At 53.9% G+C, this 56115-nt stretch carries 54 protein-coding genes, 5 tRNA genes and 1 pseudogene (1 of these 60 only partly in view); 32 read left to right on the top strand and 28 right to left on the bottom strand.

Annotated features, from left to right (window positions below; all coding sequences use genetic code 11):
* The 4 genes from M8006_RS10470 to M8006_RS10455 all read right to left on the bottom strand — a co-directional run.
* Positions 1 to 394, bottom strand: partial view of a putative bifunctional diguanylate cyclase/phosphodiesterase gene (locus M8006_RS10470; RefSeq protein ID WP_250081921.1) — the 5' portion only. 1343 nt of this gene lie to the left of the window's left edge; the window shows 394 of its 1737 coding nt (coding positions 1-394); its start codon is at positions 392 to 394; its stop codon lies off the left edge, out of view.
* The gene (locus M8006_RS10465; RefSeq protein ID WP_250081919.1) at positions 381 to 1478 is read right to left on the bottom strand and encodes a methyl-accepting chemotaxis protein; all 1098 of its coding nucleotides are present in this window, start codon (positions 1476 to 1478) and stop codon (positions 381 to 383) included. Before M8006_RS10465 ends, M8006_RS10470 begins: the two co-directional genes overlap by 14 nt.
* 396 nt (positions 1479 to 1874) lie before the next feature.
* Positions 1875 to 2300: an OsmC family protein gene (locus M8006_RS10460; RefSeq protein WP_347709757.1), complete on the bottom strand. Its 426-nt coding sequence runs from the start codon at positions 2298 to 2300 to the stop codon at positions 1875 to 1877.
* Positions 2301 to 2591: 291 nt separating this feature from the next.
* Complete coding sequence (locus tag M8006_RS10455; protein ID WP_250081917.1) at positions 2592 to 3758, bottom strand: MFS transporter; 1167 nt, start codon at positions 3756 to 3758, stop codon at positions 2592 to 2594.
* 157 nt (positions 3759 to 3915) lie between these two features.
* Here M8006_RS10455 and M8006_RS10450 point away from each other — a divergent pair, with 157 nt between their 5' ends.
* Entirely contained in the window at positions 3916 to 4755 is an 840-nt protein-coding gene (locus tag M8006_RS10450; protein WP_250081916.1) for a helix-turn-helix transcriptional regulator, read from the top strand.
* Positions 4756 to 4794: 39 nt separating this feature from the next.
* Here the strand turns inward: M8006_RS10450 and msrQ are convergent, their stop codons facing one another.
* The 3 genes from msrQ to uraH form a co-directional block, all read right to left on the bottom strand.
* Positions 4795 to 5415: a protein-methionine-sulfoxide reductase heme-binding subunit MsrQ gene (gene msrQ / locus M8006_RS10445; RefSeq protein WP_250081914.1), complete on the bottom strand. Its 621-nt coding sequence runs from the start codon at positions 5413 to 5415 to the stop codon at positions 4795 to 4797.
* Positions 5415 to 6431 (bottom strand): protein-methionine-sulfoxide reductase catalytic subunit MsrP, encoded by a 1017-nt coding sequence (msrP, locus tag M8006_RS10440; protein WP_250081912.1) that lies wholly within the window; start codon positions 6429 to 6431, stop codon positions 5415 to 5417. Before msrP ends, msrQ begins: the two co-directional genes overlap by 1 nt.
* 189 nt (positions 6432 to 6620) lie before the next feature.
* Positions 6621 to 7043: a hydroxyisourate hydrolase gene (uraH, locus tag M8006_RS10435; RefSeq protein WP_250081910.1), complete on the bottom strand. Its 423-nt coding sequence runs from the start codon at positions 7041 to 7043 to the stop codon at positions 6621 to 6623.
* Positions 7044 to 7178: 135 nt separating this feature from the next.
* Here uraH and M8006_RS10430 point away from each other — a divergent pair, with 135 nt between their 5' ends.
* Both M8006_RS10430 and M8006_RS10425 read left to right on the top strand, forming a co-directional pair.
* Positions 7179 to 7850: a heavy metal response regulator transcription factor gene (locus M8006_RS10430; protein ID WP_250081909.1), complete on the top strand. Its 672-nt coding sequence runs from the start codon at positions 7179 to 7181 to the stop codon at positions 7848 to 7850.
* A complete protein-coding gene (locus M8006_RS10425; protein WP_250081907.1) occupies positions 7850 to 9223 on the top strand; it encodes a heavy metal sensor histidine kinase in 1374 nt (457 codons plus the stop codon). Before M8006_RS10430 ends, M8006_RS10425 begins: the two co-directional genes overlap by 1 nt.
* A 22-nt stretch (positions 9224 to 9245) precedes the next feature.
* Here M8006_RS10425 and M8006_RS10420 read toward each other — a convergent pair whose 3' ends face one another.
* The 5 genes from M8006_RS10420 to M8006_RS10400 form a co-directional block, all read right to left on the bottom strand.
* Entirely contained in the window at positions 9246 to 9824 is a 579-nt protein-coding gene (locus M8006_RS10420) for an SCO family protein (protein WP_250081905.1), read from the bottom strand.
* Positions 9825 to 9835: 11 nt separating this feature from the next.
* The gene (locus tag M8006_RS10415) at positions 9836 to 10300 is read right to left on the bottom strand and encodes a copper chaperone PCu(A)C (RefSeq protein ID WP_250081903.1); all 465 of its coding nucleotides are present in this window, start codon (positions 10298 to 10300) and stop codon (positions 9836 to 9838) included.
* A complete protein-coding gene (locus M8006_RS10410; protein ID WP_250081900.1) occupies positions 10278 to 11042 on the bottom strand; it encodes a cytochrome c oxidase assembly protein in 765 nt (254 codons plus the stop codon). Before M8006_RS10410 ends, M8006_RS10415 begins: the two co-directional genes overlap by 23 nt.
* A gap of 192 nt (positions 11043 to 11234) precedes the next feature.
* The gene (locus M8006_RS10405) at positions 11235 to 11405 is read right to left on the bottom strand and encodes a hypothetical protein (protein ID WP_250081898.1); all 171 of its coding nucleotides are present in this window, start codon (positions 11403 to 11405) and stop codon (positions 11235 to 11237) included.
* Complete coding sequence (locus M8006_RS10400; protein WP_250081896.1) at positions 11402 to 13588, bottom strand: heavy metal translocating P-type ATPase; 2187 nt, start codon at positions 13586 to 13588, stop codon at positions 11402 to 11404. Before M8006_RS10400 ends, M8006_RS10405 begins: the two co-directional genes overlap by 4 nt.
* Before the next feature lie 86 nt (positions 13589 to 13674).
* On the opposite strand from M8006_RS10400, the gene M8006_RS10395 reads away from it, so the two are divergent.
* Entirely contained in the window at positions 13675 to 14133 is a 459-nt protein-coding gene (locus M8006_RS10395) for a MerR family transcriptional regulator (protein ID WP_250081895.1), read from the top strand.
* A 323-nt stretch (positions 14134 to 14456) separates the two neighbouring features.
* Here the strand turns inward: M8006_RS10395 and M8006_RS10390 are convergent.
* Positions 14457 to 14533, bottom strand: a tRNA-Pro gene (locus tag M8006_RS10390).
* Between the two features lie 256 nt (positions 14534 to 14789).
* Positions 14790 to 16172 (bottom strand): nucleotide 5'-monophosphate nucleosidase PpnN, encoded by a 1383-nt coding sequence (gene ppnN / locus M8006_RS10385; RefSeq protein ID WP_284047012.1) that lies wholly within the window; start codon positions 16170 to 16172, stop codon positions 14790 to 14792.
* A gap of 204 nt (positions 16173 to 16376) precedes the next feature.
* Between ppnN and M8006_RS10380 the strand changes: the two genes are divergently transcribed.
* Positions 16377 to 17282 (top strand): LysR family transcriptional regulator, encoded by a 906-nt coding sequence (locus tag M8006_RS10380; protein WP_250081893.1) that lies wholly within the window; start codon positions 16377 to 16379, stop codon positions 17280 to 17282.
* On the opposite strand, the gene gcvP is transcribed toward M8006_RS10380, so the two are convergent.
* A complete protein-coding gene (gene gcvP, locus M8006_RS10375; protein ID WP_250081973.1) occupies positions 17279 to 20218 on the bottom strand; it encodes an aminomethyl-transferring glycine dehydrogenase in 2940 nt (979 codons plus the stop codon). The two genes, M8006_RS10380 and gcvP, sit on opposite strands and share 4 nt — an antisense overlap.
* Before the next feature lie 128 nt (positions 20219 to 20346).
* Entirely contained in the window at positions 20347 to 20733 is a 387-nt protein-coding gene (gene gcvH, locus M8006_RS10370) for a glycine cleavage system protein GcvH (protein ID WP_250081890.1), read from the bottom strand.
* 417 nt (positions 20734 to 21150) lie between these two features.
* Between gcvH and M8006_RS10365 the strand changes: the two genes are divergently transcribed.
* Positions 21151 to 22548 carry an alanine/glycine:cation symporter family protein gene (locus M8006_RS10365; RefSeq protein WP_284047015.1) on the top strand — a complete coding sequence of 466 codons (1398 nt, stop codon included), beginning with the start codon at positions 21151 to 21153 and terminating at the stop codon, positions 22546 to 22548.
* 152 nt (positions 22549 to 22700) lie between these two features.
* Positions 22701 to 23831, top strand: coding sequence for a glycine cleavage system aminomethyltransferase GcvT (gene gcvT / locus M8006_RS10360; RefSeq protein ID WP_250081886.1), 1131 nt, complete (start codon positions 22701 to 22703; stop codon positions 23829 to 23831).
* A 53-nt stretch (positions 23832 to 23884) separates the two neighbouring features.
* Here the strand turns inward: gcvT and M8006_RS10355 are convergent, their stop codons facing one another.
* The 3 genes from M8006_RS10355 to M8006_RS10345 all read right to left on the bottom strand — a co-directional run bounded on the left by M8006_RS10355 (position 23885) and on the right by M8006_RS10345 (position 26642).
* The gene (locus M8006_RS10355) at positions 23885 to 24862 is read right to left on the bottom strand and encodes a M23 family metallopeptidase (protein ID WP_250081884.1); all 978 of its coding nucleotides are present in this window, start codon (positions 24860 to 24862) and stop codon (positions 23885 to 23887) included.
* Positions 24799 to 25680, bottom strand: a complete 882-nt coding sequence (gene yihG, locus M8006_RS10350) for a 1-acylglycerol-3-phosphate O-acyltransferase, YihG family (protein ID WP_250081882.1) — start codon at positions 25678 to 25680, stop codon at positions 24799 to 24801. The genes M8006_RS10355 and yihG overlap by 64 nt, the downstream gene beginning before the upstream one ends.
* Before the next feature lie 74 nt (positions 25681 to 25754).
* Positions 25755 to 26642 carry a LysR family transcriptional regulator gene (locus M8006_RS10345; RefSeq protein WP_250081881.1) on the bottom strand — a complete coding sequence of 296 codons (888 nt, stop codon included), beginning with the start codon at positions 26640 to 26642 and terminating at the stop codon, positions 25755 to 25757.
* 223 nt (positions 26643 to 26865) lie between these two features.
* On the opposite strand from M8006_RS10345, the gene M8006_RS10340 reads away from it, so the two are divergent.
* Both M8006_RS10340 and M8006_RS10335 read left to right on the top strand, forming a co-directional pair.
* Positions 26866 to 27564, top strand: coding sequence for a CoA transferase subunit A (locus M8006_RS10340; protein ID WP_250081878.1), 699 nt, complete (start codon positions 26866 to 26868; stop codon positions 27562 to 27564).
* 86 nt (positions 27565 to 27650) lie between these two features.
* Positions 27651 to 28319 (top strand): CoA transferase subunit B, encoded by a 669-nt coding sequence (locus M8006_RS10335; protein WP_179930065.1) that lies wholly within the window; start codon positions 27651 to 27653, stop codon positions 28317 to 28319.
* A gap of 78 nt (positions 28320 to 28397) precedes the next feature.
* On the opposite strand, the gene M8006_RS10330 is transcribed toward M8006_RS10335, so the two are convergent.
* Entirely contained in the window at positions 28398 to 29195 is a 798-nt protein-coding gene (locus tag M8006_RS10330; protein WP_250081877.1) for a VOC family protein, read from the bottom strand.
* Between the two features lie 110 nt (positions 29196 to 29305).
* The gene (locus M8006_RS10325) at positions 29306 to 29569 is read right to left on the bottom strand and encodes a GrxA family glutaredoxin (protein WP_250081875.1); all 264 of its coding nucleotides are present in this window, start codon (positions 29567 to 29569) and stop codon (positions 29306 to 29308) included.
* A 145-nt stretch (positions 29570 to 29714) separates the two neighbouring features.
* Here M8006_RS10325 and hybE point away from each other — a divergent pair, with 145 nt between their 5' ends.
* Together hybE and M8006_RS10315 are read left to right on the top strand one after the other, a co-directional pair.
* On the top strand, positions 29715 to 30137 hold the full coding sequence (hybE, locus tag M8006_RS10320; protein ID WP_250081873.1) for a [NiFe]-hydrogenase assembly chaperone HybE: 423 nt from the start codon (positions 29715 to 29717) through the stop codon (positions 30135 to 30137).
* 77 nt (positions 30138 to 30214) lie between these two features.
* Complete coding sequence (locus M8006_RS10315) at positions 30215 to 30988, top strand: 3-hydroxybutyrate dehydrogenase (RefSeq protein ID WP_250081871.1); 774 nt, start codon at positions 30215 to 30217, stop codon at positions 30986 to 30988.
* A 54-nt stretch (positions 30989 to 31042) separates the two neighbouring features.
* On the opposite strand, the gene M8006_RS10310 is transcribed toward M8006_RS10315, so the two are convergent.
* The 3 genes from M8006_RS10310 to M8006_RS10300 are packed head-to-tail and all read right to left on the bottom strand — an operon-like array spanning position 31043 to position 33328.
* The gene (locus M8006_RS10310) at positions 31043 to 31597 is read right to left on the bottom strand and encodes a response regulator transcription factor (protein WP_250081870.1); all 555 of its coding nucleotides are present in this window, start codon (positions 31595 to 31597) and stop codon (positions 31043 to 31045) included.
* A 37-nt stretch (positions 31598 to 31634) separates the two neighbouring features.
* A complete protein-coding gene (locus M8006_RS10305; protein ID WP_250081867.1) occupies positions 31635 to 32909 on the bottom strand; it encodes an ATP-binding protein in 1275 nt (424 codons plus the stop codon).
* On the bottom strand, positions 32909 to 33328 hold the full coding sequence (locus M8006_RS10300) for a hypothetical protein (RefSeq protein WP_250081865.1): 420 nt from the start codon (positions 33326 to 33328) through the stop codon (positions 32909 to 32911). The genes M8006_RS10305 and M8006_RS10300 overlap by 1 nt, the downstream gene beginning before the upstream one ends.
* Positions 33329 to 33483: 155 nt before the next feature.
* On the opposite strand from M8006_RS10300, the gene pyrC reads away from it, so the two are divergent.
* Positions 33484 to 34521 carry a dihydroorotase gene (gene pyrC / locus M8006_RS10295; RefSeq protein ID WP_250081863.1) on the top strand — a complete coding sequence of 346 codons (1038 nt, stop codon included), beginning with the start codon at positions 33484 to 33486 and terminating at the stop codon, positions 34519 to 34521.
* Here the strand turns inward: pyrC and M8006_RS18385 are convergent.
* Positions 34518 to 34733, bottom strand: a pseudogene (locus tag M8006_RS18385) (hypothetical protein); the annotation flags it as partial. The gene pyrC and the pseudogene M8006_RS18385 overlap by 4 nt on opposite strands.
* Before the next feature lie 476 nt (positions 34734 to 35209).
* On the opposite strand from M8006_RS18385, the gene M8006_RS10285 reads away from it, so the two are divergent.
* The 7 genes from M8006_RS10285 (at position 35210) to M8006_RS10255 (ending at position 42653) form a co-directional block, all read left to right on the top strand.
* A complete protein-coding gene (locus M8006_RS10285; RefSeq protein WP_250081861.1) occupies positions 35210 to 35743 on the top strand; it encodes a sigma-70 family RNA polymerase sigma factor in 534 nt (177 codons plus the stop codon).
* A complete protein-coding gene (locus tag M8006_RS10280) occupies positions 35740 to 36708 on the top strand; it encodes a FecR domain-containing protein (protein ID WP_250081859.1) in 969 nt (322 codons plus the stop codon). Before M8006_RS10285 ends, M8006_RS10280 begins: the two co-directional genes overlap by 4 nt.
* A gap of 78 nt (positions 36709 to 36786) precedes the next feature.
* Positions 36787 to 39273 carry a TonB-dependent receptor gene (locus tag M8006_RS10275; RefSeq protein ID WP_250081857.1) on the top strand — a complete coding sequence of 829 codons (2487 nt, stop codon included), beginning with the start codon at positions 36787 to 36789 and terminating at the stop codon, positions 39271 to 39273.
* Between the two features lie 5 nt (positions 39274 to 39278).
* Positions 39279 to 40271, top strand: coding sequence for an ABC transporter ATP-binding protein (locus M8006_RS10270; protein WP_250081856.1), 993 nt, complete (start codon positions 39279 to 39281; stop codon positions 40269 to 40271).
* Positions 40272 to 40558: 287 nt separating this feature from the next.
* Positions 40559 to 40756 carry a hypothetical protein gene (locus M8006_RS10265; RefSeq protein ID WP_250081855.1) on the top strand — a complete coding sequence of 66 codons (198 nt, stop codon included), beginning with the start codon at positions 40559 to 40561 and terminating at the stop codon, positions 40754 to 40756.
* 508 nt (positions 40757 to 41264) lie between these two features.
* Positions 41265 to 42122, top strand: a complete 858-nt coding sequence (locus M8006_RS10260) for a hypothetical protein (protein ID WP_250081852.1) — start codon at positions 41265 to 41267, stop codon at positions 42120 to 42122.
* A 180-nt stretch (positions 42123 to 42302) separates the two neighbouring features.
* Positions 42303 to 42653: a DMT family protein gene (locus tag M8006_RS10255; protein WP_250081849.1), complete on the top strand. Its 351-nt coding sequence runs from the start codon at positions 42303 to 42305 to the stop codon at positions 42651 to 42653.
* Between the two features lie 185 nt (positions 42654 to 42838).
* On the opposite strand, the gene mtnN is transcribed toward M8006_RS10255, so the two are convergent.
* Both mtnN and folD read right to left on the bottom strand, forming a co-directional pair.
* A complete protein-coding gene (gene mtnN, locus M8006_RS10250; RefSeq protein ID WP_250081847.1) occupies positions 42839 to 43546 on the bottom strand; it encodes a 5'-methylthioadenosine/S-adenosylhomocysteine nucleosidase in 708 nt (235 codons plus the stop codon).
* Between the two features lie 59 nt (positions 43547 to 43605).
* The gene (folD, locus tag M8006_RS10245; protein ID WP_250081844.1) at positions 43606 to 44481 is read right to left on the bottom strand and encodes a bifunctional methylenetetrahydrofolate dehydrogenase/methenyltetrahydrofolate cyclohydrolase FolD; all 876 of its coding nucleotides are present in this window, start codon (positions 44479 to 44481) and stop codon (positions 43606 to 43608) included.
* A 189-nt stretch (positions 44482 to 44670) separates the two neighbouring features.
* Between folD and M8006_RS10240 the strand changes: the two genes are divergently transcribed.
* The 8 genes from M8006_RS10240 to M8006_RS10205 all read left to right on the top strand — a co-directional run bounded on the left by M8006_RS10240 (position 44671) and on the right by M8006_RS10205 (position 49576).
* Positions 44671 to 44747: transfer RNA gene (locus tag M8006_RS10240), tRNA-Pro, on the top strand.
* Between the two features lie 123 nt (positions 44748 to 44870).
* Positions 44871 to 44947, top strand: a tRNA-Arg gene (locus M8006_RS10235).
* Positions 44948 to 44975: 28 nt separating this feature from the next.
* A tRNA-His gene (locus tag M8006_RS10230) sits at positions 44976 to 45050 on the top strand.
* A 41-nt stretch (positions 45051 to 45091) separates the two neighbouring features.
* Positions 45092 to 45166 (top strand) — tRNA-His (locus tag M8006_RS10225).
* Positions 45167 to 45540: 374 nt separating this feature from the next.
* The gene (locus tag M8006_RS10220) at positions 45541 to 46785 is read left to right on the top strand and encodes an NAD(P)/FAD-dependent oxidoreductase (RefSeq protein WP_250081842.1); all 1245 of its coding nucleotides are present in this window, start codon (positions 45541 to 45543) and stop codon (positions 46783 to 46785) included.
* 82 nt (positions 46786 to 46867) lie between these two features.
* The gene (locus M8006_RS10215; RefSeq protein WP_250081840.1) at positions 46868 to 47089 is read left to right on the top strand and encodes a putative motility protein; all 222 of its coding nucleotides are present in this window, start codon (positions 46868 to 46870) and stop codon (positions 47087 to 47089) included.
* A gap of 118 nt (positions 47090 to 47207) precedes the next feature.
* Entirely contained in the window at positions 47208 to 48797 is a 1590-nt protein-coding gene (locus M8006_RS10210) for a peptide chain release factor 3 (RefSeq protein ID WP_250081838.1), read from the top strand.
* An 8-nt stretch (positions 48798 to 48805) separates the two neighbouring features.
* A complete protein-coding gene (locus M8006_RS10205) occupies positions 48806 to 49576 on the top strand; it encodes a TatD family hydrolase (RefSeq protein WP_250081836.1) in 771 nt (256 codons plus the stop codon).
* A gap of 40 nt (positions 49577 to 49616) precedes the next feature.
* On the opposite strand, the gene ygfZ is transcribed toward M8006_RS10205, so the two are convergent.
* On the bottom strand, positions 49617 to 50588 hold the full coding sequence (gene ygfZ, locus M8006_RS10200) for a CAF17-like 4Fe-4S cluster assembly/insertion protein YgfZ (protein ID WP_250081834.1): 972 nt from the start codon (positions 50586 to 50588) through the stop codon (positions 49617 to 49619).
* Positions 50589 to 50749: 161 nt separating this feature from the next.
* Between ygfZ and M8006_RS10195 the strand changes: the two genes are divergently transcribed.
* The 5 genes from M8006_RS10195 to M8006_RS10175 all read left to right on the top strand — a co-directional run bounded on the left by M8006_RS10195 (position 50750) and on the right by M8006_RS10175 (position 55987).
* Positions 50750 to 50950, top strand: coding sequence for a hypothetical protein (locus M8006_RS10195; RefSeq protein ID WP_250081833.1), 201 nt, complete (start codon positions 50750 to 50752; stop codon positions 50948 to 50950).
* Complete coding sequence (locus tag M8006_RS10190) at positions 50950 to 51363, top strand: OsmC family protein (RefSeq protein WP_250081830.1); 414 nt, start codon at positions 50950 to 50952, stop codon at positions 51361 to 51363. Before M8006_RS10195 ends, M8006_RS10190 begins: the two co-directional genes overlap by 1 nt.
* A gap of 103 nt (positions 51364 to 51466) precedes the next feature.
* A complete protein-coding gene (gene uvrB / locus M8006_RS10185) occupies positions 51467 to 53494 on the top strand; it encodes an excinuclease ABC subunit UvrB (RefSeq protein WP_250081827.1) in 2028 nt (675 codons plus the stop codon).
* Between the two features lie 3 nt (positions 53495 to 53497).
* Positions 53498 to 54322, top strand: a complete 825-nt coding sequence (nei, locus tag M8006_RS10180; protein WP_250081825.1) for an endonuclease VIII — start codon at positions 53498 to 53500, stop codon at positions 54320 to 54322.
* A gap of 159 nt (positions 54323 to 54481) precedes the next feature.
* Positions 54482 to 55987 carry a fumarate hydratase gene (locus M8006_RS10175; protein ID WP_250081823.1) on the top strand — a complete coding sequence of 502 codons (1506 nt, stop codon included), beginning with the start codon at positions 54482 to 54484 and terminating at the stop codon, positions 55985 to 55987.
* Positions 55988 to 56115 lie beyond the last annotated feature (128 nt).

The following is a 56115-nucleotide window of genomic DNA, read 5'->3' as shown; positions in this document are numbered from 1 at the left end:
CATCGTGAAGCGGGGTGAGCGTTAATAATAACCAACGATGATCAAGATAATATTCTACCTCCACGAGTTCGCCGCTTGTTAAAGCGCTATCAATGCGTGCTTGCCACGCCTTTGGCACGCACAATTGTTTGGGCTCGCTATCGCTTGGAGCATCGCAGCGCCAGTGATTGAGCAGCACTCTTGCGGCACTGTTGGTGTACAATAGCTCGCCACGACGGTTGATTCGCATTACCGGTTGGCGGTTTTCTTCAGGAAAACGGGCAAGGCTTGCGACGCGCTCTTGGGCTTCACGACGCTCGACGATTTCTTGGCGCAGCCGGCGGTTCGCGTTTTGCAACGCTTGGGAGCAGTTGACCATGTGTCGGGAGAGATTAAACCAATCACGCCATGCCATGCTGACCACCTGATGTTGGTAGCGCCGCCGCCGGTTCTTGTGTGGACATGACGGTGTCGCTAGCCACGTGGCCGAGCAAGTCAAAGGCAAGCTGTTGGTTATTAGCCGAGCGCTCAATGGCTTGTTGGGTATCGTCCAACACTTGCGTTAAATCGCGGATGACGCCGCGGGTTGTCTCTACTTGATGCATCGCGTGGCCTGCGGCTTCATCGGCCGCGCCGGTGGCATGATCAATCGCCGCCGTTACGGTAGCCACGCCGCGCTGGCCAGCATGGCTTTCAGCTTCGAGGGTGTCGATTTGGCCTTGTAATGCTTGCATTTTCTGCGTCACATTAATGGTGGTGTTGGACAGCGTCTCCAGGCGCTGGTGAATATCATCGGCGGCCTTGGCGGCGCTGTCGGCCAATTTATTGACCTCCATCGCTACGACGGCAAACCCGCGCCCAGCTTCTCCGGCGCGAGCTGCCTCGACACGGGCGTTAACGGCGAGCAAATTGGTTTGCGTGGCAATGTGCTGAATGCTGGCGGCCATGTCTTGAATATCTTTAAACTGCTGGCTGAACGTATCGACCGCAGAAGCCGTCTGCTGTGTGAGTGCGCGGCCTTCTGACATGCCATCGGCGACGTGTTGGATACGCGAATTAACGTCGGCGGCGTCGTGATTGGCTTGACGTAGCGTTATGCAACTCTGTTCAGCGGTTGATTGCAGGTGTTCGGCATCTTTGCCGGCCTGGCGGCTGTGATTGAGGACCTGCTCAACGAACGCATGGCGTTTCTGGGAAGCCTGATTTACCGCTTGGGCATTACGTCGAATTGTGTCGGCGAGGTCGGCGATACGATCAAAGCGCTCGCCATGCCCGTGGGTGGTGCGGTTAAAGTGCTGTTTGGCACCGGAGGCGCCAAGCCATGAAACGCCGAAGGGTACCAGCATGGTGAGAGTGAATTGCCAAAGGCTGAAGTCGTTTAGCTGCCAAAGCGCATCGAATTGGTTGATGACTGTCAACAGTGGCCCGACAATCAAGGCGGTTTTTAATGCTCGTGGCCAGAGAGGTGGATGGGTGTTACGCGTGTCTATTGTCTTCATGGGTTTCCTCGTATGGCATTGCAATGACGTATTAAATTGTAATTATGGAACAAACGTTCTTAAAAGTTTGTGACAGTTTTCGCTTTTTGTATTTATTTTAAACCGTTTTAGTCAACAGAGAATGAGTGACGAGGACGGTCAGACCCTTACAATATCAACCCGATATTGTATTAACGGTAGCGATGCATACTTTCTAGCGTTTGAAGGGTATTTCCAAACGTCATTACGCGATAAGCACCTCTATGGCGATATGATGAGTCAGTGCATCAGCACGGCCAGAGCTACCAGCAAACTCCAGTATCTCACGAAGCACCAAAAAGGCGGCTGGTTGGTTAGGCAGTGACAGCAAAAGGCCGCCCGGAAGCGGCCTAAATACAGCTCACGTTACCGTGGCGATCAATTTTCCAGAACGGCTTCCAGCGTGATTTCGGCATTCAATAGCTTTGAGATCGGGCAATTTTGCTTGGCATCATTGGCCGCCTTCTCGAAAGCAGCTTGATCGGCACCCGGTACGTTGCCGCGGGTAGTCAGATGCACTGCTGTCACGGAGAGCGTTTCCGGGTCCAGCGTCACGGTAGCTTCGGTGTCGATGCTGCTCGTCTTATGGCCGGCTTTTTCTAACTCCAGCGAAAACGCCATGGAGAAACAGCTTGCGTGTGCGGCCCCAATGAGCTCTTCCGGATTGGTTCCCTGAGCCCCTTCAAAGCGCTTACGAAAATCGTAGGCGACATTGTTTAGCGTACCACTAGCGGTAGAAATGCTGCCTTCACCATCTTTCAGGCCACCTTTCCATTGGGCGGTTGCCGAATTTGTCATCGTCATAAAAGCTCCGAGTTAATTAGGGGGTTATACTGCTTACGTTTTAATGTGTTGACGCTCATGCTTACCTTGCAGCAACAAGGCTTCCATCGTAAAGACAAGCAACATCGCAAGAGCCTGCGACTAGCAGGGTAGCTTACTATCGCGTTATTTTCTTGGTGCGAGCTGTGCGTGAAAGTGGGAAGTGTGGCAAGGAGAGCCAGATGAACGCAAATGAGATCATAAAACGCAATAATGTGGAGTGGCATCAGGCCTGCCGTGTATCCGAGTACTCTTCGCTAATAACCTGCGGCATTAATGCTTGGCATTTACCACAAGCGCCAACTGTACTGATGCCCCTACTACGGCGATTGCCCCTGCGCCCACCGCTAATGTCGAAATGGGCTGATGGATGGCAAGCAAAATACCCCCGCCCGCCGCTCCCATCGCGCTGCCTAAATAGAGCGCTGATTCATTGAGCGCGACCGCCAAATTGCCGTCGCCATGGGCCTGGCGGATACGAACTAGCTCGTTGTTTTGCGGCACTTGCAGCGCCCAGCCTACGGCGCCCCAAAGCGCAATCGGCAGTAACGCCAGCAGTGGATGAATAGATGCCGAAAAAGGTAGGGCGATCAGCGCGATAAAGAGCAGCAGCATAATCGCCAAGGTCATTATCGGGCCGTTAAATCTGTCGACCAATGGGCCAATCAGAAAGCTGCCTACGACACCGCCAATTCCCCACACCCACAAATAACCGGTGATCGACTCAACAGCACCTGACTCGGCGGCCGCCATTAACGGGGCGATAAAGGTATACATACCTAAGCTGGCAATGGCCGCCAATAAAGAAACTGTCAGAATGCCCATGGCATGGGGGCTTTTCAAAATCGCCAGTTTGCGGACAAGTGACAGTGTTGGTGCGGCTGGAAGCGCAGACAGTTTAAGCTGTAGCCCCGCGCAGGCGATGAAGCCGAGTACTGCGATTAGCCACATGGCTGACGCCCAACCTAAGCGTTCCGCCATCAGCAGGCTGACAGGCACCCCCAGTACCGTTCCACTCGCCATGCCGCCCATAATGATCGCAATCGCTTTACCACGCTGCACTTCGGGCGTGATGGCGGCTGCGGCGGCAATGCCCATGGCAAGATAAACCCCTGCGCCCACGCCTGCGATAGCTCGCCATATAGCGAGGGATATAAAACTGGTGACCAGCGCACTGGCGATGTTAGCCACTATAAAAATCGCTAACGCCACCAGTAAGCCCAAGCGTTGATGATGGCCGGGCAGTAGTGCCACGATGACGGGCGAGCCTAAGCCATAGGCCAGTGTGAACGCCGTGACTAATTGAGCGGCCTTGGCTGCAGAGACACTAAAAGCGTCGCCGATAAGTGGAATAAGCCCAGCGGTGACATAAGAGGCCATCCCCAGCGCAAATGCACCCAAGGCAACTAAATAAACCGATAAACGAGATTGGTCAGCCATCACACTCTCCAGGTTAGATAAGGATCGATAGGTCATCGCTAGTTATGTCAGCGAGAGGCTATTCTGGAGAGGGTTTTAAAGGGGTACAATTTAACCATTTATGCTATTACTAAAAGTGATAAGCTATTAAAAATGATAAGTTAGTAAAGGTAACAAGATGACTGTTCCCCGAACGCTCACTCGAACGCGGGAAGACTTGGCTGCATTTCTACGTAAGCATCGCGATAAAATCGCGCCGGAAGAGGTGGGGCTGCCACGTGGTCGCCGACGGCGCACGCCTGGGTTAAGGCGCGAAGAGGTCGCCGCGTTAGCGGGCGTGGGGCTGACTTGGTATACCTGGTTGGAGCAGGGCCGAGATATTAGCGTATCGGCGACGTTTCTGGACAACTTATCCAAGACGCTCAAGTTGGATGCGGCGGAACGCCGCCATCTGTTCCTGCTTGCCCATCAGCGGCTACCCTCTGAGCTAGGTAAAACCTGGTGTAGCGTGCCGCCGCTGGTGCAAACATTGATGGACGACCTGCCCACGCGGCCCGCTTATATCCTCAACTTACGCTGGGATGTACTGGCCTGGAACGCCGCCGCCGATAAGCTGTTCAACTTCTCTGCTCACGTGCCGGAACGCCGCAATATGCTGTGGTTGTTATTTACCGACCCTGCCATGCGCCTACTGTTATCACCCTGGGAAGAGCAGGTTTGCCAAATGCTATCCAGCTTCCAACGCGACTTTGCCCGTGCGGCTGAGGATCCCGCTATCGATGGGCTGGTCGAAGAGTTAACCAAAGTGTCGCCTGAGTTTAAGGCATGGTGGAAAAATCAGGAGGTCAACGCGCCCTGTCAGGGAGTGCGTCATCTATATCTTGAAGCGCTTGGTGCCGTGGCGTTTGAACACACGACGCTCACCGTGGATGACGAGCGCCACCTGCGGCTGGTTTACTATGCGCACAAGGGAACCGATACCGAGCGGCGGACTTTTAATGAGTGGATGGTGGACTGACTTGTTAGAAGAACCAGCTATTATAAAATTGCTATTGGGTTAAGTACGACTCAACCGATAACGCAGTTTAGGCAGGGAGCGAGCAAAAGGGGGCAGGCGGGTAGCCATAATGAGCGCAGCAATAGCGGCGTACATGGCCCATTCGCTCATGTCGGCGCGTACGACCCAGAAAAAGTGCAGCAGCACCAAGCTTAAAATGAGGTAGGAAAATTTGTGCAGCGGCTTCCAGCGTTTACCCAGGCGCTTCATCGACCATTTGTTGGATGTGGCGCCGAGTACGGACAGGCCGATCAGCGCGATCATGCCGACGATAATGTAGGGGCGCTTGACGATCTCGCTGCCCAGCAGTGCCCAGTTAAGCCCCAAGATGAATAGCGCGTAACTGAGCATATGCAGGGTGGCGTAGGCCAGCGTCCAGAGCCCCAACTGGCGCCGGATCAGCGCGAAGCCTTTCCAGCGGGTGAGCTTGGTCAGCGGCGTCAGGCTGAGGGTGAGCAGCAGCATCCACAGCCCGCCAATGCCAATGTTGAGCAACAGGTAGCGCCCTGGCTCCGGGCCGGCGGCGTTGTTCGCCACCTGCCAACTCCAGAATACCAACGGCGCTAGTGCGGCCAGAAACACCGCCACGCGCCAGACTAACCATTTGCGCTGCGTTGCCATCAGTAGTGCTTCCTCAAGTCCATGCCGGCATATAGCTCGGCGACTTCATCTTCGTAGCCGTTAAACATGCGAGTGTCGATGGTGTTGGTGCTGAATAGACTGTTAGGTAAGCGCCGCTCGGTGGCCTGGCTCCAGCGGGGGTGGTCCACATTGGGGTTAACGTTGGCATAAAAGCCGTACTCATCCGCGGCAATCTGCTGCCAGGAGTTAATCGGCTGCTCTTCTACCAGTGAGATGCGCACAATCGACTTGATGCTTTTAAAACCGTATTTCCAGGGCACTACCAGCCGTAGGGGGGCGCCATTTTGGTTGGGGAGTTCGCGGCCGTACATGCCCATGGCCATGATCGTCAGTGGGTGCATGGCTTCGTCCAGGCGCAAGCCTTCCACGTAGGGCCAGTCGATGATCGAGAATGAGGAGCGCTGACCGCGCATCTGTTCGGGGTCTACCAGGGTTTCAAAGCGCACGTACTTGGCTTTGCTGGTGGGGTCGGCACGCTTGATGATTTCCGCCAGCGGAATGCCCAGCCAGGGGATCACCATCGACCAGGCTTCTACGCAGCGCAGGCGGTAAATGCGCTCCTCAAACTGTGAAGGCTTGGCGAAGTCCTCTAAGGCAAAACGCCCTCCGTTGTTAACCTCACCATCCACTACCACGCTCCACGGCTCGGTCTGCAGGCTGCCTGCATAGCGGGCAGGGTCGCCTTTGTCGGTGCCGAACTCGAAAAAGTTGTTGTAGCCACTGGCGTCATCAAAGGGGGCGATTTTATCTTTTTCTGGGTCGCTAGGGGTGATGGCCCGCCATTGGGTGTCGCTGATTTTCTCTTTCAGCCACGCTGGCGCATTGCCGTCGGGTACGTCTGAGTAGTCGGCGTTAGCGCGGGCGTGGCCGGAAAGGGCAAGTCCTGCACCTAAGCCCGCCATGCCGCCCATAAAGCGCCGCCGGGAAAGATAGATAGATTCGGGTGTGACATCGGATTCGTGCAAGTCACTCGGTTTGGCAATTTTGATCAGCATAAGCTGCTCCCACCAATAGTGGATATTGAGTGCTGAGACAAGTCGACCGGGCTGTTAAACGCTTTACCCCAATCAACTCTTTGAGTCGCAGGTGTTTATAATGCCGACTGATTAAAACAGATAGGTCACCTCATAGATGGACTGTTAGATATGGATCGGCTCAGTTGAGCCGACCCAGCGATTCGATCATCAATTGCCGCGGTAGGTGGAGTAGCCGTACGGGCTGAGCAGCATCGGCACGTGGTAGTGCTGCATGGTGTTCTCCACCTGGAAGAGCACCGGAATCTCCGGGAAGAAGGTAGCGGTGTCACGCGCCTCGAACCATTCGCCGGTTTCGAAGGTGACGCGGTACACGCCCGGCTCAAAGCTTTCGTCCTCAGGGTAAAGAGCCGAGATGCGGCCAGCGTTGTCGGTGGTTTCAGTGGACAAATATTTCCATCCTGTGTCGGTGCGCCGCTCAAGCTCGACCTCGACGCCCGGCGACGGCTGACCATTCTGGATGTTAAGCACGTGGACACTAAGCGGGTTGTCGGCGGCCATAGCAGTAGCGACGGCGCTGCTTAGGACGATACCAGCACCTAGTAGAGGCAGTCGAGTCAGTCGTGATGTCATGAGAATCTCCTTGTTAAATTGACAACGCCATCCTGACACACCTGTCTCGTCAATCACCTGACGCCAGGATTACAGCTTTGTAATAGGAAAAAAGCCCGGGGTCGACTATTCTGTGCCGATTTCGCGGAGGGCGGCATGCATATTTTGGTGGTGGAGGACGAGCATAAGACCGCTGACTACCTAAGCAAAGGGCTCAGCGAGTCGGGGTATCGTGTTGAGGTGGGGCGAGACGGTTACGAGGCGTGGTATTTGATCGAAGAGTGTGAGTTTGATCTGATCATCCTTGACGTCATGCTACCGGGACTTGACGGTTGGCAGCTGTTGAAACGGATCCGTCGCCGCAGCCAGGTCCCTGTTCTTTTTCTGACTGCCCGTGATGCAGTGGAATACCGTGTCAAGGGGCTGGAACTGGGCGCTGACGACTACCTGATTAAGCCATTCTCTTTCGTCGAGCTGTTAGCGCGGGTGCGAACACTGCGGCGTCGCGGCCCGGTTCGCGAGGCTGAGTACTTTCGCGTGGCTGACCTGGAGATGGACGTGCTTCGCCGTCGGGTGACTCGCCAGGGTGAGCGCATCGGGCTGACCAATAAAGAGTTCGCGCTGCTAGAGTTGTTTCTTGATCGTGAAGGAGAAGTGCTGTCGCGCACTTATATTGCCTCACGGGTTTGGCAGATGAACTTTGACAGTGATACCAACGTGGTGGAAGTTGCGGTCCGACGGCTACGTGCCAAGGTTGACGATGCCTACACCCCCAAGCTAATTCACACCGAGCGCGGCATGGGCTACGTGCTGGAGGCGCGTGCCTAATGCGGATCCACCATTCTCTGGCGGCGCGCTTGTCGTTGCTGTTTGCCCTTGTCAGCGTACTGCTGCTGGGCAGCATCGGCGCCTACCTTTATCACACACTGAATCGTGAGATCGCGTGGCGCGACGACCAGATGCTGCGCGGACGCCTGGAGCGCATGGAAACGCTGCTTGACGGCGGTGAGAGCATTGCCGCTCTGCGCCAACGCCCCCAACTCTACGCCAACATGCTAGGTAACCGCGATAGCCTCTTGTGGGTACTAGACACCAAGGGCAATGTACTGATCGAGGTTAATCCAGGGAATCTGCCTGTGCCCGATCTACTGGCCAGTGAAGGGGTACGGCTCGATAATGTGCGCGGAGAGAGTCCGGCGCGAGTGGCGTGGCAGACCTTCGAGCAGGACGGGCGCTCACTAACGCTGGTGGCCGGTAAGCTACTCGACGAACGACGGCAGATGCTAGCGGCTTACCGGTTACGGCTATGGCTGGCCTTGGCCGCTGGCGCGTTATTCGCATTTTTGCTGGGGTGGGGCGTTAGCCGGCGTGGGCTTCGCCCATTGCGGCGATTGTCGGAGCAGGCCAACCGCATCGATATGCATCACCTAAATCGTCGCTTGGACATCGACCGTGAGGCAAAAGAGATCGTTGCCCTAAGTCACGGTCTCAATCGGATGCTGCATCGTCTGGAGGGAGGCTTCTCTCAGCTATTCCGGCATTCTGCGGATATGGCCCATGAGTTGCGGACGCCCTTGACTAACCTGCTGGGGCAGACACAGCATACCCTGCGCCGGGAACGAAGCGCCGAGGAGTATCGGCAGGTGCTTGAATCTAACATTGAGGAATACGAGCGTCTGTCACGAATGATTGACAGTATGCTGCTGCTGGCGCGCACTGCAAATCCCTTGAAGGAAATCCCGCGTGAAGTGGTTGACCTGCGCCTGCTAGTTGAGCAGCTCTGCGAGTATTTCGAGGGCATGGCGGAAGACGAAGGGCGCAGGCTAGTCAACCAGTCAAATGGAACCATTCTCGCCAACCGCGATCTGCTCCGTAGGGCGCTGGCCAATCTTATTGCCAATGCGCTGCGTTATGGTCGCTTTGAAACACCGATTCATATCGGCACCTCGAACATCGAAGGATGGGTCAAATTGTGGGTGCATAACTACGGTGAAGCACTATCTCCTGATGATTTACCCCGCGTGTTCGAGCGGTTCTATCGCTGCGATCCAGCAAGAACCAGTCTGGCCAACTCGGGAGGACTTGGGCTGGCTATTGTCCGCTCCATTGCTCAATGGCACGATGGTGACGTGCAGGTCGAGAGCCATTCTGAGAAAGGTACGACCTTTACCCTTTGGCTACCGTGTACGCCCAATGTTTGATCTTTTGATCAATTAAAGCCTTTTATCCCTCATTGACAAGCCTTTTAATATCGGCTGCCACCGCATCCATGGGGTCGCTATCGCGAATAAGCACACGGGCCTCCCCCTGCTCATTGAAAGCGAATACCGCGCTGGAGTGCGACACATCATAATTACCGCTGCTATCTTCTTCACCATACCCGTAGGTAACACGATAGCGGCGTGTAAGCTTATCAAGCGCTGCTTTGTCCCCCGTGAGCCCGATGAACTGGGGGCCGAAAGCGTTTGTGTAGGTACTCAGTGTCGTTGGGTCATCGCGACGGGGATCTACAGAGACAAAAAGTACCTGGATATCATCGCGATAAGCCCCCTCTAGCCGCTGGATGACAGCGTCGAGGCGCGCAAGCGTAGTAGGACAAATGTCAGGGCAATGAGTGAAACCAAAAAACAGCAGTGTGCTCTTGCCAAGGAATTGATCGGCAGTCACGTCATTTCCGTTTTCATCGACAAGATCAAATGCCAACGGAGGCATAAGGCCTGAGATATCTTTCGTCTGCCACGTTTGATCAGCGCATCCCATCAGCCACAGCGATACGAATACAGGCATAAACAATTGACGCATTCTTCTTGCTCCTACTGTGTTGTGGGTGCTCCTGCATGGAATTTAGCGTTCAGCTGCTGTCCGTTGCGTAACAATAGGGTTATTTCGATTTCATCGCCGACGTCGATAGGGTGCTTCCGCTTCATCAGCATTAGGTGATAGCCCCCTGGAGCAAGTTTAACTTTTTCACCCGCCGCTACTGTTAACTGATCCACGTGTTGCATGGTGGCGACTCCATCCTGAGTAACACTTTGATGTATCGAGACGTTATCAAAAGCGGCGCTCTCTGCCCCTATCAGCGTCGTGTCGTTTTCACCAGCATTCGTTAGGGTGACATAGCCCGCAGCCGGAATATCGCCCGGCAGTAGTCGTATGCGAGCATCACTTATCTGCAAATCTGCGGCGAATAGTACGCTGGGCATGGCGAAAAACAGCAAAAGGGTCAAACACAAGATACGCATTGGGCGCGGTAAATTAGCGAGCGGGGTGGGAAGCATGAACGGTATCCTCATTACGAGCGTCACGGAATATAAAACTAAGAACGATAAGCACACCAAGAACACTCATCATGGTGGCTGGAATCCAGGTCAGTAAACCGCCAATACGTTGATCATCTAGGGGATCCAGCGGCCAAGCACGACCGCAAACCTCATAGACATCAAATATTACTTCCTGACTGAAAGCGATATAAGCGCCCAGGACAATCTGCGGTGGGATCACCGCCAATAGAATGACAATGCGCTTACCATAGCCGAGTCCACCTTGTCGCGGCGAGCGATAATCAAAGATCAGCCACCAAAACAGTAGCCCATCCAGTGCCATGCTCCAATTCATCACCTGATATAGGTCAGCGCTTAGCATGGCATCGAAGTGAATCTCGGGGATCAGCCAAAAATAGATAAGTCCAACGAATAGAACAGGGGCGATTATCGGGTGCTGAAGAACCCTATAGGTGGGGTGCAGTACACGCGCAACTAACCTCCCCCTAAAGAGTTGTCTAATTCGCATTGGCAAACCTTCGATCAATACTGGCAGGGGGGCTGCCAAAGCGATCAAGAAGGGGGCCGCGTGATGCAATACCAAATGTTGGGCACGATGGGCAAAGAACATGTACTGAGCGAGATAGTCGTAATGGGTCAGGGTGACGCCATAGATCGCCGCCACCCCCAGCAGGTAGGCGAGTGTACGAGCTATGTTTGTAGGCTCACCGAGCCGATGGCGCTGTTGGAGGCCACGCAAGTAGAGAAAAATAGCCAGTACGCAGGCGGTCGCCCACGTCAGTGAAAATTCCCAAGGCCTTAAGTAGCTCAGCGCGACGTCAATAGCCCTTCTCCCTCAGATTAGGCATATTGAGACAGCTTAGACAGCGACTGCACAATGCGGCAAGTGGATGCTACCAACGTTGCGGTGATCTCAGTTGATATCGTCGTCTTATTTATCATTCGGTTTTGGCTTGGGGTCCAGAGGTTCGATGAGTCCGTTGGATAATGCCAGTAAATCGCTAAGCTGTTCGTAATCGAAGTCAACACCATCAGCATTGCGTTGATCAAGGCGTGTCCAAAGGCTACCGGTGAGACCCGCCCAGAAAAATGGCGTATTCATGACGTGGCTTCCCCTTGCTGCATTTCAGTCGGTGTGGCACTGAATGAAACGCGATAGCCCAATAGACGCATGGCATTTAAGGTGACCAATACGGTGGCACCGGTATCTGCCATCACCGCGATCCACATGCCGGTGATACCCATTGCCGTGGTAACCAGAAAAACAGCCTTGAGACCGAGGGCGAGAGCCACATTGGTCTTAACATTACGCAGCGTGGCACGAGACAGGTCGATCAGCTCGGCGATACTGGTAACCCGGTTCTTCAACAGGGCTGCATCCGCCGTTTCCAATGCCACATCCGTCCCGCCACCCATGGCGATACCTACGTCTGCTGCAGCCAGTGCTGGGGCATCGTTGATACCATCTCCTACTTTTCCGATGGGGCCACGACCAGCGGCTTGCCAGGTACGAACGCGCTCAGCCTTGTCTTCAGGCATTAATTCGCCATAGGCTTCAATGCCCAAAGACCCACCAATGGCACTGGCCGTGCGCGCATTGTCGCCACTGAGCATGACGGCTTCGACTCCCAGGCGTGACAGAGCGGCAAGCCCCTCGATAGCATCCTCACGCGGCTCATCGCGTACAGCAATCAGGCCAAGTGGTCGATCACCTTCAACGAGTATGGCAAGGCTCTTGCCAGTACTTTCCAACTTGGCTAAACGTGCGCTTAACACTTCGTCAAGAACGATCTGTTCCGCCAAGTGACGAGGCGTCATCAAACTCAGTTCACGCCCCTCTACCTGTCCTGCGACGCCCCGACCGGGAAGTGCGCGGTTGGCAACGCCTTGGGGGATGACAAGACCCAACTGCTGCGCATGAGAGAAAATGGCTGTGGCGATGGGGTGACTGGAATCACGCTCCATGGCGGCTGCCAGCCTCAATACTTCGTTTTCGTTCTGCCCGGTGGTCCAGTCTTCCACGTCGGTAACCCTGGGCGTGCCCGCAGTGAGTGTGCCGGTCTTATCAAAAGCGATCAGGCGAAGCTTGCCCAACTGCTCAAGCACGGCGCCACCTTTGATCAGCAGACCGCGACGAGCGCCTACCGATAGGCCAGCCGCAATCGCGGCAGGGGTTGAGATGATTAATGCGCAGGGACAAGCAATTAATAGCAGAGCCAGAGCACGATAAATGGACTCTGACCACGCCATCGTTGAGACCAGCGGAGGTACCACTGCCATCAATAGCGCGAGAACGACAACCGTGGGCATGTAGTAATAGGCAAAGCGGTCGATAAAGCGCGCTATTGGGGCTTTGGCAGCCTGCGCCTCTTCGACCAGACGGATAACCCGTGCAATGGTGTTGTCCTCGGCGCCTCGTGTTACCTCTACCTCCAGGGCGGCATCAAGGTTCACTGTACCGGCAAAGATATCATCACCCGGCGCACGCCATCGCGGTATGGACTCACCGTTGACGGGCGATTCATCAATATCTGACTCTCCGGCCAAAATACGACCATCACAAGGAACGCGGTCGCCAGGGCGCACCAGTACTTGCTGACCGGGCTTGAGTGAATTCGCTGAGATCTCGCGAACATCGCCGTTTTCCATAAGCCTTGCCATGGACGGCGTTAAGTTCGCTAAGGCCGAGATACTGCGACGCGCCCGTGAAGCCGCCACCCCTTCCAGCAGCTCCCCTACAGCGAACAGGAAAACCACCATCGCCGCCTCAGCGGCCGCATTAATGGCCAATGCGCCAAGAGCAGCGATGCACATCAGCATTTCAATAGTGAAGGGGTTGCGCATCTTCAGCGCGCCCCAGGCACCCTGGGCGATGGGCACCAAGCCCACTAGAGTGACCAAGATGAAAGGGGAATTACCCAAGGACGGCCAGACCATACGTAGTGCAAAGGCCACTACAAGAAGGGTTCCCGTCATAATGACCAGGTGCCCTTTAGCGGTTTGCCACCAAGGTGTTGAAGAGGCCGAAGGGTCTTTTTGCCCATCTTGCGAGACCACTTGGTAGCCCAGTTCCTTCACGACTCGCTCAATTGTCTCTTGCGGCGGCGCCCCGTGATCTTGGGAATGGATCCTCACCGAACCGGTGACCGAGCTTGCTGCCACTCCCTCAATGCCGTCCAAGCGCCCCAGTGCGGACTCTACTTTGCGTTCGCAACCGCCGCAGTCCATGCCTTCGACCTGCAGCGTCAATACCCCAGGCGCTGCTGTATGCGTTGACTTTTCCATGGTGCCTATCCTTCCGATACGTTATTGTTTTGAAGTGTAAAACTTGTAGCAGCTACAGCTTCAAGTCATTCGGAAGGAGTTTTACAATGCCCTCAAGGAGCCAAAGCATCAGCATCGGTGAGCTAGCAAGGCGGACAGACTGCAAGCCAGAAACGGTGCGTTATTACGAACGCATTGGGATACTGCGCGATGCGTTGCGTACCGAAGGGGGGCAGCGCCGCTACGGGGAAGACGCCGTCCGGCGCTTGACCTTCATACGCCATGCCCGAGATTTCGGTTTCTCAGTAGACGCCGTGCGTGAGCTATTGGCAATGTCAGACCAGCCCGATATGCCCTGTCAGGAGGTCGATGCCATTGCCAAGCATCACTTGGAGAAAGTGGAGTCTCGTCTTCAGCGACTCTCTGTACTTCGGGACGAACTTCAGCGGATGGTCACCCAGTGCGCCGGTGGCAAGATAGAGAGCTGCCGAATCATTGAGGTGATAAGTGACCACCAGCACTGTATCAGTGAAACGGCGCATGGTGGGGCCCAAGACCTGGGTTAGCCGCTACGCTCTCAGTCCCTTGCTGATGGACGACAACAGGCAACGGCGGCACAGTGCAATTGGAATGATCAGCCCAGAGGCTTTTGAAGCCCGATTGATCACTTACACCAGTTTCCACTGTGTTGCTGGGCAAGATCAATCATTCGGAAGACCCATTGAGTTGTTGATCAAGACCCACGGTCACCTTGATGTGTATTTAAGGCTACAAGTAGATCTGTGGTGATAATGGCTGCTAGGTGCCACCTATATGTCATCTAGCAGTATGCCTAACAAAAAACGGCCACTAGCTTTTTTAGCTAAGTGGCCGTTTTTACGGAATATTCTGGTCGGAGCGACAGGATTCGAACCTGCGACCTTTGCAACCCCATTGCAACGCGCTACCAAGCTGCGCCACGCTCCGACTGTCTGGCTTGAGGCGATTTAATGTCTCAAGACGGTGCGTATACTAGCGGTTTAAGAGGAAAATGAAAAGCCTATTTACGCTTATTTTCAAGCGCTTGAATTTTATTGTTGGGCGAATGCCCTGTTTGTTGGTTATATCCATACATGACGCTTCAGTCGGCGGCCCGCATTGTGATGATAGCAAGTAGCGCGCCGACACCGGTCAGTATCGGCGTGCGTAAGCTAGACGGATGATTAGTGAATAATTTATGCCGCTATTTCAGTATGTAGCAGGGCGTGTAGGTATCGCCGTCGAGCTTCATGCGTCCTTGAGCCACAAATGAACTGAGCAGGGCATCTAAGCGGCGCATCAGCTCGGGTGTGGCGCTGAGCTCAAAGGGGCCTTCGGCTTCGATGGCGAGGATGCCTTGTTCTTTTACGTTGCCAGAGACGATGCCTGAAAATGCACGTCGCAAATTGGCCGCAAGCTCGTGGGTTGGCTGATCATTATCGAGCGTTAGCGAGCGCATTGCCGCGTGGGTGGGCTCAAAGGGGGCCTGAAAATTCCGTGCCACGGTTAAACGCCAGTTATAGTAGAACGCATCTTGATGAGTGCGGCGAAACTCAGTGACTTCATCCACTCCACGTCGCACTTGCCGCGCGACCTCGACGGGGTCACCTGTGATGATCGTGTAGTAATCACGCACGGCCTCGCCAAGGGTGTAGACCAAAAACTCATCGATTTTCTTAAAATAGTCAGCCGAGTCTGCCGGGCCGGTAAAAATCAGTGGGAAAGGAATGTCGGCATTACTGGGGTGAAGCAAAATTCCTAGGAGATAAAGAATTTCTTCTGCCGTGCCGACGCCACCGGGAAAAACAACAATCCCGTGGCCCAGGCGGACAAACGCTTCCAGGCGTTTTTCGATATCCGGCATCACCACCAATTCATTGACGATTGGGTTGGGCGCTTCGGCAGCAATAATCCCTGGTTCAGAGATACCTAAATAGCGTCCTTCGCGACGGCGCTGTTTAGCGTGAGCAACGTTAGCGCCTTTCATCGGGCCTTTCATCGCGCCGGGGCCGCAGCCGGTGCAAATATCTAAATCGCGAAGCCCCAGGTGGTAACCCACGTCTTTGGTGTATTCGTACTCATCGCGTGAGATGGAGTGCCCACCCCAGCACACCACCAAGCTTGGATCGCGGCTAGGCTTTAACGTGCCTGCTTTGCGCAGAATATGAAATACCGCGTTGGTGGTCCCTTCACCAGTGGTGAGGTCAAAGCGGTTGTGCTGCTGGATTTCGTTATAGACATAGACAATGTCGCGAATGACTGCCGATAAATGCTCGCGAATACCGCGGATCATGTGGCCGTCGACAAAGGCTTCCGCCGGGGCGTTGGTGAGCTTTAAACGAATGCCGCGATCCTGCTGTAGTACTTCAATATCAAAATCTTTATACGCCTCCATTAGTGCCAAGCTATCATCGGTTGGGTTGCCGCAGTTAAGTACCGCGAGTGCACAACGGCGCAGCAGCTCGTGTAGGCCGCTTTTCGAGGTGCGCTGCAGCCGATTCACTTCATGCTGCGAGAGCACTTCGAGGCTGCCTTCGGGAGAGATGATGCTCGACAGCGTCGGGCGCGGCTGGGGGGTATGGCTCATAGTGGGGCTATCCATCCTGGGCTTATTCAACGTACTGATAGAGTTTGAAAGCAAAAAGGGTAAAACAAGTTGCTAAGAACATAGCAAAAACACGTGGTGGAATATTACCACGGCGCTTAGCGGGATACAGCGAGAGGGCACGAGGCGTAGTGCAAGTGTGCTACTATTCTGAGCGCTTTCATTGTCACGTTTTGGCTCGCCGATATGTTTAATGCGCACTACTTTCGTACTTACATCACGCTGGTAGAAACGGGTAGCTTTACCCGCACCGCGCAGCGTCTGGAAATGACCCAGCCGGGAGTGAGCCAGCATATTCGCAAGTTGGAAACTTACTTGGGTAAACCCCTGCTACAACGCCAAGGGCGGCGTTTTATCCTGACCGAAGCCGGGCGGCGGGCCTACGATTACGCCCTCAAGCTCTTTGCCGAGCATGAGCAGTTTCGCCACGGCCTTGATGATGATTCGCTGGATAGCGGTGAGTGTCGCATCGCTTCGCCAGGAAGCGTGGGGTTGATGTTTTATCCTTATATTTTGGGCCAACAGCAAATGCGCCCCAATTTGACGGTCAACTACAGCTTCGCTTTTAATCATGAAATCATCACGGATTTAATTCATGGTCGTTACGATATTGGCATTGTGACGGAAGCGATCAACCATCCTGAGCTGAGCTGTGCAGTTTGGTTCAAAGAGCCATTGTGCTTGGTGGTGCCGGCGGATTTTGCTGGAAGCACACTGTCGGATCTAATGGGGATTGGCTTCATCAACTATTACGACGGCATCAATCACGCCACCATGCTGTTGAAAAAAAATTATCCTGATGCGTTTCGTTCTATGGCGCATTTTCGTCACCAAGGCTTCACCAACGAAGTGAGTATGGTGCTGGATGCCGTCGCGCGGGGGTTGGGGTTCACCGTCGTATCCCGGCTAGTACTGGAAACCTCGCCTTGGCAGCGCCAGGTTAAAGAACTCAATCTGACCCATGGCGTAGATGAGGTGCTTTATCTGGTGCATCGTCGCGGCGCTACGCTACCTAAGCGCTATGAAAAGCTGCTCTCGGGGTTCCGAGAGCAGCGTGGTCATGAAAAGGTATATGAGAAAACGCCGAATTAATCGCGGTACTCGTCGATCGTCGGGCAAGAGCAAATAAGCTGCCGGTCACCGAAGACGTTATCCACGCGGTTTACCGCCGGCCAGTACTTCGCTGCTTTCACTGCCTCGGTGGGGAAGGCGCCTAGTTCGCGGTCGTACGGACGACTCCAGCTTGCATCCATTAGATCCGCCATGGTGTGGGGGGCGTGGACTAGCGGGTTATTTTCCAGTGGCCACTCGCCGCTTTCCACGTTACCGATCTCCTCGCGGATACGGATCATCGCCTCGCAGAAGCGGTCGATTTCGTAGCGCGACTCCGACTCGGTTGGCTCGATCATTAGCGTCCCCGGCACCGGAAAAGACATAGTCGGCGCGTGGAAGCCGTAATCCATCAGCCGCTTGGCGATATCCTCTTCACTGATACCTGAGGCGGCTTTTAGCGGGCGAATATCGATAATGCACTCGTGGGCGACGGTGCCATTTTCACCTTTGTAGAGCACCGGGTAGCTATCTTCCAGGCGCTTGGCGATGTAGTTGGCATTGAGGATCGCTAGCTCAGTTGCCTCTCGCAAGCCGCGAGCGCCCATCATTTTGATATACGCCCAAGAGATCGGCAAGATAGAGGCGCTGCCAAAGGCGGCCGCGGAGACGGCGCCGCTGGTTGCTTGCACACCTTCGATCGGGGTGACGGCGTGGTTGGCCACAAACGGTGCCAGATGCGCTTTGACGCCAATTGGCCCCATGCCAGGGCCGCCACCGCCGTGGGGAATACAGAATGTCTTGTGCAGGTTGAGGTGCGAAACATCGCCGCCGAAATCGCCAGGGCGAGTGATGCCGACCTGGGCGTTCATGTTGGCGCCGTCAACGTATACCTGCCCGCCGTGCTGATGCACTACGTCACACACCGCGCGCACGTGGGATTCAAACACCCCGTGGGTGGACGGGTAGGTGATCATGATCGCCGACAACGTATCGCGGTGCTGCTCGGCTTTATGGGTGAGATCATCCAAGTCGATGTTGCCATCGCGATCGCACTCAACGACCACTACCTTCATGCCTAACATGGCGGCAGACGCGGGGTTGGTGCCGTGCGCGGAGCTAGGGATCAAGCACACATCGCGGTGCGCTTCATTCTGCGCGGCCTGGTAGCGGCGAATGGCCAAGAGGCCAGCGTATTCGCCTTGAGCACCGGAGTTGGGCTGCATCGAGATGTGGTCGTAGCCGGTAATTTCGCCCAGAAATGCCGCTAACTCATCGATCATCTGGTGGTAGCCCGCCACCTGGTCGCGCGGCGCGAACGGGTGCAGGTGGGCGAAGGCCGACCAGGAAACCGGAATCATCTCGCTGGTGGCGTTGAGCTTCATCGTGCACGAACCCAGCGGGATCATGGCATGCGCCAGCGACAGGTCTTTGTTTTCCAAACGCTTTAAATAACGCAGCATTTCGGTTTCGCTGCGGTAGCGTTTGAACGTCGGATGCGTAAGAAAGCCGCTTTCACGCTGGCAGGCGTGGGGAATCCCGGATACGCTATCCGCAACGACGTTTTCGTCTAGCCTCGCCACTGAGAGGCCGTGTTCATCGCCAAGAATCACATCAAACAGCAGCGCGACATCGTGTGCCGTAGTGGTTTCATCCAAGCTGATACCGACATCGCCGTCGGCTAAGAAGCGTAAATTGACATCGTGGGTCATGGCGCGACCGTGAATCTTGCCGCTATCCACGCCGGTTAAGCGTAGCGTGTCGAACCAGGTATCGTGCGCCAGGGCGACGCCCACTTGCTTGAGGCCGTGAGCAAGAATCGTGGTCAAGCGATGTACGCGGTGGGCGATGGTGCGGAGTCCGTCGGCACCGTGGTAGGTTGCGTAGAAACCAGCAATATTGGCCAACAGCGCTTGCGCGGTGCAGATGTTAGACGTCGCCTTCTCGCGACGGATGTGTTGCTCGCGGGTCTGCATTGCCATGCGTAGCGCGGTGGCGCCTCGGCTGTCTTTGGAAACGCCGATAATACGGCCAGGAATCGAGCGCTTGAGCTTATCCGAGGTGGCAAAAAATGCCGCGTGCGGGCCGCCAAAGCCCATGGGGACGCCGAATCGTTGCGAGCTGCCCACGACGATATCGGCGCCAAGCGCGCCTGGTTCTTTAAGTAATACCAGGCTTAGCAAGTCCGTCGCCACGCAGGTCATCACGTTGTGTTCGGCGGCCGTTCTCAGCAACGGCGCCAGGTCGCGCAGTTGGCCGCTATCGCCGGGGTATTGCAGCAGCGCGCCGAAAACGTTGTGTTCGCCGAGGGATTCGGCAGGGGCGATAATTAGCTCAAAACCGAAAAATTCAGCGCGGGTTCTGAGAACATCCAGCGTCTGCGGGAAGACATCGTCGGCGACGAAGAACGCGTTGGATTTGTTTTTCTTGTTGGCGCGCTTACACAGCGCCATGCCTTCGGCAGCAGCGGTGGCTTCATCCAACAGCGAGGCGTTGGCTAGTTCCATGCCGGTTAAATCCATCACCACCTGTTGAAAGTTGAGCAGCCCTTCCAGGCGGCCTTGGGAAATCTCGGGTTGGTAGGGCGTATAGGCGGTATACCAACCCGGGTTTTCTAGCACGTTACGCTGAATGACCGCGGGCATGTGGGTACCGTAATAGCCCTGGCCGATAAAATTCTTCGCGACGCGGTTTTGCCGCGCCAGTTGCGCCAAGTAATCCAGTGCTTCTGCTTCGCTGCGTGGTTCATCCAGCGCCAATTCGCGGCCAAGGCGAATATCGGTAGGAACCGTCTGCTCGATAAGATCCGCCATTGACGCAATATTCAGTGTGCTGAGAATGGCCTGGGTGTCACTGTCATCAGGGCCGTTGTGACGCTTGATAAAGGCGTCATGGTCGGCCAGTTCGGCCAGGCGGCGGGACGCAAAAGGCTCAGGCGTAGAAGAAAGTGACCTAGAAGACTGTGACCTAGAAAACATAGGGCGGTGAGGCATAGGGCTTAATCCAAAGACGGTTCTAAACGAAAACAAAGGACAGGCGAATAAGTACGCCTGCTGACGAGGACGAAGATGGGGTACAGCAGGCGGCAGTGGAGAGGATGAACGGCTTAGCTTTCTGCGTCGATCGTGGCTTGGTAGCTGTCGGCGTCTAGCAAGCCTTCAACAGCGCCGTCGAGATGCACTTTCATGATCCAGCCACCCTCGTAAGGTTCTTCATTGACGGTTTCTGGGGCGTCTTCAAGGGCTTCATTTATCTCGATCACTTCGCCATTGATAGGGGAATAAAGATCAGAAGCCGCTTTGACAGACTCAATCACACCAAACTCTTCACCTTTGCTGAGCGTTTGGCCCACTTCAGGCAGCTCGACAAAGACCACGTCGCCAAGCGCTTCTTGGGCGTGATCGGTGATGCCAATGGTGACAGTGCCGTCGCCGTTATCCAGCACCCACTCGTGACTTTCGGCGTATTGAAGATTATCCGGAACTTGGCTCATGACTATTTCCTATGTAGAACGTGGTCAACACACCTGCCTATGGTCTCATGCCGTGGCTATGCGCTCAAAAAGTAGTTTGCATGTTACCTTGTTTCTTTTTGGAAACAAATTTCTTCTCACCCCTTTGATGACGCCTCCAGTTGTTTTAGTTTATGCGTTGGTCTTACTGATGACATTGCCTCAAGCAGTAACTTTTTCTGTTAAAAAATGCAAAAGTCGTCAGAGGAACCATAATAAAGCGAGGTGGCGCGCTAATTCTTTGTCATAGCGTGTTGGTGCGAGATGTGACCACGCGTCATAGGGTGGTAAATCATATCCATCACAATAAACCTGGCAAAACAGTAGTAAATTTGCTTACAACACTAACGATATAAAACAACTGTAAAGGGTTATAAGGAGAGTCTCGTGGAAGCATTAATGACATTCTTGAGCTCGGTGGAAGGCATTGTGTGGGGCGTTCCCATGCTAATCCTTCTGTTGGGCGTCGGTATCTACCTTCAGCTTGGTCTCAAACTGATACCGATCCGTAAGCTCGGGACCGGCTTTAAATTGATGTGGCAGGGGCGTGACGCTAAACACACGCCCGATGGCAAAACGAAAACAGACGACGATGGTGAGATTTCCCCGTTTAACGCTCTGATGACGGCGCTGTCAGCCACTATCGGTACCGGTAACATTGCTGGTGTGGCCACTGCCATCTTCTTGGGTGGCCCAGGTGCGGTGTTCTGGATGTGGATCACTGCCCTGGTGGGCATGGCGACCAAATTCGCCGAGGCCGTTCTGGCCGTGCGCTATCGCGAGACCGACAGCACCGGCTACCATGTCGGTGGACCGATGTTTTATATCAAGAACGGTCTCGGCAAAAAGTGGGTGTGGCTGGGCGGTGCCTTCGCCCTATTCGGCGCGGTGGCGGCTTTCGGTATCGGCAATACCGTGCAATCTAACTCGGTAGCTGAAGGGCTCAGCGAGTCGTTAGGTGTGCCGCATTGGCTTACTGGGCTGATCCTTATGGTGTTGGCCGGCGCCGTGATTCTCGGGGGCATCAAGCGTATCGCCAAGGTGGCAGGTAAGCTGGTGCCCATCATGGGGATCGCCTATGTGTTGGCGGGTATCCTGGTATTGATTCTCAACGCTAACCAGATTGGCGAAGCGTTCAGCTTGATCTTCTACCATGCCTTCAACCCCATCGCGGCAGCAGGTGGCTTTGCGGGGGCTGGCGTGGCCATGGCGATTCAGTTTGGCGTAGCGCGTGGTATTTTCTCTAACGAGGCTGGCCTGGGCAGCGCGCCGATCGCTCATGCGGCGGCGCAGACCAAGAACCCGATTAGACAGGGTTTGATCGCCATGTTGGGTACCTTTATCGATACCATCATTGTCTGCACCATTACCGCCTTGGTGATTCTTACCAGCGTTGAGTGGGACGGAGGTGAGACCGGCGCGCGCTTGACTGCGATCTCATTCGACCTGGCATTGCCGGGAATTGGGGAATACGTGGTGACCTTTGCTCTGGCGGTCTTCGCCTTTACCACTATCCTGGGGTGGTCCTTCTATGGTGAGAAGTGCTTCCAGTTCCTGTTCGGTACTCGCTCGATCATGCTTTACCGGGTGCTCTTTATCATCGCGATCCCGTTGGGTGCCATGGCGAACCTAAATCTCGTCTGGGTACTGGCGAGCGTCTTTAATGCCATGATGGCGATTCCCAATTTGATTGCCTTGGCGCTACTATCACCGATCGTCTTCAAACTGACCAAAGACTACTTTGATGGGAAAGATATACTGCCTGGTGAAGAGCTGGACCATGACAAGTCATCATGATGATTTGACATGTTGTGTTGAAAATAGTTGTTGAACACAATTGTTAAAAACAGTCGTAGCAAACATCGTGATGTGATTTAGCGTGACGATATCGAGAGTGGGGAGGCGCGCCAGTGCCTTCCTGCTCTTTTTTCTAGCAATGAGGAAAAAACATGAGCGACTTAAACCAGACACCGCTACATGGCCTCCACGTTGAGCTAGGGGCCAAGTTGGTACCCTTTGCTGGCTATGAGATGCCGGTGCAATTCCCACTCGGGGTGAAAAAAGAGCACGAGCACACCCGCGCTCATTGTGGGCTATTTGATGTTTCGCACATGGGTCAAATTCTTATACGCGGCGATAACGTGGCAGAAGCCCTAGAAACGTTGATTCCGGCCGATATTGTGGGCCTTTCAAAAGGCGCTCAGCGCTACGGTCTTTTTACGAGCACCGAAGGCGGAATCCTAGATGATTTGATGATCGTGAATGCCGGCGATCATTTCTATTTGGTTGTCAACGCAGCGTGTAAAGAGCAAGACTTAGCTCATTTACGCGCGAATTTAGGCAATACCAACGCTATTGAGTATCTTGACGACCGTGCACTGCTGGCGCTTCAAGGGCCAAAGGCGGCCGATGTGATGGCGCGGCTGTGCCCGCAAGCGTGCGATTTGGTATTTATGCAGCATTCTCGCTTTACGTTGGCTGAAGGCGAGCTGGCGGGCGAAGAAATGTGGGTAAGTCGCAGCGGCTATACTGGCGAAGACGGCTTTGAAATTTCCGTTTCCGCGGCATCCGCCGAAACGTTCGCCAAACAACTGCTGGCAGAGCCAGAGGTCGAACCGATTGGCCTTGGCGCGCGCGATTCTCTGCGCTTGGAAGCGGGCCTTTGTCTTTACGGTCATGATATGGATACCCAAACCACGCCGGTGGAAGCCGGGCTTATTTGGGCGATTAGCAAACCGCGTCGCCATGGCGGTGAGCGTGCTGGGGGGTTCCCCGGGGCCGACCTTATTCTGCATCAAGTGGATGCGAAAGATCACACGCGTAAGCGGGTAGGGCTCGTGGCAGAAGGGCGTGCGCCGGTGCGGGAAGGCGCGCCGTTAGTCGATGCGAATAGCAACGAGATTGGTGTGGTGACGTCGGGTGGGTTTGGTCCTAGCCTGGGCAAACCGGTCGCCATGGGATACGTAAAGCGCGACTTTGAGGCCGCTGATACCCAGGTTTATGCTGAGGTGCGCGGCAAAAAGCTGCCCATGGCGGTAACCAAAACGCCCTTTGTGGCGCCGGGATATTATCGCGGATAGCCATCGCGGATAGCTATCTCGGATAAACGTCGTCGGCAATTGGTGATACGGGGTTATTTAAGCACCTCTCTCGGATCAATCGGCTTACCCCCTTGGCGCAAGTCGAAGAGCAAATCGTAGCGTTGGTTGCTGCTATTTTGACCGACGTCGCACAACCGATCGCCAGCCTTAACACGCACGCCTTCATCGACATGCAGCGTATCGCAAAGTGCATACACGCTCTGAAGATTATCCGGGTGGTGGACAATCGCGACCTGGCCAAGCTGGCGCATACTGCCAGCAAAGCGCACGTCTCCTGCGGCGACGGCCTTGGCCTTAGCGCCGGCTTGAGTCGCCAGCAACATCGGCTGCAGGGTGCCACGGCTATCTGCACCAAAGCGTCTCACAATGCGATAGTCGTCCAGTGGCCACGGCCAGCGTCGCGCGGAAGCAGGCAAACCGCTTGTTGTTGGGCTTGCCGTGGGAGCGCTAGAAGAAGAACCGTTAGACGCTTTCGCGGCTTGCCCTGAAGCGCGTGCCGTGGAAGCGCCATTAAGCGGGACGCTAATTAGCTGGCCCACCCGTAACGCGGTTGGGGAAACGCCTGAGTTGGCACGCTGAATGTGGCGGCTATCGGTGCCAAAGTGGCGAGCGATGGCAGCGTAAGTATCGCCCGGGCGCACTTGATAGCGGTACGGCCCACCGGAGGGTGCACGCTCCTGCTGAGTAGGGATCAAAATCTTCTGACCCACCGCAAGGCGACGCGAGTCGGCGCTGGGGTTAAATCGCTGCAAGCGCTCAAGGGGTACGTCGGCACGCTGCGCGAGTTTGCCCAATGTATCGCCGCGTTGGATGGAAACCCAGTAACCATTGATCGAATCAGCCTGCCTTGCAGGCCGATCAACACGCTCAGGTTGACTCGAATTGCCAGCACACCCGGTGAGTGTCAGTGTCGCTGCGATGACGACCAGTGCGAGCCAGCCAAGGTTTAGTCGTGATCGGTGCGGCAGTCTAACTGGGCATCTTTTTCCTGCCACAGTGTGTTGATCCATGCGTGGAAGCGTTCCTTATGCTGCGATTGCGCGTGGTAGTGAGTATCTAGCATCCAGGCGGGTACTTCTAGCCGTCGTGCAGTAAGAGTCACTGGGGCTTCTTGGCCGCATAAGAAACCCCAAAAGGTTGGACTTGGATTTTCGTAGCTGATCGTGACATCCAAAATACCATCGAGTTGATCGCCCATCAGATTAATCACTTGCGCGACACCCCCCGCTTTAGGTCGTAGCAGGTGTTGGTAGGGGCTTTGCTGAGCATCGCGCTTGGCGAGTGTGAACCTGGTGCCTTCGACAAAATTAAAGATGGCGATGGGGTGGTGTCGTGCGCGCTGGCACATACGCTCGGTGGCACGGCGGTCAATGTCGGCCAGCTTGGGGTTTTTCTCCATTTGCTCTCGGCTATAGCGGCGCATAAAGGGAAACTCAAGCGCCCAAAAGGCAAGGCCCACAATAGGGATCCAAATCAATTGGGTTTTGAGAAAAAAACGCGGCATAGGAATTTGTCGATGCAGTGCCATAAGCAACATAAAAATGTCAGTCCAGCTGCGGTGATTGGAGATCACCAGCCACCACTGATCTTGGCTTAAACCATCCGGCACGTCTGTGCTGAGGTTAGGTTTTAGCCAGTGACACATCCACCAAAGGTTAAAGCCGATCCAATTCAACGCTACGGTGTTTAAGCCTTTGAGCATCACGGCTTTTAGCGCTTGTGTCGGTGCAAGCAGTTTGAGCAGCGTGAGTGCAATCAGCGGAACGCCCCAGAAAAATGTGTTCACCGTGAACAGCAACGCGCTGACCAGCCCCTTAACGATTGGCATGCTTGATGCTTCCCCATAGCGTTCAGTTATCGGGTAAATGCTAATGGATATTGCCCGTACTTCACAGCGATGCGTCATAGACTCGGCGCTTGAACCGTGTCGAGCAGGACATCGCGCAGCGCCTGTGCGGCGACGGAAAGCTCCTGATGCGTCAGGATACCGACCCGGCACGAAACGCCTGGCGTGGTGAGCGGAACGCAGTGTGCGCCGAGTTCGTGCATTTGTTGGATGCACATTGAGGGCACGGCGCTGACGCCTAAGCCATCGGCCACCATGCGGCCAACCGTTGAGAGCTGATGGCTCTCAAACGCCACGGGAAGGGCGATATCTTGTTGCTGAAGGGCCTGCTCTAATAAGCGGCGGACCAGCGAAGGTCGCTGTAGCGTAATAAAATCATGAGTCAGTAAATCAGCCCAAGAAAGTCGCATGGCCTTTGCTGGGCGGCTTGAACGCGGCACCACAGCGACAAAGTGGTCCTCAAACAGGGGCGTGAAAAGTAGGCTACCGGCCCCTTCCGGGGCAAAAGCGATTCCTATTTCCACTTGCCTTGAACGCACCATGTCGGTGACTTCTTCATTGACGACATCGTGTACGGTAACGTTGATTTTTGGGTACTGCTGGCGAAATTTTACCAGGGCGGCGGGTAGTAAGTTACAAGCAAACGACGGCATCGCAGCCACGCTTAGTCGTCCAAGCTGAAGCGTGAAGCGTTGGCGTAAGCGTTCTTCAGTGTTATCCCACTGCGCTAGCAAGTGTTTTGCTAACGGTAAAAGCGATTCCCCCTCAGGGGTGAGGCGCACGCTGCGGGTGCTACGAATTAAGAGCTTACCCCCGAGCGTTTCTTCTAATCCTTTTATCGCAAGGCTAAGGGCGGGCTGCGATAAATGCAGCCGCTCGCAGGCCTGAGTGAAGCTTAAGGTTTGCGCTACAGCGAGAAATGCACGTAACTGTTTCACGGTCATGCTGAGTATTTTACCGCCCTAATTGAAAAGTGTGTGTGACCAAAATGTGGAAGTCAGGAAAATATTGATAAGATTTAAAAATAAATTGATAAGAAAAACAAACTTAACAAATATATAATCTGGCACAACACTGGCGTTACGTTAAGTATTGGCGTAGCGAATGATCAATCGTATCCGCCCAGTGCACGGGAAGTGATCCACCAATAACAAGCGAGGAACCACCATGTCAGGATTTGATAAGCGTGTCGCTTCTTACGAAGAAGCAATGGAAGGGATTGAAAGCGGTATGACCGTCATTGCGGGCGGTTTTGGCCTGTGCGGGATCCCGGAGAATTTAATTGCAGAAATCAAGCGCCGCGGCGCTAAAGATTTAACCGTGGTCTCTAATAACTGCGGCGTGGATGGCTTCGGTTTGGGGCTTTTGTTGGAAGATCGCCAAATTCGCAAGATTTTGGCTTCTTATGTGGGTGAAAATGCGATGTTTGAGCAGCAAATGCTCAACGATGAAATTGAGGTGGTACTTACCCCTCAAGGCACGCTGGCAGAGAAAATGCGTGCTGGCGGTGCCGGTATTCCCGCTTTTTATACCGCCACGGGCTATGGCACGCCAATTGGTGATGGTAAAGAAGTGCGCGAATTTAATGGCCGTCCGCACATTATGGAAGAGGCGATCGTGGGTGATTTTGCCATTGTAAAAGGATGGAAAGCTGACTGGTACGGCAACGTCATGTATCACCATACCGCGCAGAACTTCAATCCGATGGCGGCCACTGCGGGCAAGATTACCGTGGTTGAGGTGGAAGAGATTGTTGAGCCGGGCGAGCTCGATCCGAGCCAAATTCATACGCCGGGTATCTACGTGGATCGTCTGATTCAAGGCGCTTTTGAAAAGCGTATCGAGAAGCGCACCGTACATAGCTAACGCTTAGCGAAACCCGCAAACAGGCTCAAATCGATTTCCATCTTGAGACAACAAGACGTCTTAGGACAATAAGAGGTAAAGACACCATGGCTTTGACACGTGAACAGATGGCTCAGCGCGTTGCCCGCGAATTAGAAGACGGTTTTTATGTGAACCTCGGGATTGGTATTCCGACATTGGTAGCGAACTACATTCCTGACGGCATGGATGTCATGTTGCAATCAGAGAATGGCTTATTAGGCATGGGGCGCTTCCCGACCGAAGACGAACTCGATCCGGATATGATCAACGCCGGTAAGCAGACCGTAACCGCACGCCCGGGCGCGGCGATTTTCTCCTCGGCGGAATCGTTTGCCATGATCCGCGGTGGCCACGTCGATTTAACGGTATTAGGCGCTTTTGAGATTGATCAAAACGGCAATATTGCCTCTTGGATGATCCCTGGTAAATTGATTAAAGGCATGGGTGGCGCGATGGATCTTGTGGCGGGTGCAGAGAATATTATTTGCACGATGACCCACGCCTCCAAGCACGGTGAATCCAAGCTTTTGGAGCAGTGTAACCTACCGCTCACTGGGGCGGGCTGTATTAATCGTGTGCTCACCGATTTGGCGTACCTGGAGATTAAAGACGGCGCCTTTATCCTCAAAGAACGTGCCCCAGGGGTCAGCGTTGAAGAGATCGTCGAGAAAACGGCCGGAAAGCTGATTGTACCCGATCATGTGCCGGAAATGACGTTTGTTGAAGCGTCGTAGGTTACGGTAGAACAAGCAAGATAGCTCAGGCGCAAGTGGCTTAGGTGGCGTAGATATGTAGATATAAAGAAGTGTCACTTAGGCCATTTCGCAGCGGGTATGGTGGGGCAGCAACAGCTCCGCGACTTGCTCGTAACCATCGCCAACGTGCTTTTGTACCAGCGCCAAGCCGCCTAAGCAGATACGGTGCTCGTCGCCTTCGGCAAACACGGTTTTTTGCGCGGTGGTAAGGTAGAAGCGGTGATCAAGTAGATTTGATACCGGAAACACGCCGTGCTGCAAGCTGTCGCCCCCGATCAATCCCGCATCACGCAGTTGTTGATCGAGTGTGGGAAGTGGCACCTCTAACTGTTGGCAATCAAACCCTGTGTGGTGAAGGCGCGGGCCCATGACAGAAAGCCAAGCCGCTAATGGGTGTGTCTCATTGAGGGTTTGGTAGAGCCGCCATGTGGGCATCGGCCATGGGCGGCCTTGGTGAAAAAGCGAGTGTGTCTCACTCTCTGCAGTGGGTGCTTGCTGCATGAGGGCGATAAGCGCATCGCGAGGGGCTTTGCATAGCGTGCCGGTTTGTAGTTCGGCCAATATTAGCCAGCTCCCGCCATTTTCGGGGGCTAGCACCGAGACCAAAAGCCCTTTATCTGCCATTGCATAGTGGCCCACGGGTTCATAACCCAAGCGGGTTAGTGCCGGAGTAAGGTAGCTAATGCCATAGGCGCCGTGGTTAAGCGTAAGCAACGAGAAATAGGCGGGAGGCGTATCAGTAGGCCAGAGGCGTAACGACGCAATGTCTGGATGCGTATGTACGTAATCTAGCCATAACTCTTGTATAAACGCCTCACGCTGTGACACCGGATGGTGCGCCTTGGGGGGGAACATGAATTATCCTCGCCTAATATGCTGTGTCAGCGCCAATGCAAATGGCGGATTGAGTCATTATAGGCAAGGCAAAAAAGTCGCGTTCAACGCGCGTAAACGCCTGGAAGCTTTTAGGCAGAAAGCGCAGGATTTTGGCGTACAAACTGCTCAAATTCAGTAAAACCGCCGATGTGTTCTTGATCAACAAATATCTGAGGGACGGTACGAATGGCTTTACCCGCCGTCTTGGCAATGTCTTCTTTGGTAATCCCTTCTGAGGGCATGTCGATGTAGCGTACGCCATCTATTTTGCCGCTTCCCTCTAGCTGTTCGGCGAGGCGCTTGGCCATGACACAAAATGGGCAGGAAAGACGGCCGTAAATCACGACGAACATATAAGAACTCCTATTTAGAACGATTTGTTTAGGTTGTATTGTGAACGAAGTCTTAACCTTACTCCAATAGCGCCATGCTACGTGGGTGATTAAACCGAGTTATGGCTTCCCTGTATTAAAGAATTGGGAGATGAGAGCCCTGGGTATGCAAACACTAACAGCAGACGAATACGCAGCGCTTTCAGTGCGCGCTCGAAGCTATCGAGATGCTCGGCTCAAGACGTTGAAAAAACAGTCAGAATATAATCCTAAGCTTGGCGTAGATGCACTATGCTTTCAGCGTTGGCAAGACGATGCCTTAGGAGGAGAGGGCTTGGTGGGTGCGCTTATTACCCCATGTGCATTATCGCTAGTCGCAATACCCGAGCGAGAAATGCTTCAGTATTCATCCGATACGCTTTTACTTTATTTGCCCTCGGGGCACTATCGTTTGCAGTATTGCCCCCTAGAAGGTGTCGCCTGGTACCAGAGAGTTATCCTAGACAATTTGCGTGGGATTGAAAGCATGCAAGAAGCGGCGCAGCTGGCGCAACAACTGATGGAGCGTTTAATGCGGCCAAGCGAATAAACCAGACAATATAAGCACGAGAGCTAAAACCATAGAAATCAACCCAGTGTGTTTCGCACAACATTAAGAGGTACTTTATGACAGCAACAAACAAGACAACACCTCGTGTCGCTTTAGTAACCGGGACAAGTAGTGGGATTGGTGAGGCCGTGGTCAAAAGGTTGTGTGATTTGGGGCATCAGGTGCTAGCCGTTGACTTTAATCCGGCGGGTAAAGAGGTCGCAGAAGCCGCGGGTGCCGCGTTTTTCAAAGCGGATCTCACCGACCCGGATGCCTGCCGAGCCGCTGTTGATGAGGTCGTTAAGCGCTTTGGGGGGGTTGATATCCTGGTGAATAACGCAGGCATTCAGCACGTGGCGCCGATTGAAGAGTTTCCTGAGCAGAAATGGCGCCAAATTATTGACTTGATGCTCACCGCGCCTTTTCTCCTAACTCAAACCGCTTGGCCCTCCATGCGTGAGGGAGGCTGGGGACGCATTATCAACGTGGCCTCTGTGCATGCGCAGGTGGCCTCACCGGGAAAGTCCGCTTATATTAGCGCCAAGCATGGCATGATCGGTCTTACCAAAACGGCCGCATTAGAAGGTGGTGAGCAGGGAATTACCGCCAATGCCATTTGCCCCGCCTATGTGAAAACGCCGCTGGTGGATAATCAGATTGCGGATCAAGCCAAAATGCATGGTATGGAAGAACAGGAAGTGATTGAGAAGATCATGCTCAAAAATGCGGCGGTCAAGCGCTTAATCGACCCTGCTGAAGTGGCGGAAATGGTCGCCTATTTAAGCTCTGATTTGGCCGGCGCCGTAACCGGCTCAAGCTGGAATATCGATTTAGGCTGGACGTCACAATAATCCTGCGCATTGGCTTGCAAGTGTTCGGCGCGACCCCGCTCAATAGCGGGGTTTTTAGCGTCTGACCGGGCGTTTTTGCAGTTTGCGCTGTAGCGTGCGGCGGTGCATGCCTAAAGCGCGGGCTGTGGCAGAAATATTGCCATCGTGCTCTTGCAAAACCTTTTGAATATGCTCCCACGTGATGCGATTGACGGAGGGTGGATTATCCGCTAAATCAGCATCCGGGTCACCTTCTTGTCGCTCAAAGGCATTAAGCACGTCATCGGCATCGGCCGGTTTGCACAGATAATTGACCGCCCCCAGTTTGATTGCCTCAACCGCAGTCGCAATGCTGGAGTAACCGGTCAATACGACTACCCGGCACTTGGGTGAGGCAGCCAATATTCCTGGCAATAGTTTTAGTCCGGAGCTTTGTTCAAGCTTTAGATCAAGGGTTGCCATGGTGGGCATTTCTGAGGCTGCTAGCATAAGCGCTTGATCGGCATCGTGTGCAACGCTCACCTGGTAGCCGCGGCGTGTTAATGCCCGGCTCAATACATGACAAAATATGTCGTCGTCATCAATGATGAGCAGGCGTTGGTCTCGTGTCGATGTCGTTATGGTAGCCATAGCGTCCTCGTTAATCATCAGCGGTACGTTGCACATATTATGTCGATGGAGGTGAGCTACGCGGTAAAATAACCTCGGTTAACGTTCCTCCTTCCGGGTGATTATACAGGCTCACGCCGCCGCCTAAGCGATTGATTGTCGCATGAGTAAGAAATAGGCCGATGCCCATGCCTTTGCTTTTAGTGGATACAAAAGTGTCGCCTAATTGATCAGCAATGGAGAGCGAAATACCAGGTCCATGGTCGCGAATATCAATGATGACGCTATCTTCCTGCCAATCAAGGCGAATAGCAATTTGCTCTGGGTTCGCATCGGCGGCGTTGTTGAGTAAGTTGGTGAGTGCCTGGTCAAGTGTTGCATCGACCGCAAGCCAGGGCCGTCCACGCCGTTCAGCGACGTCTAGTTGATGATTAACGTCTGGGCGTAGTACTAGCCAGCGCTGAACCACTTCGGCTAACCATTGTTGTGCGTCGCGCACTTCAGGTACCGCCATGCGCCGACGGTCGGCATGAGAAACTAAATGTTGTAAACGAGATTTGCAGGTATCCACTTGCCGACGCAGAAGTGCGATGTCTTCTCCCAGCGGTGAATTAGCATCGACCTCATTTTCCATTTCATTAAGCAGTACCGCCATGGTGGAAAGCGGCGTGCCAAGCTCGTGGGCGGTTCCTGCGGCTTGAGTGGCTACCGCCAGCACTTGTTCGTTTCGCAGCGCTGCTTCGCGGGTACGTGAGAGCGCTTGATCACGACGGCGCAATGCGTCCGCCATTTTGTAAATAAAAAAGGTCACGAGTCCAGCTGAAAGGCCAAAATTAAGCCACATACCCAGTACGTGCAGGCTTAAAGGGCTATCGGTATTGATATGACCTAATTGTGGAATGGCGTGGTAATGAAACATCAGAAAGCTATAACCCGCCATTGCGACTAGCGCGATAATCCAGGTATGCCGCCAGGGCAAAGTCGCTGCAGCGATTGTGACAGGCACTAGATAATACGTGATAAACGGATTCGTCGCACCGCCGGTAAAATAGAACAGTAGCGTCAGACCGGTGATATCCGCGAGAAGGTGTAGCAGGTATTCGTTATGGTTGACCGCGCGAGGTTGCCCTAACCGCCACCAAGTGATGATATTGAGTGTGCCCATGGCCACCACAACACTGATGACAGCGAGCACTGACATCTCAAAAGCAAGCAGCTCAACGCCAACAATAATTGCGATGAGAAAGCCCGTCCACGTAATGCCGCGTACGATTGTCAAGCGTACCAAGTTGCGGTTAGGCGTTGAGAGCGGCAGAAGTAATTCGTTGGGCATTAGGCTTTGTTGGCATTTTTGATACTGTGAATGACAAATTTCACCAGTAGCGTCATAACAAAAGTGAGCCAGCCGGCAGAGGCGAGAATATTCACCGCTAACATTTTGTGCGGCAGCCACGCTCCGTCAAAGAGGGCGTCGAGCAAGATGTAAAAAAACATGGCCAGAAGCAGAGGCAGACCGAGCAGGTGAATCCACATATCCGTACGCCGCTTGCGCACGTGGTAGCGGCGTATAAGCAGCCGAAAGGGGCGATGCACCCAGCTGAAAAACACTAGCGTGGCGATCAACAATATGACAGCAAGCGTTGGCTCAGTATTGTCTTGATAGATCGAGAGGGTGATGGACCATCCCAGCGCGAGCCACATAAGCCCCTCTAGGCTAGCGATGACATCCGCATAGCGCCTCACGTTATGCATAAAGCTTCTTTCCTTGCGAGCGTTTGATGGGGCAATGATACGACAATTGACTGGCACTGTGGGACTGATCCGTGCGGTGATTTCACCCATGCCGCGTTTGAGTATACTGTGCGATCAATTGTTTATTGATTTGTAGCAGACTAATAGGAAACGCCGTGGAAACCATTACTTTAACCCGCCCCGACGATTGGCACCTTCACCTACGCGATGGCGACGCGCTGAACGCTGTGGTTGGGCATAGTGCCGCGCAAATGGGGCGCGCTATTATCATGCCCAATCTAACACCTCCGGTGACAACCACAGAGCAAGCGTTGGCGTATCGCGAGCGTATCTTGAAAGCACTACCAAAAGGAAGTGCTTTTGAGCCGCTGATGACGCTGTATCTTACCGATGCCACGCCACCTGAAGAGATTGAACGTGCCTTGGCAAGCGGTGTTATCAAAGCCGTTAAGCTTTACCCTGCAGGTGCGACGACCAATTCCGACGCCGGCGTAACGGACCTTCGTCACTGCGATGCCACGATAGCGGCAATGGCTAAAACGGGGATGCCGCTTTTGGTGCATGGTGAAGTAACCGATAGCGATATTGATATCTTCGACCGTGAAGCGGTCTTTATCGAGCGCGTGTTGAAGCCGCTTCTTGAGCGCCACCCTACGCTAAAGCTGGTTTGCGAGCACATCACCACCGAACAGGCTGCTGAGTTTGTCACGCAAGCACCGGATAATGTGGCCGCGACAATGACAGCGCACCATCTTCTCTTTAACCGCAATCAGATGTTGGCGGGAGGTATTCGCCCCCACTATTACTGCCTGCCGATTCTTAAGCGCGAGCACCATCGCCAAGCCTTGTTAAAAGCGGCCACGTCAGGCAGTGCTAAGTTTTTTCTCGGCACGGACAGCGCACCGCACGCCCAAGGTGCTAAGGAGTCAGGCTGCGGTTGCGCTGGCGCCTATACCGCACCCGCGGCGATTGAGCTTTATGCGACAGCGTTTGAGCAAGCAGGCGCCCTTGAGCGCCTAGAAGCCTTTGCCAGCATTAATGGCCCGCGCTTTTATGGGTTGCCCGCCAATGCCGATACCATTACGTTAAAACGACAGGCTTGGCAGCTGCCTGAGAGCTACCCATATATGGATGGCCAGCGTATCGTGCCGTTGCAAGCAGGAGAAATATTGGCCTGGAAGAAAGTGAACTAACCTAAGGCCTGTGGCCTTTCACATGGTAGCCATAAAAAGCCGCAGGCCACTTTCCTAGTTTCGTTTGAGCTTGTCGTAGCGCGTCGCTATGGGGCGATACGAAATGCATTCTCCACGAGCTAACGATAGCGATATAACCCTCTGTCTAAACGGCTATTTCCTGTCTTTGAGTTGCGCCTGCGTGGGGTCACCGAATCCATACCCTTGGCTTCGGCCCTTGTTCAACCGTGAGCATCAGTTGGGGCATGGCAAGCTCGCAGTCTGTTGGTGTTGGAACCTCTATTCTGCGAGTTTGCCCTTATTCTGCCAATACTATCCCGCCAAGCGTCAACAGGCCCTCGTAGTTATTTCGCTTATATTGAAGCTATATTGCGCGAATATAAATTACTTGCATTTGCATTATTTTTTGATAGCTTAATATAAGCCATATGGGCCAGTATGCCGTATCACCCAGGACGTCATTGGTCTCTATGGGCGTGATCCAGATGAAAAGCATTTCATTTCGGCGTCTGACGATTGCTAAGGTGCTAAAGCGAAATGTCGTGAGCACCTGAAAGGCATTAGACCGTGATTCGCTCATCGCAGTTTTTTGATCGCAGGCGAGACCACTAAATCGAAACCGTCTTATCTTTGGATTGATCGACTTGCTTGACTATTGGCTATTGGTTGACAGCCAACGGAGGTGAAAATGACACAAGGAGGCCGACAAAATGAAGCGGATTCTCAAGATGAAGTAACACAGTGGTATCGCGAGCATCACGGTTGGTTGAATGGCTTGCTCCAGTATCAGCTTGGCTGCCGTGATACCGCAGCTGACCTGGCACAAGATACTTTTGTGAGGCTCATCGTACGCGGGCTTGATACAAAGGCTATTCATGAACCGCGTGCCTTCTTGCGCACCATCGCCAAAGGCCTGCTAGCCAACCACTGGCGTCGCCAGGATATAGAGCGTGCTTACCTTGAGGCGCTTTCTGCTTGGCCCCAAGCGCACACTGCCTCCCCGGAAGACAGGCATGCCGTCCTTCAGTCACTCTACCGCATTGATGCCATGCTGCATGGTCTTCCTGACAAGGTGCGTCAGGCGTTCTTGATGTCGCGCCTGGAAGGGGTGAGCTACGCAGAGATCGGTGAGTGTTTGGGCGTTTCGGAACGTATGATCAAGAAATACATGGCGCAAGCCATGCTGCAGTGTTTGCGGCTCGTTGACGAGGAGTTGGCATGAGCTTGAGTGGAGCAGATCATCAAGAACCGGGTGATGATGTTCTGGCCCAAGCCGCTGAATGGTTCGTACTGCTTCAGGAAAAACCGCCTTCCGAACACATTCTTATTGCTTGGCGTCACTGGTTACAACAAAGTGAAGCCCATCGTCAGGCGTGGGCTCGAGTTGAGATTATTGATCAGCAGTTCCGGGAACTTCCACAGGAACCGGCTCAGCTAGCACTGAGTGCAGCAGGTCGTCAGCGTCGACAGTTTGTTAAGGGGCTGATGGTGCTTATGACCGCGCCACTGCTCTGGTCGGCGGGTCACAGACTATCGTTACCGCTTCAGAAGTGGCGGGCAGATTACCGGACATCGATTGGCGAGGTTCGCAAGATGGTACTCGCCGATGGCAGCCAGCTATGGCTCAACACCAACAGTGCGCTGAACGTGACGTTCAGCGATGAAGAGCGTCGCTTGACGCTGCTGGCTGGGGAGGTGTATTTGGAGACCGCCGTAGATACTCAGTCACCCCCTCGCCCGCTGCGTGTGGCATCGAGTATCGGCACCATCGAACCTCTCGGCACCTGTTTCAGTGTCAGAAACATGGAGAACCGAGTGGGCGTGCAGGTTACATCGGGACAAGTCTCTGTGATGCCTCTGCAGGCACCGCCACACAGGCTTGAGACAGGCGAGGCAACAACCTTTACAATGCGAAAAGTTGCCCCGGTGGAACCTGCCCAGACATCCCGGACAGCCTGGCAACATGGCATGTTGGTTGCCGATAATCAGCGCCTTGATGATTTTCTCGATGAACTGTCTCGGCATCGTCGCGGGGTGCTGAGTCATGATCCAGCTATCGCTGATTTACGTCTGGTTGGCGCTTACCCGCTGCGCGATACCGATCGTATCCTTTCGATCCTGGAAAGCACCCTGCCCATCCGCGTTATTCGACGTACCCACTTGTGGGTGAGCGTCGAGGCACGCTAAAAAACTTTTTCCTGCGGTTCCCTTTTTGATGTTTCACGTGGCAATACAAATGAAACGTAATATCAACAAAGGAAAATCATGCCGCTATCTCACCGGGCTGTACTCTTCACAGCCACCCTTATTTTTGTGCCATTCACCATGGCAATACCTGAGGCCTTGGCCCTGGATGCCAGCATGGCCCAGCAACAGTCCGTGCGCACCTACAATATCCCGGCGGGTTCACTCAGTACCGTGTTGAGTCGGTTTGCCGGTGAATCAGGCTTGACGCTGTCGTCGCGTGCCCAGCTAACGGATGACAGAACCAGTTCAGGGCTACAAGGTGATTTTACCGTCGAGCAAGCGCTGCAACGGCTACTCGAGAATACTGGAATTCACTACCGCTTCAGTGATGCAGAAGGCATCACGCTGGTAACGGGAAATCCGCAAGAAGGCGATGAGAAAACGTCTCTCGGAACGCTCACCGTAACCGGTACTTTCATGGACGATGTCCACGCTTATACGAGAGAACAGAATCGCCTCGGGGCGCTCGACAACGATATCGTCCTCGATGGCGAGCGCCTGCGGCGTCATCCTGACGAGCATATCGGCAAGGCGCTTGTCCGTGAGCCGGGTATCTTCGGAACCCCACCGAACTCAAAGGAAGATATACGCTTGCGTGGTCTCGATAAGCAGTTTACCCGAGTGTCAGTGGCCGGCGTCGGGCTGCCCGTGACCCAGCGGGGGCGTAATTTCGAGGTCGGTACGCTGGGCAGTGCCCTGGCGGGCGAGGTGCAAGTCATCCGCAACCCCACCGCCGACGTCCAGTCCGACGGTATCGGCGGGCGGGTGAACGTTGATTTTCGGGAAATCCCCGAAACAACGGGTGGCGGCGCCTACGCTATCGGCGATACGCTCTTCGAGGGGGATTCGTTTTTCGATGAGGAGCTCGTGGGCGGTCGTGGTGGCGCCTATTTCGGCGGGCCAATTGATGAAAACTGGTCAGCGCTGGGGGGGATCGACATTCGCGCTGATCCCCGGTTGACAAAATTTCGCAATGAAGCGGTCAACGCCGACGGCAGTTTCAATGAACGCGAGACGCGGCAGGACCGCAGCGATGACACCTTCATTACCTCGCTGCTACGCCTGCGCTGGCAAGGCGAGGCCGGTACCGCCGAGATACAGCCGGTACTGCTTCTACGTCAAAAGACCAAGACCGACCAGCGCGACAGCCTCAATGCCAAAGGCGACGAAGACAACCGCTTCAAGACCGAAGACTCACAAACTATCACCAGTGGCGTAAAGCTGAGCTGGGACCACGGCCTGCTGCCGGAGCAATGGTCATGGCGAAGCCATGTTGCTACCTACATTGCGGATGAAGAAGGCAATAACGGTGAAATCCGGCAGCGTACGGGCAAGGACGTGGAAAACAAGAACGCCAGGCCGGAACTCACCGACAAGACCTTTGAACTTGAATCCCGTCTTGGTCGTGAATGGCATACCGCGCTCCCCGGCCGCACCGAGGTTGGCGTATTTGCCCGAGGGCGGGATCGCGACGCCGAAGCGAATAACTTCAAGGACGGGGTAGCCCAAGCCCCGGGGACCGGCGATGTTTTCTCTCTCGACGAGCGCCTGCTTGCCACCTGGATCCGGCACGAAGTACGCTTTCTAGACGAGCGATTCAAGGTCGAACCGGGTCTGCGAGTAGAAAACTATGATCTCGATGTGGATACGCTTGCCGCCGATGGTTCTCCGCGCGCTGACGATAACAGCCACTCTCATGTAAATCCTAGCCTGCATCTGGCCTACCGCCCAATCGACAGCCTGCGTTTTAACGCCGCGGTATCGCGCACGCTCAACCGGCCGGAGTTCGACCAGATTATCCCCTTCGATGAAGACCCCAAGAAAGGAGAAATCAAACGCGGTAATACCGGTCTTGACCCCGCTACCAGCGTCAATGTTGACCTCGGTGTGCTTTGGGCAACGCCAACGGCAAGTCTTGGTGCCACGGTTTTTTACAAGGATATTGATGATCTGATCGTTGAGGCAAATACCGGCGAGATTGAGGACGGTAACGCGGTCATCCGGCCCCAGAATGCTGAGGGAGGGAAGCTGCGCGGAGTCGAGCTGGAGCAGCGTCTGGATTTGGGTCGAGTTACCGGCGCACACTGGATGGAAGGACTCGGTATATGGGCCAACCAGACCATCTTTGATGGCGAGGCCACCCTGGTAAGCGGCAAGAAAGTTCCTTTCTCTGGCGAACCCGACTATCTGCTGCGCGTTGGCATTGACTATGTCCATCCCGGCAATGGTTTGAATATTGCGCTCAGCTACAATCGTAACGGAGAGCGGATCGAGGAAGACGACACCACCCGCAAGGTGTTCGAACCCGAGAATACGCTGGATCTGGCCGTCTCTTACCCGCTAGCCAAAGGCGCATCGCTGCGTTTTGAGGCCACTAACCTACTTAGTGCCGAGGAAGATGGCGATAAGGAATTCTTCGATTCAAACGGTAATCTGGACAAGGTTGATCGACGTACTGTTGCAGTGACACGGCGTATTTCGTTAGGCCTGAAGTGGGACTTCTAAGAGGCATGCAACATACCAATTCAGGCTACAAGGCTATGAACACGGCGCATCAATCCTCGGGAAAAGGCAACGGTTTTCGTATGCTGTTCCGTGAGCTTATAGGCGTTATGCTCCTGCATCCATGGTTGCTTGCCATCACGGTACTTCCCAATATCGTGCGGCCAGCATTGGAGCCGCTCAAGGCCTGGATCACGGGCGATGTCATTCAGGAGCTGACCACTGGCAGCGGTACCTATGCAGTTGAGGAGCTGTTGCCTTATGCACCCTTGGCGATGGGCGTATTCCTAGGCCTTGGCATGCTCAAGATGTGGGAGAAGCTCACCAATCGCATGCTAGATGAGCGCCTGCTAATCGAACTCCAGCGGACATGGTTCGCACGCCGCCACGTGGCCCATCCGGGCGAACAGGTCACACGTGCCATCAATGATTGCGAAAACGCGCGCAAGCCGCTGGATCTCTTCCAGAAGGAGCTCTGGCTAGCCAGCGTTGGGCTACCTGCAGTTTTGATCTGGCAGATATCACTCGGACCCGAGCTTCTTCCAGCCTTGCTGATGGCGGCGCTGCCACCCTTTCTGGTTTCGCTTGGTTTCGGGCGCGTCATCGGCCTTGCCAGCTACCAGACCCTGATTGCCTTGGCATCGGTAGGGCGTGCAGTGGGTGCTGGTGATGATATGAAGATGCGCGATCATCAGGAAAGCTTCTACCGCCACCGCGTGCGCTTTGAATGGTGGAAGCAGAGTAGCGAGGTTATGGCCGAGTTTGCTGCCTGGGGTGGCCTGGCTGTGGTTCTTGTGCTTTCGGCCACCGGGATTTGGCAGCTGATTCCCGAAAACGTGTCTGCTGCTCAGATCGGCATGTTCATTGTCAATCTGCGCCTGCTGATAGAGCCACTCAAAAGCATCACCGATGTGTATGTAAAAATGCGAGAAGGCTGGCCGGCTGTACGACGCGTATTGCGGCCGGGCTACGACGAAGCCCAAGGAGATAGCCATGACTGAGCATCGAAACCATTGTGACTGCCACGACCTAGACCCGGATGCATTTCGTGCAGCCTGTGATGCAGGCTGTACCCGAGTAAAGGGATGCTTTCAGTACCATCGCTGCCTGCCAAAATGCGGCAAATGTAGCCTCATGGTTCGTCGAATTATAAGCGAATCTCAGGCTAGCAACGACACTTGCCGTGCTGAAGATGCTACCAACCCTGACCGATAACCCCGTCACCACCACAAGAAGCAGAACTCACGCGCGATTCCTGCTTCACATTTAACAAAGGAGAGCAATCAATATGTCTCAGGATTACTGCTGCAAAATAGTGCATATCACTGATGAGGGTGACAAGCTCGAGTACACCGCTAATATCGAGGCAGAAAGCCATGATACAGCGGTTGCTATTACCGCCGAGCGCCTGACCGCCTCACTTCACAACTTAGTCGCAGACGGCGGCCCTAGTATCGACGCAACAAAAGTTGAGTTGGGCAAGTAAGCCGATTCCAACCCTACTTTGGGAGTTTTTTGATGACCGTACACGGATACGCGCTCATGGCGTGACCGAGATCAGTGTCAGCTACCTGCGTGATGAGGCGTTGCACCAAGTGGTCTACGACGAGACCACGCACAAGGTCCTCGGCGGCAGCGAGTCGACCGTGGTCGATGCGGTGCTTGCAACGTTAACGCGACGGCTCGCCGAAAGGCAAGAACGCCAAAAACGAGCAGGTCGCACATGCACACCAGACCTCTTCAGGCGTCGTCGATACGGCTCTGGCAGCCCTGCCCGCTTCAGATCGCGAGGCCGTGCGTGCTGGTGGCGATCGAGTGCACCAGATCAAAATCAAGCGTCATCCAAATAAGGAACGCTTACACATTCAAGTTCATTACCTCAATGCGGCCAACGCTCATCAAAAAGCAGAATGGAAGAGCGACGACGCGTTGATAAAAGGGGGCTTTTAAGCTCCTCTCACTACCACTGCCCCATAACCCAAAAGGAACAATCGATGTCCGGTGAAACAGAACGCTTTATTTCCGACTACCAAGAAATAGCAGAGGAGGCGCGCAACGCCTTCGAGCCCCATATCAAGGGGGCGCAGATCAGTACCATCGCCACCAAGGCGGCGCACGGCGTGGTCGAGACGACGGTCACCTACCTGCGCGGCAGTGAGGTACACGAAATCATCTACGACGAGACCACAGGGAAGCTGCTTTGCGGCAGCGAGCCGTCGTCAATCGACCAGGTGATCGCCGTGCTGCCGGAGGCCGCACAGCGTGCGGTGCACGAGAGCGGACCGACCATCAGCCATATCAAGATCAAGCACGACGACAAGGATGACCGTGAATACGTCCATGTGCATTATCGCGCTGACGATGGTGAAATTGTCAGCCGCAAGTTTGAACTTGACGGCACAGATAAAGACAAGGCAGAAAATAAGCCCCAGGAAATCGAACGCATCATATCCGCGTACGAACAGCTTTCGGCCGAGACCCGCGCCGCTTTCGATCCTCATGTAACAGGGGCGCAGATCAGCCGAATCATACAGGCCGATGCCCACGGTGTGGTAGAGATAGCAGTTACCTACCTGCGCGGTACCGATATCTACGAGATCATCTACGACGAGACAACCGGCAAGCTGTTGGGTGGCAACGAACCGGCGGTGATTGAACACGTGATTGGCCTGTTGCCAGAATCTGGCCAGCTCGCGATTCACAAAGGTGGCGAGACCGTCCGCAAACTTAAGATCAAGCACGATGAATCGGATGATCGCGAGTACATCCACGTGCATTATGGCAACGATGGGCAGACCACCAGTCTCAAACTGGAACTTGACGGCAGCCACAAGCATAAAAAAGCAGCCTGATTGCTATAGGTCTTGGTGCCCTGGCCATTAATGGCCAGGGCACCTCATTCTTGATTTCAATGGTCGAGCGTCATGTGTAGTGGTCAACGGCACTACTACACCTAACGCTCGCCGGTGCCAACTACCTAGGTCGTTTAACGACCAAGTTAAGCCCTAAAGTCGGCTTGTTAGGACCCAATCATGCACCCTTATCTGACGCCCATCTTTTTGCTCGTTGCCAGCAACCTATTTATGACCATGGCTTGGTATGGCCATCTTAAGCACAAGCAGGTGGCTATCTGGCTAGTGGTGTTGATTAGCTGGGGTATCGCTTTTTTCGAGTATTCCTTGCAAGTACCGGCCAACCGTTTAGGTCACCAGGTCTACACCGCCTCGCAGCTAAAGGTGATGCAAGAGGCCATCACACTGGTGGTGTTTGTGGGTTTCGCGTGGCTTTATCTACATGAGCCACCACGCCGACACGAACTACTCGGTATGGTAATTGTATTGATTGGTGTGATGGTGGCACAATTCGGCGGCAGTAAGGCATAACACTTTCTAAAGCACTTGTTTCGTACCAGCTAAGGCATAATATAGGGAAGGCGCTTTTGCCGCCTGACTCGTCCTGCCGCATAAATGTCGGTACCTCTCCAGCACAGTTGCTCCTCCAGTGCCACGCTTTCCCGTATTGATGATTGGCGTTTGACTCGGGTTGGGCTGATACGGCCTTTGGCGTGTCACGCGGAGCCTATTTGACGCAACATCTGATCGACCATTTTTGACGAATGCGCGGCGGCGATATCCAGAAACTCCTCAAAAGAGAGATGGTTGTCACCGCTGCCCGGAATATCAGAAAGCGCACGGATGACCACAAAAGGACAGCCGAAAAGATGGCAGGTTTGGGCGATGGCGGCAGCTTCCATTTCCACAGCAAGCATGGTGGGAAACAGCGTGCGCGTGCGTTCGACGCGTTCTGGATCTGCCATGAAACTATCGCCGGTAGCGATCATGCCTTCTTTGACGTTGACTTCATTAAGCGCTTGAACGGCGCGGCGCGCTTCATCGCGCAACCCAGGGTCTGCTGCGAAGGCCGCAGGCATGCCCGGCACTTGGCCCATTTCATAGCCAAAAGCCGTCACATCGACGTCGTGATGACGGACTTCGTCGGAAATGATCACATCGCCAATGGCCAGATCCATGGCAAAACCGCCCGCAGAGCCGGTATTTATCACGGCCTCGGGCTGATAGCGCTCGAGAAGTACCGCCGTGCCTACCGCCGCGTTTACTTTGCCGATACCGGACTGCAGAATAATCACGTCTAAACCGTGGCGCTCGCCGCGATAAAACGTAAAACCGGCATGGTCGTAGCGCTCTGCGTTGGTAAGCTGCTCGGCCAGAATCGCCACTTCTTGCGCCATGGCGCCAATGATCCCAATTCGCTTCACAAGTTTGTCTCCGTTATCTGTTGCGTCTTAACCTGTCACAGGTTTTGAAGGCGCGAGGTTTATGTCCGTATCGTGATGCCAGAAGGGTCGTGCTGCTCGGCGGCGTCCAGGGTGTTTTCCAGCAGGGTGGCAACGGTCATTGGTCCAACGCCGCCAGGAACGGGGGTAATATAGCCTGCGCGTGCAGCGGCTGTGTCAAAGTCGACGTCACCAATCAAGCGGCCATCATCTTGGCGGTTGATGCCTACGTCTATCACGATTGCGCCAGGCTTGATCCATTCACCTTTAACGATGCCGGGCTTGCCGACAGCAACCACAACCAAATCCGCGCGCTGAACGTGTTCGGCTAAATCGCGGGTAAAACGATGGCACACGGTAGTGGTGCAGCCGGCGAGCATAAGCTCTAACGCCATCGGGCGACCGACAATGTTGGAGGCACCGATGACCGTGGCATCAAGGCCACGCACGGGCAAATCGCTTTTCTCGAGCAGAGTCATAATGCCTTTGGGCGTACATGGACGTAGTGCTGGGGTGCGCTGCGCAAGGCGGCCAAGGTTGTAAGGATGAAAGCCATCAACGTCTTTGCTGGGAAGAATGCGCTCAAGAATTGGGCGCGAGTCTAAGTGATCAGGGAGTGGCAGCTGGACCAAAATGCCATCCACAGTTGGGTCAGCATTAAGCTGATCGACCAGCATCTCAAGCGTTTCTTGCGTAGTGGTGGCAGGCAGTTCATGTTGAAAGGAATGAATGCCGGCTTTTTCGCAAGCACGGTGCTTGTTGTTTACATAAATTTGGGATGCAGGATCAGCGCCCACGAGTACAACCGCTAAACCTGGCGCTCGAGCGCCGGTGTTAAGGCGCGCTTGAATATTAGCCGTCACGGTGTCGCGTACGTCTGCGGCGATGGCTTTACCATCGATCAGTTGGGCGGTCATTAATGCAATCCCCGTCAGTGGAAAAAAAGCCTAGTTGTCAAAGCACTTGATGACGTAATTTTCGCATGCCCACGCGGTAAGGCAAAGCAAGATAATGTATTCGTGCATTAGTGGTTGACTTTAAAATTAAAAAACGTAGTATATGCCTCGCTTGAGGCGATCCATACGGTAACGTCTAGGTTGTTAATTCGGGATGTAGCGCAGTCTGGTAGCGCGCCTGCTTTGGGAGCAGGATGTCGGGGGTTCGAATCCCTCCATCCCGACCATACCTAACGTGGAAGATGGTGTTTTGCTTTTCCAAGTTGTGGTTTAGTGCTTTCAATCTGTTTAGATTAATTCCTGGTAAGCGTTCTATCTATTCAGGCTTGGTCTAACAAGATTTCGCGAGTGCGCCCATAGCTCAATCGGATAGAGCAACGGCCTTCTAAGCCGTAGGTTGCAGGTTCGAATCCTGCTGGGCGCGCCAGTCGCACCTGTTAAAATTTGCTTTTATGGTGGATGTAGCTCAGTGGTAGAGCCCCGGATTGTGGCTCCGGTGGTCGTGGGTTCGATCCCCATCATCCACCCCAAAAAGCGCTTAATAAGCAAGTTTTGTAAAAACTAGGTTATGGTGGATGTAGCTCAGTGGTAGAGCCCCGGATTGTGGCTCCGGTGGTCGTGGGTTCGATCCCCATCATCCACCCCATTACCTTTTTATATCTTTCTTTTCTCTCCGATTATTTCTTTAGCTATCTCTTGCCTTAAATCCAGCGCCATCATTGGCATCTTTTGCATGGCTATGGTTTAGCGTGGCATCATTTTTTTGCCTGTTTGGGCAAGGGCGGTTAGCGGCGATGGTTTTCCCTCTGATTTAGCAAAAGGCATGCCGCTAGTAGTCGTTATGGCTATTTTCTCTATTTTTTTAGCGATTTATTCTATATTTATATTTAAATACAGTTTTTTTAATCTATTTAATTGCCTAAAAATTGGTGTTAATTTCTATAGATAAGCAAGTTCCTAGCGCTAATAAATACGCCTGGGTTAGGTAGGCGACCACGTCACACAAACAGGAAGCACACTATGGCGCGTCGTAGCATCGTTTTAGGGGCAGGCATGGTCGGTGTCAGTATCGCTTGGCATTTGGCTAAACGTGGCCATGAAGTCACGTTAGTTGACCGCCGCGAGCCGGGAAAGGAAACCTCATTTGGTAATGCCGGTATCATCCAGCGAGAAGCCGTACGCCCTTATGCGTTTCCGCGTGATATGAAAACTTTATTAGGCGTGTTGCCCAATCGTCGTGTGGATATCCGCTATCGCCCAGGCGGTATGATCCATGCGGCTTCTCCGCTGTTACGGTACTGGCTGAATTCCGCTCCCAAAGTGTACCAACGCATCGTGCCGGAGTACGCGTCGTTGATTCAGCTCTGCTTAGATACTCATGCTCCCATGATTGAGGCGGCGGGGGCTGAAAGCTTGATTAAGAAGCAGGGGTTTTTGGAGCTGTTTCGCTCTCAATCGAGTTTGGATAAAAGCCTGAAAGAGGCTACAGAAAACAAAGAACGTTTTGGTGTGGCGTTCCATCATCTTGATCGTACTTCGCTTGCCGTGAAAGAACCGGATATCAGTGATGAGATTGTCGGGGCGATTCACTGGCTTGATCCTTGGACGGTAACTGACCCCGGTGCCTTGGTGGCCGCCTATGCAGAAGCATTTAAGGCAAGCGGCGGGCGCGTGCTGCAAAGTGAGGTAAGCAATTTATCCCAGGGCGATGATGCGACATGGAACGTGCAGACCGAAAACGAGACGCTTCAAGCGGATGATGTCGTTGTCGCACTTGGGCCATGGTCAGGGCGTTGGCTTAAACCGCTTGGGTATCACTTTCCTACTTTTGTTAAACGCGGCTACCACATGCACTACGGTAGCCAAGGGAAAGCTCATCTCAACCATTGGATCATGGATGCCGACGTGGGCTACCTGCTGGCGCCCATGCGGGACGGTATTCGCCTGACCACCGGGGCAGAACTGGAGGATTTAGAAGCACCGGCACATGTAGCGCAGCTTGCCTGTGCAGAAAAAGCGGCGCGTGATTTGTTCCCGTTAGGCGAGCGACGCGATAAAGTGCCCTGGAAAGGCGCGCGTCCCTGCTTGCCCGACATGAAGCCGGTGATCAGCCCAGCGCCGAAGCACAAAGGTTTATGGCTCGCGTTTGGGCATGGGCATCAAGGCTTTACCTTGGGTCCAGCGACGGGGCAGTTGCTGGCGGACATGATGGAAGAGCAGCCAACTGCTATTGATGTGGCACCCTTTAAAGCAAACCGTTTCTAAAACGGGCGGCAAAGCTTTTGCGCATGCGTTCCAGCTCTGCTAATGTTACTAGTACATTTATTGTACATTAAAGGAGGCAGCAATGGATGCTTCTGTCAGCAATGCGGTAAGTACTTCTCTCTACATGAACCAAGCGCAAACTGCCCAGCAAGCGCAAATGCAGGTATTCAGGGAAGCGCTAGATAACCAAGAGCAGCAAGTGTCTGCCCTGATGGAATCTGCTACCGCAGGTACGGGGTCAGATCAGGGCTCCAGCCTTGCGTCTGAAGGCAATGTGGGCACTCAGGTTAATACTTTCGCCTAAAATAAATAGAACTTAACGCAAGCACGCAAAGCGCCAGCTGATATAGCTGGCGCTTTGCGTTAGAATGCGCGGCAGATAAGATGTTTCTTTTGACCTAATTTACCCGCCAGAGAGTCTAATGTCCGACGCTAAAGTCGCCCAAGAAGCCGGGCTCAGAAGAACCTTCGCGATCATTTCGCACCCCGACGCTGGTAAAACCACCATTACCGAGAAAATGCTACTTTTCGGGAACGCTATTCAAATGGCGGGCTCGGTGAAGAGTAAGCGTAATGACCGACATGCGACCTCCGATTGGATGAAAATGGAGCAGGAGCGCGGTATCTCGGTGACGACTTCCGTGATGCAGTTTCCTTACGCTGGGCGTATCGTTAACTTGCTTGATACGCCGGGGCACGAAGACTTCTCTGAGGACACCTACCGTACGCTCACGGCGGTAGATTCCGCGCTGATGGTTATCGATGGGGCCAAAGGTGTTGAGGGCCGCACCATTAAATTAATGGAAGTGTGTCGCCTACGCACGACGCCCATTCTCACCTTTATCAACAAAATGGATCGCGATATTCGTGATCCGATTGAGGTGATGGACGAGGTCGAAACGGTACTTAACATCCAATGTGCACCGATGACGTGGCCGATTGGGATGGGACGCCATTTTAGAGGCGTTTACCATCTCTATAACGACACCATTCATCTCTACACCCAAGGCCAGGGCAGCCGTATCCCTGATGACAAACGCATCGAAGGCTTGGACAATCCTGAGGTGGATGAAGTGCTTGGCGAAGATCAGGCTGAAGAACTGCGTATGGAGGTGGAGCTGGTACGCGGTGCATCGCATGAGTTTGATTTGGAGGCGTATCGCCGGGGTGAGCTAACACCTGTCTACTTTGGTACCGCGATGGGTAATTTCGGCGTGCGCGAAATGCTTGACGGCTTTGTTGAGTACGCGCCGGCGCCGCAGCCACGGGAGACGGATACCCGCGAGGTACCAGCAGACGACGAGCGCTTTACCGGCTTCGTTTTCAAGATTCAGGCCAATATGGACCCCAATCACCGTGATCGTATTGCCTTCTTGCGGGTCTGTTCGGGTAAGTACGATAAGAACATGAAGATGCGCCATGTGCGGATTGGTAAAGACGTCAAAATTGCCGATGCGCTGACTTTTATGGCGTCTGATCGCTCTCAGGTGGAAGAAGCTTGGCCAGGCGATATTATCGGCTTGCACAACCACGGCACGATCCAGATCGGTGACACCTTCACCCAGGGTGAAGACATGCGCTTTACCGGTATTCCACACTTTGCCCCGGAGTTGTTTAAGCGCGTGCGGTTGAAAGACCCGTTGAAGATGAAAGCACTGCAAAAAGGGTTGCAGCAGCTATCAGAAGAGGGGGCAACTCAGGTGTTCATGCCGCTGGATAATAATGACTTGATTCTCGGCGCCGTGGGTACATTGCAGTTTGATGTGGTCGCTCACCGTCTGAAAGAAGAGTACAAGGTGGATTGCGTTTACGAAGCGGTGAACGTTAATACGGCCCGCTGGGTTTACTGTGAAGATACTAAAATGCTGGAAGAGTTTAAGCGCAAAGCGAGCGCCAACCTAGCCATTGATGGCGGTGGTTATTTAACCTATATCGCCCCGACGCGGGTGAATTTGCAGATGACGCAAGAGCGCTGGCCGGATATTCGCTTCCAGCCCACGCGCGAGCACTAGTACTTCCTATGCTGGTCGATGCTCACTGTCACCTGGATTTTTCCGATTTTGACGCTGACCGCGAAGCCGTTTTCGCGCGGGCAAAGCGAGAGGGTGTTCAGCATTTTGTCGTGCCGGGGACGATGCGTTCACGCTGGAAAAATGTGCTGGCGCTGGGGCAGCGTGACGAGGTGAGTATTGGCCTGGGGCTACATCCCTATTTTATCCAAGCGCATCAGGAGGAGGATGTTGATGCGCTCGAAAAAATGCTGGATAACAACACCGAGGCTATCGCTATTGGAGAGTGTGGTATCGATGCGCGCTTAAGTAATACCTGGGAGCAACAGTGGCAGTTTTTTAATGCGCAACTTCGCCTCGCTAAAGCACACAAGCTGCCTGTGATTATTCACTGTGTGCAAGTTAATGATCAGGTGGCCAAGCGCTTGCGCCAGCTTAAACTCCCTGCTGGTGGTATGATCCACGCTTTCTCAGGCTCGCCCGAGCAGGCGCAGGCATTTATTGATCTGGGCTTTGTGTTAGGGCTTGGCGGAGCGGCAACATACCCGCGAGCAAAGCGGTTGCAACGTGCCATTCAATCACTGCCAGATGATGCCTTTGTGCTGGAAACCGATAGCCCGGATATGCCGCTGTGCGGGCAGCAGGGCGAGCGCAATGAGCCTGCTAATGTGGCCACGGTATGCCGCCACGTAGCAGCGCTGCGCGAGCAATCTGACGACGCGATAGTTAACGCCAGCACGAAAGCAGCAACGCGATTGTTTACGCTGCCGCTTGATTCATAATCGCCCTGAGGTTGTCGCTTTCTTTATTTGTCGGTTTGGTTTATTTAGCCGGCACTGTCTGTGAAAGCTGCTCTGGGTCTAGGCGTTCAATGCGATAGGGGAGATTGCAGAGCGTTAGTGGTTGGTTCTCTAGTGTCAGCTCGCCTTCTTCTAGTGCCTTAGTGTTGATGACGGTAAGCAGCTCCACTTGGCCGCTGTCATTAATCGCGCTGGTAACGACTTCACCTACCGTTTTGTCCATAGCATTGGTGATGTTAGCGCCGTGCTCTAGTGGTTCGTTCCCCTCGATAACGCCTCTTGCTAGCCGCTTTTTGACTTGCCCACGAAAGTGCGCCCGCGCGACAACTTCTTGGCCCGTGTAGCAGCCCTTCTTGAAGCTAATACCGCCGAGTGCCTCCCAATTAAGCATTTGCGGGAGATACTGGTCCTGCTGATCGGCTTCTAACCACGCAAGACCTCGGCGGATATCCGAAAGCTGCCAGTGGCGCGGTTCAGCGTCTGCTTGAAAGTGCTCCGCTGCTGAATCGGTAAGGACAAAAAGCCAACGGTCGGACGTTTCGTCTTCTACACTGTCTGGGTAACAAAGGGCGCTATTACCCTGTTCATCGCTTTGCTGTTGCCATGTAACCGTCTGCAGCGAAAGATTGAGCGCGTCGGCAATAACAGAGGCGTCGTCTGTTGCGGCACCGAAGAGCATTACATCATCGGGCGCGCTGAGCTCAGCGCGATAAAAGGCAGCAAACTTTTTTAAGTGCGCGATGAGCGGTTCCACTAACGAGTTAGATAGCACTAAGCGAAAGTGGTTGTCGCTTAGGCGCAACAGTTGCGCGTTGGCGAGCATGCGTCCTTTTGGGGTGCAAAAGCATGTTAGTGGGGCAAAGTGACCATTGGCCAGGGCGGCATGGGCGCTGGTTTGGCCTTGGAGGAACTTTTCAGCATCTTCGCCTTTCACATCGACACATGCCAAGTGCGTAATGCGGGCTGTCGAGGCTAACACCATCGGGGTGGCCATGTTACACAAACTCCTCGTTAAGTCAGTGGGCATTTAATTGAGAATAGATATTAATACTAACATGTTGGGTCGATTGTGCTTAATTGCAAGCGGCCTTTGGCATGCTAGACTTCAGAGCTATATCGATTTTGCACAAGGCTAAAAGGCAGTAGGAGTAGCACATGGCGCAACAACAGTCATTACGTTTTAAAGGCGTCGAATCTGCCGAACAGGTTAACCAAATCACCACGGCGTTAATGATGGTGGACGGTGTTGAGAGTGCTGAAGTTGGCCGCTATGGCGCGGAAGTGGAAGGACGTGCTAAGCGCGATGCGCTAATAAAAGCCGTAAATGCATTAAAATTGAAGGTTAAAGTGTCGTAATGGAAAAGATGATCACCGTTATCAGCGAACGCAACCGCATTTTTCGTCATCGTATCGAAGTCTCAGGTTTCGACGATCTCTATGCTGATGTTCCCAAAGCGTATGGTGGCGAAGAGAGCGCGCCCGACCCACATGACTACTTCGATCTGGCACTTGGCGCGTGCAAAGCGATCACGTCAAAAATGTATGCTCAGCGCAAACAATGGCCACTAGAAGGGACTACCGTCACGGTAAAACGCGACGATAGTCAGGAGCGAAAAGGCCTCTACAAGCTTGATGTCACGCTTGAGTTTCACGGTATTGACGACCCTGAGCAATGTGCGCGGTTGGAAAAGATTAGTCATAATTGCCCTATTCAACGCTTAATGACCGAGGCGACGGTGGAAGTGTCGACACGTTCGGTCGCGGGCTAGTGAGTCCTGCAATTATCCCTTCATCTCTATCAACTGTTTCTTGAGCAACTGTTTCTCGAACAATTGTTTCTCCAACCATGTTTCTAACAATTAAGGGGCCTTGATGAGCAAGACGTTTCGCTTACAGTCAAAGTTTGCACCAGCGGGGGACCAGCCCACCGCGATTACTAAACTGGTCAAGGGATTGGAAGCGGGACTTGCGCATCAAACGCTCTTGGGGGTTACCGGGTCAGGCAAAACCTTTACCATGGCCAACGTGGTGGAGACGCTGCAGCGTCCGACGATCGTGATGGCGCCTAACAAAACGCTGGCGGCGCAACTTTACGGTGAGTTTAAGGCGTTTTTTCCCGATAACGCCGTTGAATATTTCGTCTCTTATTACGATTACTACCAGCCAGAAGCGTACGTCCCCTCATCGGATACGTTTATTGAAAAAGATGCTTCAATTAACGACCATATTGAGCAGATGCGTCTGTCTGCTACCAAGGCGTTGCTGGAGCGGCGCGACGCGCTGATTGTGGTATCGGTATCAGCCATTTATGGTCTGGGCGACCCAGATCAGTACCTGAAAATGCGCCTGCACTTTACTCGCGGAGAGCTGATCGATCAGCGTGCCTTCTTGCGTCGCTTGGCGGAGCTGCAGTACACCCGTAATGATATGGATTTCAGGCGCGGCACCTACCGAGTGCGTGGTGACGTGATCGATATTTTCCCGGCTGATGCGGAGGACGAAGCGGTACGAGTTGAGCTATTCGACGATGAGATCGATTCCATCCGCCTCTTTGATCCGCTCACCGGCGATGTACGAGGCCAAGTACCGCGGATGACGGTTTATCCCAAATCGCATTATGTCACTCCTCGGGAAACCATTTTAGCGGCGATTGATGATATCAAAGGCGAACTTAAAGAGCGTCTTGAGTGGCTTCGCAAACATGAACGCTTAGTAGAAGCGCAGCGCTTGGAGCAGCGCACGCTCTATGACATCGAGATGATGCTGGAGCTAGGTTATTGCAACGGTATCGAGAACTACTCGCGCTATCTTTCGGGACGCAATCCCGGCGAGGCGCCGCCGACGTTTTTCGACTATTTACCCGATGACGCGCTACTGTTTATCGATGAGTCCCACGTCAGCGTACCCCAAGTGGGGGGCATGTATAAGGGCGACCGTTCACGCAAAGAGACCTTAGTGGAATACGGGTTCCGGCTACCTTCCGCGCTGGATAACCGCCCGATGAAGTTTGAAGAGTGGGAAGCCATTAGCCCCCAAGCGATTTTCGTTTCGGCTACCCCGGGGCCCTATGAGGCGGAACACGCGGGGCAAGTGGTGGAACAGGTAGTGCGTCCAACGGGACTTCTTGACCCAGAAATTGAAGTGCGCCCGGCGAGCACGCAAGTGGATGATTTGCTCTCGGAGATTCGCCTGCGCACGGAGGTCGGTGAGCGGGTGTTGGTCACTGTGCTGACCAAGCGGATGGCCGAAGATTTAACCGAATACTTTGACGAGCACGAAATCCGCGTGCGTTACCTACACTCGGATATCGATACCGTAGAGCGGGTGGAAATCATCCGCGACCTGCGTTTGGGTAAATTTGACGTGCTTGTTGGCATCAATTTGCTGCGTGAGGGGCTGGATATCCCCGAAGTCTCGCTAGTGGCGATTCTCGATGCAGATAAAGAAGGTTTCTTGCGCGCCGAGCGCTCGCTGATTCAGACCATTGGCCGGGCCGCGCGTAACGCCAACGGCAAAGCGATTCTTTACGGCGACCGCATGACCGACTCCATGCGCAAGGCCATTGATGAAACCGAACGCCGCCGCGCCAAACAGAGGGAGCACAACGAAGAGCATGGTATTACGCCGACCACCGTGACCCGCTCAGTGGCGGATATCATGGAAGCTGGGCAAGCGCCAGGCGCGAAGAAAACCAATCGCCGTCGGGGCAGCGAACGCAAAGTCGCCGAGTCGGATGCGGTGTACGAACCGAGCAGCATGCACCCAGATGACGTGGCAGCAGCGATCAACAAGCTTGAAGATGCCATGTTTGAAGCCGCACAGAACTTGGAGTTTGAGGAGGCGGCGCGGCTGCGCGATAAAATTCACTCGCTGAAAGAAAAACAGCTGGCACTGGGTTAGCCGATGCCGGAAGGTCCCGAAATCCGCCGTGCGGCGGATCGCATTGAGAAGCAGCTTTTAGGTGGTCCGATTGAGGATGCTTGGTTTGCCTTTGATGAGCTCAAGCCCCACGCCGCCTCACTGATTGGTGTGTCAGTGCGTTGCGTGGATACACGAGGTAAAGCGATGTTAATTCGCTTTACCGATCAGCGCGTTCTTTATTCCCACAATCAATTGTATGGCGTGTGGAAATATCACCGAGCGACAACAGAACCTGCTACTCACCGCTCGCTGCGTGCAAGATTGGTCGTGCAGGGCAGGGCAGCGAGTTTGTATAGCGCGTCTGATATCAGCATGTGGGATGCCGATTCGCTGCAACAACACCCCTTTCTAGCCCGGTTAGGGCCAGATGTTTTGAGCCAGCCGGTCAACATCAATACTGTTACCGAACGGCTAACGCTGCCTGCATTTCATCGTCGGGGACTGGGTGGGCTTTTGCTCGATCAAAGTTTTATCGCAGGACTGGGTAACTACCTGCGCAGTGAAATTCTCTTTTTTGCGGCGCTACACCCAAAGTGTCGGCCTTATGATTTGGGGAATGCACAAATCCAACGATTGGCACAACATATCGTAGACGTTACGTGGCAGGCGTATCGTCAAGCCGGTGTGACCAATACAGAAGATTGGATAAAAAAAGCCAAAGAGCTAGGCGAAGCGCGTCGCCAATGGCGGTTTGCCGTGTTCGCGCGTGTGGGCTTGCCATGCCATCGTTGTGCCACATCGATTGAGCGAATAAAAGTGGGATCAAGACGACTGTATCTTTGCCCCCGTTGCCAGCGTAACGCTTAAATTTTATACCGTTATCTTGTTTGTTCTCAACAAAACCACGATGTAACTAAAAACGTCACAGTGCCGATACATGGCACTGTGCGCTATAATTGCCGCTGGCTAGGTGATGCTTGAGTCTGAGCATCGCGACCAAACGATAAAACTAGGAGCAGCTTCTCCATGACCGTGATTCGCCAGGATGACGTGACACAAAGCGTTGCCGATGCGCTGCAGTATATTTCTTACTATCACCCCAAAGATTTTATCGATGCCATGGCGGCAGCGTATGAGCGCGAAGAAAACCCGGCGGCGAAAGACGCTATTGCCCAAATTCTAATTAACTCGCGAATGTGCGCCACTGGCCATCGCCCGATCTGCCAAGATACCGGCATTGTCACGGTCTTTGTTCACGTGGGGATGAACGTGCAGTGGGACGCGGATATGAGCCTTGACGATATGATTAACGAGGGGGTACGTCGCGCTTACCAACTGCCAGATAATATCCTTCGCGCCTCAGTGTTAGCTGACCCGGACGGCAAGCGTCAAAACACCAAAGACAATACGCCGGCGATTATTCATCATAAAATTGTGCCGGGTGATAAAGTCGAGATTCATGTGGCAGCGAAGGGTGGCGGTAGCGAAGCGAAGTCGAAGTTTGCCATGCTCAACCCCTCTGATAGCGTGGTTGACTGGGTGATGGAACAACTACCCAAGATGGGGGCTGGCTGGTGTCCGCCTGGCATGCTGGGAATCGGTATTGGCGGCACCGCCGAAAAGGCGATGGAAATTGCCAAAGAAGCGTTGTTAGATCCGATAGATATTCAGGACCTACAAGCACGCGGCCCGCAAAACCGCGCCGAGGAGCTGAGGCTGGAGATTTTCGACAAGGTCAACAAGTCAGGTATTGGCGCGCAAGGGCTCGGGGGGTTGACCACGGTACTGGACATTAAAGTCAAGGATTTCCCCACCCACGCGGCCAATAAGCCCGTAGCGATTATTCCTAATTGTGCCGCTACGCGCCATGCGCATTTCACGCTGGATGGGTCTGGCCCGGCTGCGCTTAAGCCACCCAAACTTGAAGATTGGCCGGAAATCACTCGAGAAATGGGCGATAACGTCAAGCGTGTGAACCTTGATACAGTCACCCCGGAAGAGGTGAAAACGTGGCAGCCGGGCGACACACTGCTGCTTAACGGTAAGCTATTAACCGGCCGCGACGCTGCTCACAAACGCATGGTCGATATGATTGCCAAGGGTGAGCCGTTACCAGTGGATCTCAGAGGACGCTTTATTTACTACGTGGGCCCGGTAGATCCTATCGGCGATGAAGTCGTTGGCCCGGCAGGCCCAACAACGGCTACGCGAATGGATAAGTTTACCCGTACGATGCTAGAAGAAACCGGGCTTTTGGGCATGGTCGGTAAGGCTGAGCGCGGACAAGTAGCTATTGAGGCAATTCGTGATAACGAAGCGGTGTATTTGATGGCTGTTGGCGGTTCTGCATATTTGGTCGCGCAAGCAATTAAAAAGTCCCGCGTGGTCGGCTTTGAAGATCTTGGCATGGAGGCCATCTACGAGTTTGACGTCGAAGATATGCCGGTTACCGTTGCTGTGGATACCCAAGGCACTTCCGTTCACCAAACGGGGCCGGCGAAATGGAAAGAGATCATCGCTGAGAAAGCGTGATCCTAGGGCGTGTTGACGTTTGATCGAAGATGATTTGGCAGGATAGGGGCAAGCTCGCAGAATAGAGGTTCTCACGCCAACAAACTGCGAGCTTGCGATGCCCCGACAAATGCTCACGGATGAACACT

Origin of the sequence: Halomonas llamarensis, from assembly GCF_023555005.1 — a bacterium.
Classification (GTDB): Bacteria; Pseudomonadota; Gammaproteobacteria; order Pseudomonadales; family Halomonadaceae; genus Vreelandella; species Vreelandella llamarensis.
The sequence above is the reverse complement of the archived record's forward strand: the minus strand, read 5'-3'. Positions and strand labels throughout refer to the sequence as shown.

What these genes read in the sequence shown, in the direction of transcription:
- uvrB (WP_250081827.1), top strand. Translation starts at nt 51,467, where the DNA reads ATGAGCAAGACGTTTCGCTTACAGTCAAAGTTTGCACCAGCGGGGGAC.
- msrQ (WP_250081914.1), bottom strand. Translation starts at nt 5,415, where the DNA reads ATGGCAACGCAGCGCAAATGGTTAGTCTGGCGCGTGGCGGTGTTTCTG.
- M8006_RS10275 (WP_250081857.1), top strand. Translation starts at nt 36,787, where the DNA reads ATGCCGCTATCTCACCGGGCTGTACTCTTCACAGCCACCCTTATTTTT.
- M8006_RS10465 (WP_250081919.1), bottom strand. Translation starts at nt 1,478, where the DNA reads ATGAAGACAATAGACACGCGTAACACCCATCCACCTCTCTGGCCACGA.
- M8006_RS10395 (WP_250081895.1), top strand. Translation starts at nt 13,675, where the DNA reads ATGCCCTCAAGGAGCCAAAGCATCAGCATCGGTGAGCTAGCAAGGCGG.
- M8006_RS10340 (WP_250081878.1), top strand. Translation starts at nt 26,866, where the DNA reads ATGTCAGGATTTGATAAGCGTGTCGCTTCTTACGAAGAAGCAATGGAA.
- M8006_RS10195 (WP_250081833.1), top strand. Translation starts at nt 50,750, where the DNA reads ATGGCGCAACAACAGTCATTACGTTTTAAAGGCGTCGAATCTGCCGAA.
- ygfZ (WP_250081834.1), bottom strand. Translation starts at nt 50,588, where the DNA reads ATGGCCACCCCGATGGTGTTAGCCTCGACAGCCCGCATTACGCACTTG.
- M8006_RS10460 (WP_347709757.1), bottom strand. Translation starts at nt 2,300, where the DNA reads ATGACGATGACAAATTCGGCAACCGCCCAATGGAAAGGTGGCCTGAAA.
- uraH (WP_250081910.1), bottom strand. Translation starts at nt 7,043, where the DNA reads ATGACATCACGACTGACTCGACTGCCTCTACTAGGTGCTGGTATCGTC.
- yihG (WP_250081882.1), bottom strand. Translation starts at nt 25,680, where the DNA reads ATGCCAATCGTTAAGGGGCTGGTCAGCGCGTTGCTGTTCACGGTGAAC.
- gcvH (WP_250081890.1), bottom strand. Translation starts at nt 20,733, where the DNA reads ATGAGCCAAGTTCCGGATAATCTTCAATACGCCGAAAGTCACGAGTGG.
- M8006_RS10210 (WP_250081838.1), top strand. Translation starts at nt 47,208, where the DNA reads ATGTCCGACGCTAAAGTCGCCCAAGAAGCCGGGCTCAGAAGAACCTTC.
- M8006_RS10455 (WP_250081917.1), bottom strand. Translation starts at nt 3,758, where the DNA reads ATGGCTGACCAATCTCGTTTATCGGTTTATTTAGTTGCCTTGGGTGCA.
- M8006_RS10330 (WP_250081877.1), bottom strand. Translation starts at nt 29,195, where the DNA reads ATGTTCCCCCCCAAGGCGCACCATCCGGTGTCACAGCGTGAGGCGTTT.
- gcvT (WP_250081886.1), top strand. Translation starts at nt 22,701, where the DNA reads ATGAGCGACTTAAACCAGACACCGCTACATGGCCTCCACGTTGAGCTA.
- M8006_RS10280 (WP_250081859.1), top strand. Translation starts at nt 35,740, where the DNA reads ATGAGCTTGAGTGGAGCAGATCATCAAGAACCGGGTGATGATGTTCTG.
- M8006_RS10220 (WP_250081842.1), top strand. Translation starts at nt 45,541, where the DNA reads ATGGCGCGTCGTAGCATCGTTTTAGGGGCAGGCATGGTCGGTGTCAGT.
- msrP (WP_250081912.1), bottom strand. Translation starts at nt 6,431, where the DNA reads ATGCTGATCAAAATTGCCAAACCGAGTGACTTGCACGAATCCGATGTC.
- M8006_RS10335 (WP_179930065.1), top strand. Translation starts at nt 27,651, where the DNA reads ATGGCTTTGACACGTGAACAGATGGCTCAGCGCGTTGCCCGCGAATTA.
- M8006_RS10315 (WP_250081871.1), top strand. Translation starts at nt 30,215, where the DNA reads ATGACAGCAACAAACAAGACAACACCTCGTGTCGCTTTAGTAACCGGG.
- hybE (WP_250081873.1), top strand. Translation starts at nt 29,715, where the DNA reads ATGCAAACACTAACAGCAGACGAATACGCAGCGCTTTCAGTGCGCGCT.
- M8006_RS10400 (WP_250081896.1), bottom strand. Translation starts at nt 13,588, where the DNA reads ATGGAAAAGTCAACGCATACAGCAGCGCCTGGGGTATTGACGCTGCAG.
- M8006_RS10215 (WP_250081840.1), top strand. Translation starts at nt 46,868, where the DNA reads ATGGATGCTTCTGTCAGCAATGCGGTAAGTACTTCTCTCTACATGAAC.
- M8006_RS10405 (WP_250081898.1), bottom strand. Translation starts at nt 11,405, where the DNA reads ATGAATACGCCATTTTTCTGGGCGGGTCTCACCGGTAGCCTTTGGACA.
- M8006_RS10325 (WP_250081875.1), bottom strand. Translation starts at nt 29,569, where the DNA reads ATGTTCGTCGTGATTTACGGCCGTCTTTCCTGCCCATTTTGTGTCATG.
- nei (WP_250081825.1), top strand. Translation starts at nt 53,498, where the DNA reads ATGCCGGAAGGTCCCGAAATCCGCCGTGCGGCGGATCGCATTGAGAAG.
- gcvP (WP_250081973.1), bottom strand. Translation starts at nt 20,218, where the DNA reads ATGTTTTCTAGGTCACAGTCTTCTAGGTCACTTTCTTCTACGCCTGAG.
- M8006_RS10270 (WP_250081856.1), top strand. Translation starts at nt 39,279, where the DNA reads ATGCAACATACCAATTCAGGCTACAAGGCTATGAACACGGCGCATCAA.
- M8006_RS10300 (WP_250081865.1), bottom strand. Translation starts at nt 33,328, where the DNA reads ATGCATAACGTGAGGCGCTATGCGGATGTCATCGCTAGCCTAGAGGGG.
- M8006_RS10305 (WP_250081867.1), bottom strand. Translation starts at nt 32,909, where the DNA reads ATGCCCAACGAATTACTTCTGCCGCTCTCAACGCCTAACCGCAACTTG.
- M8006_RS10380 (WP_250081893.1), top strand. Translation starts at nt 16,377, where the DNA reads ATGTTTAATGCGCACTACTTTCGTACTTACATCACGCTGGTAGAAACG.
- M8006_RS10355 (WP_250081884.1), bottom strand. Translation starts at nt 24,862, where the DNA reads ATGGATCAACACACTGTGGCAGGAAAAAGATGCCCAGTTAGACTGCCG.
- M8006_RS10425 (WP_250081907.1), top strand. Translation starts at nt 7,850, where the DNA reads ATGCGGATCCACCATTCTCTGGCGGCGCGCTTGTCGTTGCTGTTTGCC.
- M8006_RS10190 (WP_250081830.1), top strand. Translation starts at nt 50,950, where the DNA reads ATGGAAAAGATGATCACCGTTATCAGCGAACGCAACCGCATTTTTCGT.
- M8006_RS10415 (WP_250081903.1), bottom strand. Translation starts at nt 10,300, where the DNA reads ATGCTTCCCACCCCGCTCGCTAATTTACCGCGCCCAATGCGTATCTTG.
- M8006_RS10310 (WP_250081870.1), bottom strand. Translation starts at nt 31,597, where the DNA reads ATGGCTACCATAACGACATCGACACGAGACCAACGCCTGCTCATCATT.
- M8006_RS10420 (WP_250081905.1), bottom strand. Translation starts at nt 9,824, where the DNA reads ATGCGTCAATTGTTTATGCCTGTATTCGTATCGCTGTGGCTGATGGGA.
- M8006_RS10345 (WP_250081881.1), bottom strand. Translation starts at nt 26,642, where the DNA reads ATGACCGTGAAACAGTTACGTGCATTTCTCGCTGTAGCGCAAACCTTA.
- M8006_RS10265 (WP_250081855.1), top strand. Translation starts at nt 40,559, where the DNA reads ATGTCTCAGGATTACTGCTGCAAAATAGTGCATATCACTGATGAGGGT.
- M8006_RS10450 (WP_250081916.1), top strand. Translation starts at nt 3,916, where the DNA reads ATGACTGTTCCCCGAACGCTCACTCGAACGCGGGAAGACTTGGCTGCA.
- M8006_RS10285 (WP_250081861.1), top strand. Translation starts at nt 35,210, where the DNA reads ATGACACAAGGAGGCCGACAAAATGAAGCGGATTCTCAAGATGAAGTA.
- folD (WP_250081844.1), bottom strand. Translation starts at nt 44,481, where the DNA reads ATGACCGCCCAACTGATCGATGGTAAAGCCATCGCCGCAGACGTACGC.
- M8006_RS10365 (WP_284047015.1), top strand. Translation starts at nt 21,151, where the DNA reads ATGACATTCTTGAGCTCGGTGGAAGGCATTGTGTGGGGCGTTCCCATG.
- ppnN (WP_284047012.1), bottom strand. Translation starts at nt 16,172, where the DNA reads ATGAGCCATACCCCCCAGCCGCGCCCGACGCTGTCGAGCATCATCTCT.
- M8006_RS10430 (WP_250081909.1), top strand. Translation starts at nt 7,179, where the DNA reads ATGCATATTTTGGTGGTGGAGGACGAGCATAAGACCGCTGACTACCTA.
- M8006_RS10175 (WP_250081823.1), top strand. Translation starts at nt 54,482, where the DNA reads ATGACCGTGATTCGCCAGGATGACGTGACACAAAGCGTTGCCGATGCG.
- M8006_RS10255 (WP_250081849.1), top strand. Translation starts at nt 42,303, where the DNA reads ATGCACCCTTATCTGACGCCCATCTTTTTGCTCGTTGCCAGCAACCTA.
- M8006_RS10260 (WP_250081852.1), top strand. Translation starts at nt 41,265, where the DNA reads ATGTCCGGTGAAACAGAACGCTTTATTTCCGACTACCAAGAAATAGCA.
- M8006_RS10205 (WP_250081836.1), top strand. Translation starts at nt 48,806, where the DNA reads ATGCTGGTCGATGCTCACTGTCACCTGGATTTTTCCGATTTTGACGCT.